The 55,950-nt window shown below is 74.3% G+C and carries 55 protein-coding genes and 1 pseudogene; 27 read left to right on the top strand and 29 right to left on the bottom strand.

Features of this window, described 5'->3' with window-relative positions; genetic code table 11:
• Positions 1–38 precede the first annotated feature (38 nt).
• A complete protein-coding gene (locus VKZ81_RS01340; RefSeq protein ID WP_324239503.1) occupies positions 39–860 on the top strand; it encodes a hypothetical protein in 822 nt (273 codons plus the stop codon).
• A gap of 3 nt (positions 861–863) precedes the next feature.
• Here the strand turns inward: VKZ81_RS01340 and VKZ81_RS01335 are convergent, their stop codons facing one another.
• The 9 genes from VKZ81_RS01335 to VKZ81_RS01295 all read right to left on the bottom strand — a co-directional run bounded on the left by VKZ81_RS01335 (position 864) and on the right by VKZ81_RS01295 (position 9,541).
• A complete protein-coding gene (locus VKZ81_RS01335) occupies positions 864–1,898 on the bottom strand; it encodes a DNA polymerase domain-containing protein (protein ID WP_324239502.1) in 1,035 nt (344 codons plus the stop codon).
• Positions 1,899–1,930: 32 nt separating this feature from the next.
• A complete protein-coding gene (gene fahA, locus VKZ81_RS01330) occupies positions 1,931–3,091 on the bottom strand; it encodes a fumarylacetoacetase (protein WP_324239501.1) in 1,161 nt (386 codons plus the stop codon).
• Positions 3,088–4,284, bottom strand: a complete 1,197-nt coding sequence (locus tag VKZ81_RS01325; protein WP_324239500.1) for a homogentisate 1,2-dioxygenase — start codon at positions 4,282–4,284, stop codon at positions 3,088–3,090. The genes fahA and VKZ81_RS01325 overlap by 4 nt, the downstream gene beginning before the upstream one ends.
• Positions 4,194–5,876 carry an FAD-dependent monooxygenase gene (locus VKZ81_RS01320; protein ID WP_324239499.1) on the bottom strand — a complete coding sequence of 561 codons (1,683 nt, stop codon included), beginning with the start codon at positions 5,874–5,876 and terminating at the stop codon, positions 4,194–4,196. The genes VKZ81_RS01325 and VKZ81_RS01320 overlap by 91 nt, the downstream gene beginning before the upstream one ends.
• Positions 5,873–6,832, bottom strand: coding sequence for an MBL fold metallo-hydrolase (locus VKZ81_RS01315; protein WP_324239498.1), 960 nt, complete (start codon positions 6,830–6,832; stop codon positions 5,873–5,875). Before VKZ81_RS01315 ends, VKZ81_RS01320 begins: the two co-directional genes overlap by 4 nt.
• Before the next feature lie 80 nt (positions 6,833–6,912).
• Positions 6,913–7,440 (bottom strand): MarR family winged helix-turn-helix transcriptional regulator, encoded by a 528-nt coding sequence (locus tag VKZ81_RS01310; RefSeq protein ID WP_324239497.1) that lies wholly within the window; start codon positions 7,438–7,440, stop codon positions 6,913–6,915.
• 22 nt (positions 7,441–7,462) lie between these two features.
• Positions 7,463–8,332, bottom strand: a complete 870-nt coding sequence (locus VKZ81_RS01305) for a sugar phosphate isomerase/epimerase family protein (RefSeq protein ID WP_324239496.1) — start codon at positions 8,330–8,332, stop codon at positions 7,463–7,465.
• Between the two features lie 82 nt (positions 8,333–8,414).
• Complete coding sequence (locus VKZ81_RS01300; RefSeq protein ID WP_324239495.1) at positions 8,415–8,672, bottom strand: WhiB family transcriptional regulator; 258 nt, start codon at positions 8,670–8,672, stop codon at positions 8,415–8,417.
• 449 nt (positions 8,673–9,121) lie between these two features.
• Positions 9,122–9,541, bottom strand: a complete 420-nt coding sequence (locus VKZ81_RS01295) for a histone-like nucleoid-structuring protein Lsr2 (RefSeq protein WP_324239494.1) — start codon at positions 9,539–9,541, stop codon at positions 9,122–9,124.
• A 105-nt stretch (positions 9,542–9,646) separates the two neighbouring features.
• Between VKZ81_RS01295 and VKZ81_RS01290 the strand changes: the two genes are divergently transcribed.
• Genes VKZ81_RS01290 through VKZ81_RS01280 form a run of 3 tightly spaced genes read left to right on the top strand, consistent with a single transcriptional unit; the run spans position 9,647 to position 12,441 of the window.
• Entirely contained in the window at positions 9,647–10,429 is a 783-nt protein-coding gene (locus VKZ81_RS01290; protein ID WP_324239493.1) for an IclR family transcriptional regulator, read from the top strand.
• A 9-nt stretch (positions 10,430–10,438) separates the two neighbouring features.
• Complete coding sequence (locus VKZ81_RS01285; RefSeq protein WP_324239492.1) at positions 10,439–11,599, top strand: cupin domain-containing protein; 1,161 nt, start codon at positions 10,439–10,441, stop codon at positions 11,597–11,599.
• Positions 11,596–12,441, top strand: coding sequence for a fumarylacetoacetate hydrolase family protein (locus VKZ81_RS01280; protein ID WP_324239491.1), 846 nt, complete (start codon positions 11,596–11,598; stop codon positions 12,439–12,441). The genes VKZ81_RS01285 and VKZ81_RS01280 overlap by 4 nt, the downstream gene beginning before the upstream one ends.
• Before the next feature lie 7 nt (positions 12,442–12,448).
• Here VKZ81_RS01280 and VKZ81_RS01275 read toward each other — a convergent pair whose 3' ends face one another.
• Complete coding sequence (locus VKZ81_RS01275) at positions 12,449–14,077, bottom strand: AMP-binding protein (RefSeq protein WP_324239490.1); 1,629 nt, start codon at positions 14,075–14,077, stop codon at positions 12,449–12,451.
• A 5-nt stretch (positions 14,078–14,082) separates the two neighbouring features.
• Positions 14,083–14,958, bottom strand: coding sequence for an amidohydrolase family protein (locus VKZ81_RS01270; RefSeq protein ID WP_414709314.1), 876 nt, complete (start codon positions 14,956–14,958; stop codon positions 14,083–14,085).
• Between the two features lie 187 nt (positions 14,959–15,145).
• On the opposite strand from VKZ81_RS01270, the gene VKZ81_RS01265 reads away from it, so the two are divergent.
• From VKZ81_RS01265 to VKZ81_RS01250, 4 genes are all read left to right on the top strand, one after another.
• Complete coding sequence (locus VKZ81_RS01265; RefSeq protein ID WP_324239489.1) at positions 15,146–16,744, top strand: histidine kinase; 1,599 nt, start codon at positions 15,146–15,148, stop codon at positions 16,742–16,744.
• Complete coding sequence (locus VKZ81_RS01260; RefSeq protein ID WP_324239488.1) at positions 16,726–17,628, top strand: SDR family NAD(P)-dependent oxidoreductase; 903 nt, start codon at positions 16,726–16,728, stop codon at positions 17,626–17,628. The genes VKZ81_RS01265 and VKZ81_RS01260 overlap by 19 nt, the downstream gene beginning before the upstream one ends.
• 1 nt (position 17,629) lies before the next feature.
• Positions 17,630–18,091, top strand: coding sequence for a MaoC family dehydratase (locus VKZ81_RS01255; protein WP_324239487.1), 462 nt, complete (start codon positions 17,630–17,632; stop codon positions 18,089–18,091).
• Between the two features lie 198 nt (positions 18,092–18,289).
• Positions 18,290–18,952 carry a response regulator transcription factor gene (locus VKZ81_RS01250; protein WP_324239486.1) on the top strand — a complete coding sequence of 221 codons (663 nt, stop codon included), beginning with the start codon at positions 18,290–18,292 and terminating at the stop codon, positions 18,950–18,952.
• Between the two features lie 6 nt (positions 18,953–18,958).
• On the opposite strand, the gene VKZ81_RS01245 is transcribed toward VKZ81_RS01250, so the two are convergent.
• From VKZ81_RS01245 to VKZ81_RS01200, 10 genes and pseudogenes are all read right to left on the bottom strand, one after another.
• Complete coding sequence (locus tag VKZ81_RS01245) at positions 18,959–19,624, bottom strand: excalibur calcium-binding domain-containing protein (protein ID WP_324239485.1); 666 nt, start codon at positions 19,622–19,624, stop codon at positions 18,959–18,961.
• 357 nt (positions 19,625–19,981) lie between these two features.
• Entirely contained in the window at positions 19,982–20,866 is an 885-nt protein-coding gene (locus tag VKZ81_RS01240) for an endonuclease/exonuclease/phosphatase family protein (RefSeq protein ID WP_324239484.1), read from the bottom strand.
• Positions 20,867–20,893: 27 nt separating this feature from the next.
• Positions 20,894–21,763, bottom strand: a complete 870-nt coding sequence (gene purU / locus VKZ81_RS01235) for a formyltetrahydrofolate deformylase (RefSeq protein WP_324239483.1) — start codon at positions 21,761–21,763, stop codon at positions 20,894–20,896.
• The gene (locus VKZ81_RS01230; protein ID WP_324239482.1) at positions 21,760–22,692 is read right to left on the bottom strand and encodes a methylenetetrahydrofolate reductase; all 933 of its coding nucleotides are present in this window, start codon (positions 22,690–22,692) and stop codon (positions 21,760–21,762) included. The genes purU and VKZ81_RS01230 overlap by 4 nt, the downstream gene beginning before the upstream one ends.
• Positions 22,693–24,051, bottom strand: a complete 1,359-nt coding sequence (locus VKZ81_RS01225) for an aminomethyl transferase family protein (RefSeq protein ID WP_324239481.1) — start codon at positions 24,049–24,051, stop codon at positions 22,693–22,695. It abuts the gene before it with no gap.
• Between the two features lie 120 nt (positions 24,052–24,171).
• Positions 24,172–24,849 (bottom strand): annotated as a pseudogene (locus VKZ81_RS01220) (FAD-dependent monooxygenase); the annotation flags it as partial.
• Between the two features lie 71 nt (positions 24,850–24,920).
• Positions 24,921–25,985, bottom strand: a complete 1,065-nt coding sequence (locus VKZ81_RS01215; protein ID WP_324239480.1) for an ABC transporter ATP-binding protein — start codon at positions 25,983–25,985, stop codon at positions 24,921–24,923.
• A complete protein-coding gene (locus tag VKZ81_RS01210; RefSeq protein ID WP_324239479.1) occupies positions 25,982–26,797 on the bottom strand; it encodes an ABC transporter permease in 816 nt (271 codons plus the stop codon). Before VKZ81_RS01210 ends, VKZ81_RS01215 begins: the two co-directional genes overlap by 4 nt.
• The gene (locus tag VKZ81_RS01205; protein ID WP_324239478.1) at positions 26,794–27,657 is read right to left on the bottom strand and encodes an ABC transporter permease; all 864 of its coding nucleotides are present in this window, start codon (positions 27,655–27,657) and stop codon (positions 26,794–26,796) included. Before VKZ81_RS01205 ends, VKZ81_RS01210 begins: the two co-directional genes overlap by 4 nt.
• Positions 27,658–27,676: 19 nt before the next feature.
• A complete protein-coding gene (locus VKZ81_RS01200; RefSeq protein WP_324239477.1) occupies positions 27,677–28,795 on the bottom strand; it encodes an ABC transporter substrate-binding protein in 1,119 nt (372 codons plus the stop codon).
• Positions 28,796–28,824: 29 nt separating this feature from the next.
• On the opposite strand from VKZ81_RS01200, the gene VKZ81_RS01195 reads away from it, so the two are divergent.
• Complete coding sequence (locus tag VKZ81_RS01195; RefSeq protein WP_324239476.1) at positions 28,825–30,282, top strand: S10 family peptidase; 1,458 nt, start codon at positions 28,825–28,827, stop codon at positions 30,280–30,282.
• On the opposite strand, the gene VKZ81_RS01190 is transcribed toward VKZ81_RS01195, so the two are convergent.
• Positions 30,266–30,976 carry a DUF3592 domain-containing protein gene (locus VKZ81_RS01190; RefSeq protein ID WP_324239475.1) on the bottom strand — a complete coding sequence of 237 codons (711 nt, stop codon included), beginning with the start codon at positions 30,974–30,976 and terminating at the stop codon, positions 30,266–30,268. The two genes, VKZ81_RS01195 and VKZ81_RS01190, sit on opposite strands and share 17 nt — an antisense overlap.
• A gap of 28 nt (positions 30,977–31,004) precedes the next feature.
• On the opposite strand from VKZ81_RS01190, the gene VKZ81_RS01185 reads away from it, so the two are divergent.
• The 3 genes from VKZ81_RS01185 to VKZ81_RS01175 are packed head-to-tail and all read left to right on the top strand — an operon-like array spanning position 31,005 to position 34,040.
• Complete coding sequence (locus VKZ81_RS01185) at positions 31,005–31,751, top strand: IclR family transcriptional regulator (RefSeq protein ID WP_324239474.1); 747 nt, start codon at positions 31,005–31,007, stop codon at positions 31,749–31,751.
• Positions 31,752–31,800: 49 nt separating this feature from the next.
• A complete protein-coding gene (locus tag VKZ81_RS01180; protein WP_324239473.1) occupies positions 31,801–32,784 on the top strand; it encodes a PDR/VanB family oxidoreductase in 984 nt (327 codons plus the stop codon).
• Between the two features lie 32 nt (positions 32,785–32,816).
• Entirely contained in the window at positions 32,817–34,040 is a 1,224-nt protein-coding gene (locus VKZ81_RS01175; protein ID WP_414709315.1) for a cytochrome P450, read from the top strand.
• A gap of 19 nt (positions 34,041–34,059) precedes the next feature.
• Here the strand turns inward: VKZ81_RS01175 and VKZ81_RS01170 are convergent, their stop codons facing one another.
• Positions 34,060–34,428 (bottom strand): hypothetical protein, encoded by a 369-nt coding sequence (locus VKZ81_RS01170; protein ID WP_324239472.1) that lies wholly within the window; start codon positions 34,426–34,428, stop codon positions 34,060–34,062.
• Positions 34,429–34,437: 9 nt separating this feature from the next.
• Positions 34,438–36,210: an aminodeoxychorismate synthase component I gene (pabB, locus tag VKZ81_RS01165; protein ID WP_324239471.1), complete on the bottom strand. Its 1,773-nt coding sequence runs from the start codon at positions 36,208–36,210 to the stop codon at positions 34,438–34,440.
• A gap of 157 nt (positions 36,211–36,367) precedes the next feature.
• Between pabB and VKZ81_RS01160 the strand changes: the two genes are divergently transcribed.
• Positions 36,368–37,699: a Rieske 2Fe-2S domain-containing protein gene (locus tag VKZ81_RS01160; protein WP_324239470.1), complete on the top strand. Its 1,332-nt coding sequence runs from the start codon at positions 36,368–36,370 to the stop codon at positions 37,697–37,699.
• 1 nt (position 37,700) lies between these two features.
• Positions 37,701–39,158 (top strand): glutamine synthetase family protein, encoded by a 1,458-nt coding sequence (locus tag VKZ81_RS01155; protein ID WP_324239469.1) that lies wholly within the window; start codon positions 37,701–37,703, stop codon positions 39,156–39,158.
• Between the two features lie 5 nt (positions 39,159–39,163).
• On the opposite strand, the gene VKZ81_RS01150 is transcribed toward VKZ81_RS01155, so the two are convergent.
• Both VKZ81_RS01150 and VKZ81_RS01145 read right to left on the bottom strand, forming a co-directional pair.
• Positions 39,164–39,862 carry a GntR family transcriptional regulator gene (locus VKZ81_RS01150; protein ID WP_324239468.1) on the bottom strand — a complete coding sequence of 233 codons (699 nt, stop codon included), beginning with the start codon at positions 39,860–39,862 and terminating at the stop codon, positions 39,164–39,166.
• Between the two features lie 148 nt (positions 39,863–40,010).
• Entirely contained in the window at positions 40,011–41,159 is a 1,149-nt protein-coding gene (locus VKZ81_RS01145) for a cysteine--tRNA ligase (RefSeq protein WP_324239467.1), read from the bottom strand.
• Between the two features lie 80 nt (positions 41,160–41,239).
• On the opposite strand from VKZ81_RS01145, the gene VKZ81_RS01140 reads away from it, so the two are divergent.
• Together VKZ81_RS01140 and VKZ81_RS01135 are read left to right on the top strand one after the other, a co-directional pair.
• Positions 41,240–41,839, top strand: coding sequence for a TetR/AcrR family transcriptional regulator (locus tag VKZ81_RS01140; protein ID WP_324239466.1), 600 nt, complete (start codon positions 41,240–41,242; stop codon positions 41,837–41,839).
• A 156-nt stretch (positions 41,840–41,995) separates the two neighbouring features.
• The gene (locus VKZ81_RS01135; protein WP_324239465.1) at positions 41,996–42,739 is read left to right on the top strand and encodes a class I SAM-dependent DNA methyltransferase; all 744 of its coding nucleotides are present in this window, start codon (positions 41,996–41,998) and stop codon (positions 42,737–42,739) included.
• A 6-nt stretch (positions 42,740–42,745) separates the two neighbouring features.
• On the opposite strand, the gene VKZ81_RS01130 is transcribed toward VKZ81_RS01135, so the two are convergent.
• Positions 42,746–43,702, bottom strand: a complete 957-nt coding sequence (locus VKZ81_RS01130; protein WP_324239464.1) for an ABC transporter substrate-binding protein — start codon at positions 43,700–43,702, stop codon at positions 42,746–42,748.
• A 41-nt stretch (positions 43,703–43,743) separates the two neighbouring features.
• Positions 43,744–44,358 carry a TetR/AcrR family transcriptional regulator gene (locus VKZ81_RS01125; RefSeq protein ID WP_324239463.1) on the bottom strand — a complete coding sequence of 205 codons (615 nt, stop codon included), beginning with the start codon at positions 44,356–44,358 and terminating at the stop codon, positions 43,744–43,746.
• 26 nt (positions 44,359–44,384) lie between these two features.
• Between VKZ81_RS01125 and VKZ81_RS01120 the strand changes: the two genes are divergently transcribed.
• Both VKZ81_RS01120 and VKZ81_RS01115 read left to right on the top strand, forming a co-directional pair.
• On the top strand, positions 44,385–45,737 hold the full coding sequence (locus VKZ81_RS01120; protein WP_324239462.1) for a M14 family zinc carboxypeptidase: 1,353 nt from the start codon (positions 44,385–44,387) through the stop codon (positions 45,735–45,737).
• Positions 45,738–45,938: 201 nt separating this feature from the next.
• A complete protein-coding gene (locus VKZ81_RS01115) occupies positions 45,939–47,066 on the top strand; it encodes a mandelate racemase/muconate lactonizing enzyme family protein (protein ID WP_324239461.1) in 1,128 nt (375 codons plus the stop codon).
• Positions 47,067–47,073: 7 nt separating this feature from the next.
• Here VKZ81_RS01115 and VKZ81_RS01110 read toward each other — a convergent pair whose 3' ends face one another.
• A complete protein-coding gene (locus VKZ81_RS01110) occupies positions 47,074–47,934 on the bottom strand; it encodes an EamA family transporter (protein ID WP_324239460.1) in 861 nt (286 codons plus the stop codon).
• 68 nt (positions 47,935–48,002) lie between these two features.
• Between VKZ81_RS01110 and VKZ81_RS01105 the strand changes: the two genes are divergently transcribed.
• The 9 genes from VKZ81_RS01105 to VKZ81_RS01065 all read left to right on the top strand — a co-directional run.
• On the top strand, positions 48,003–48,893 hold the full coding sequence (locus VKZ81_RS01105) for a LysR family transcriptional regulator (protein WP_324239459.1): 891 nt from the start codon (positions 48,003–48,005) through the stop codon (positions 48,891–48,893).
• A 41-nt stretch (positions 48,894–48,934) separates the two neighbouring features.
• Positions 48,935–49,183 carry a hypothetical protein gene (locus VKZ81_RS01100; RefSeq protein WP_324239458.1) on the top strand — a complete coding sequence of 83 codons (249 nt, stop codon included), beginning with the start codon at positions 48,935–48,937 and terminating at the stop codon, positions 49,181–49,183.
• Between the two features lie 86 nt (positions 49,184–49,269).
• Positions 49,270–49,752 carry a Rieske (2Fe-2S) protein gene (locus VKZ81_RS01095; protein ID WP_324239457.1) on the top strand — a complete coding sequence of 161 codons (483 nt, stop codon included), beginning with the start codon at positions 49,270–49,272 and terminating at the stop codon, positions 49,750–49,752.
• Positions 49,749–50,852, top strand: a complete 1,104-nt coding sequence (locus VKZ81_RS01090; protein WP_324239456.1) for an amidohydrolase family protein — start codon at positions 49,749–49,751, stop codon at positions 50,850–50,852. Before VKZ81_RS01095 ends, VKZ81_RS01090 begins: the two co-directional genes overlap by 4 nt.
• Complete coding sequence (locus VKZ81_RS01085; protein ID WP_324239455.1) at positions 50,849–51,910, top strand: amidohydrolase family protein; 1,062 nt, start codon at positions 50,849–50,851, stop codon at positions 51,908–51,910. Before VKZ81_RS01090 ends, VKZ81_RS01085 begins: the two co-directional genes overlap by 4 nt.
• A complete protein-coding gene (locus VKZ81_RS01080) occupies positions 51,910–52,764 on the top strand; it encodes an alpha/beta fold hydrolase (RefSeq protein WP_324239454.1) in 855 nt (284 codons plus the stop codon). Before VKZ81_RS01085 ends, VKZ81_RS01080 begins: the two co-directional genes overlap by 1 nt.
• Entirely contained in the window at positions 52,758–53,732 is a 975-nt protein-coding gene (locus VKZ81_RS01075; protein WP_324239453.1) for a LysR family transcriptional regulator, read from the top strand. Before VKZ81_RS01080 ends, VKZ81_RS01075 begins: the two co-directional genes overlap by 7 nt.
• Before the next feature lie 90 nt (positions 53,733–53,822).
• The gene (locus tag VKZ81_RS01070) at positions 53,823–55,232 is read left to right on the top strand and encodes an MFS transporter (protein WP_324239452.1); all 1,410 of its coding nucleotides are present in this window, start codon (positions 53,823–53,825) and stop codon (positions 55,230–55,232) included.
• Positions 55,233–55,307: 75 nt separating this feature from the next.
• The coding region (locus tag VKZ81_RS01065; protein WP_324239451.1) for an alcohol dehydrogenase catalytic domain-containing protein at positions 55,308–55,950 on the top strand (643 nt) is incomplete at its 3' end.

The following is a 55,950-nucleotide window of genomic DNA, read 5'->3' as shown; positions in this document are numbered from 1 at the left end:
ACTGGGAAGCCGCCGGTTTCGCGCGCAAAATGGTTTGTATGGACGGGCGCGAGTCTGTCGGTAGGCGCTATGCCGAACACCTGACCGACAACGACCTGTTGGTCCTCACCGGCGGGCGGGCCGACCAGGTGGCGGCCCTGCGGCGGGAGCCGACCCTTGTCCTCGACCTGCTGGAGCGCCCCGGCGTCGCCGACTCGATCATCCGGGCCCAGGCCGACGAACCGGAGCGCTTCCGCTACGTCTCGCCGTTCCTCGTGTTCGCCGCCGCGGTGCACCGGGTCGGCGCCACGCTCGTCGGCCGCTCCTACGTCGCCGACCGCGCGGGGCCGCGGTCGCGGGTGCCGGTCTTCGACGCCCCGGCGCTGGCGGCCTTCGCCACGGACCCGGTGCACCGGCTGTTCCTCGCCGAGTTGCTGGCGTCCTACGCGCGCGTCATGTCCGGCACCGTGTGGCGGCGCACCGACCGCGGCGGCTGGCGTCGCCAGCGCTGGAACGAGCTCGACCTGCCCCGCCTGGCCGGGCTGCTCGACGTCGTCACGCCGCTCGAGCAGCCGGGCATCTGGCGGCGCATCGGTGACGGCGCGCTGTTCCTGGCCGGGATGTTCCCCGAGCACGCCGAGCGGGCGCTGGGCATGGTCGAGGTTGCGCGGCTGCAGCGCGCCACCGGCCTGCGGCTGGCCGCGGCGGGCGGCCAGGTGAGCGAGATGCTCGAGGAGCTCGCCGGCCGCGCCTACGAACGGGCGGGCTCCGGCGTGCCGCGCGCGGTCGTCGAGTCCCCGCGCACCGCGCGTCGGGTGATCACGCTCGTCGCCGACCGGTACCTGTTCCCGGTGACGATCGACTGGATGCCGGCCTCGTAGGCCTCAGGCCGACGGTGCGCGGCGGGCCCGCGACGGCGCGACCCGCGGCGGCTCGCCCGGCATCTTCGGGTAGACGGGGGGCCACGGCGCGTCCGGCAGCCCGGCGGCGACGTCGCGGCGGTGCAGCTCGAGCAGCGGTTCGAGCGACTGCCGCTCAGCCGCCATCGGCGCCCACGGGTCGCCGTGCGCGGCGAGCCGGTCCGGCACGGTGGCGATGGTGAGCTCGGCCGGATCGATCGCCGCCAGTTCCGACCACGCGAACGGGGCCGACACCCGTGCCTGCGGGTCGGCGCGCACGCCCCACGCGCCGAAGACCGTCTTGTGCGGCGCGTTCTGGTTGAAGTCGACGAACACCCGGGCGCCGCGCTCCTCCTTCCACCAGGAGGCGGTGATCAGGTCCGGGCGGCGCCGCTCCAGCTCGCGGGCCACGGCGACGGCCGCCGACCGCACGGCCACGCCGTCCCACTCCGGCCGCAGGCGCACGTAGACGTGGATCCCGCGGCTGCCGGTCGTCTTCGGGTAGCCGGCGACGCCCAGCTCGTCGAGCAGCGCCTTCGTCTCCGCGGCCGCCTCCCGGATCATCGCGAACGTCACGCCGGGGCTCGGGTCGAGGTCGATGCGCAGCTCGTCGGCGTGCGCGGGGTCGGCGGCGGTCACGGGCCAGACGTGGAAGCCGAGGCAGCCGAGGTTCACCGCCCACAGCACGTGCGCGAGGTCCGCGGCGACGAGCGCGTTCGAGGTGGTGCCGTTCGGCGTCGACACCACCGTGGTGGTCACCCACGGGTCGGCGGCGGTCGGTGCGACGCGCTTCTGGAAGAACGACGGCCCGGTCGCGCCCTTCGGGAAGCGCTGCAGCAGCACCGGCCGGCCGCCCATCGCCGCCATGAGCGGCCCGGCCACGGCCAGGTAGTAGCGGGCGAGGTCGAGCTTGGTCTCCCCGCGCGCGGAGAAGATCACCTTGCCCGGGCTGGTGATGCGCACCTGCCGCCCGGCGACGTCGAGCACCTCGACCTCACCCGCGCCCGTCCCGGTGCCCACGCCGCGACCGTACCGCCGCCGCGGCCCCGGGGTCAGGGAACCGCGGCGCGGATCGCGCCCCTGACCTCCCCGAACCCGATCCGGCCGCCGCCCGCGCCGGGTGCGGTGGCCGAGATGGACACCTCGTCGCCGTCCTGCAGGAACGTGCGCTCCTCGCCCTTGACCGTGATCGGTTCGCGCCCGCCCCAGGTGAGCTCGATGAACGCGCCGCGCTGGTGGCGCTGCGGCCCGGAGATCGTGCCCGAGGCGAACAGGTCGCCGGTGCGCGCCGACGCCCCGTTCACCGTCATGTGGGCGAGCATCTGCGCGGGCGACCAGTACATCTCGCGGTACGGCGGGCGGGAGACCTCCTCCCCGTTCCACTCGACGACGAGCTCGATGTCGAGCCCCCAGTCCTCGCTGCCGCGCAGGTAGGGGAGGGGCTCGGGGTCCTGCCCGGGCAGCGGCACCCGCGCGGCCTCGAGCGCCGCGAGCGGCACCACCCACGGCGAGATCGACGTGGCGAAGCTCTTGCCCAGGTGCGGGCCGAGCGGGACGTACTCCCACGCCTGCAGGTCGCGGGCGGACCAGTCGTTGACCAGCACCGCGCCGAAGACGTGGTCGGCGAACTCGTCCACGCCGATCCGCCCGCCGAGCGGCGAGCCCACCCCGACGACGAAGCCCAGCTCCGCCTCGATGTCGAGCCGCGTGCTCGGCCCGTACGTGGGTGCCGGCTCGTCGGGCGCCTTGCGCTGCCCGCACGGGCGCACCACGTCGGTGCCGGACACGACGACCGTGCCCGCCCGGCCGTGGTAGCCGACCGGCAGGTGCTTCCAGTTCGGCATCAGCGGCTCGGAGTCCGGGCGGAACAGCCGCCCGAGGTTCGAGGCGTGGTGCTCGGAGGCGTAGAAGTCGACGTAGTCGGCGACCTCGAACGGCAGGTGCAGCCGCACCTCGGACAGCGGGTGCACGGCGGCGGGCGGCGCCTCGCGGGACAGCAGGTCGACGAGCCGCGCGCGGACCTCCGTCCAGCGGGTCCGGCCCTGCGCCATGAACGGGTTGAGCGACGGCGCGGCGAACACCGGGTCGTCGAGCAGCACCGACAGGTCGACGACGTCGTCGCCGAGGCGCACCCCCACCCGCGGGGCGCCGCCCGCGGGTGAGAACACGCCGTAGGGCAGGTTGTCCAGCCCGAACAGGGAGGGCTCGCTCATCGGGCGGGCCCCCGACCCGACCAGGTCCACGCGTAGCCGGGGTCCTCGGCGGCGATGCCGCCCTCACCCAGCTCCAGCGGCCGGAACGTGTCGACCATGACGGCGAGCTCGTCGAAGAACTCCACGCCGAGCGACCGCTCCACCGCGCCCGGTTGCGGGCCGTGGCTGTGCCCGCCCGGGTGCAGGCTGATCGAGCCCTGGCCGATGCCCGATCCCTTGCGGGCCTCGTAGTTGCCGCCGCAGTAGAACATGACCTCGTCGGAGTCGACGTTGGAGTGGTAGTAGGGCACCGGGATCGCCAGCGGGTGGTAGTCCACCTTGCGCGGCACGAAGTTGCAGATCACGAAGTTCGAGCCCTCGAACACCTGGTGCACGGGCGGCGGCTGGTGCACCCGGCCGGTGATCGGCTCGAAGTCGGCGACGTTGAACGTGAACGGGTAGAGGCAGCCGTCCCACCCGACCACGTCGAACGGGTGGGTCGGGTAGACGTAGCGGGTGCCGGTGACCCCGCGCGAACCGCGGTGCTTGACCAGCACCTCCACGTCGGTGCCGTCGACGAGGAACGGCTCGCTCGGCCCGTGCAGGTCGCGCTCGCAGTAGGGCGAGTGCTCCAGGAGCTGCCCGTAGCGCGACAGGTAGCGCTTGGGCGGCGCGATGTGCGAGTTGGCTTCGATGGCGTACAGGCGCAGCGGCTCCGAGCCGGTCGGGATCCAGCGGTGCGTGGTCGACCGCGGCAGGATCACGTAGTCGCCCTGCCGCGCCGGGAGCACCCCGAACACCGTCTCGACCGTCGCGGTCCCCGACTCGACGTACACGCACTCGTCACCCATGGCGTTGCGGTACAGCGGCGAGGGCTGGCCCGCGACGACGTAGGAGATGCGCACGTCGGCGTTGCCCAGCACCAGCCGCCTTCCGGTGACCGCGTCGACGGCCTTCCAGTCGTCGCCGAACAGGTCGTGCAGCTTGAGGTGGCGCGGCTTGAGCGGGCGGTTCTCGGTGAGCGTCTGGTCGGGCAGCTCCCACGGCGACGCGTCCACGATCGCCGAGGGCACGCCCTTGTGGTAGAGCAGCGAGGAGTCGGAGGAGAAGCCCTCCTCGCCCATCAGCTCCTCGCGGTAGAGGCCCCCGTCGGGGGTGCGGTGCTGCGTGTGCCGCTTGGGTGGGACGTCGCCGACTCGCCGGTAGTAGGCCATGGTGCTCCTCCTCCTTCGGAGTGGGTGGCGCGCGCCAGCGTCGCGCGGATCTCCTGTCGCGTGGGGTTGTCGAGGACGGCGGCGATGTGCGCGTCCGGGCGGATGACCCAGACCTCCTCGGGGTGGGCGCCGAGCGCGCCCGCGGTGTCGATCCCCGCGCCGGTGCCGGTGTCGATCCGGGCGAGCTCGAACACCCGGACCGGACCGGGCGTGGCGTCGGCCGCCGCCCGGGCCGCCTCGACGTCGGCCCGGGCGCCCACGAGCAGCAGGAACCCGTCCCGGGCGAGCGCGCGCAGCCGCCCGCCGGGCACGGGGGCGTCCGGGACGAGGATGCCCGGCCCCGGCGGCGGCGCGGCCCCGCGCGGGGGCCGTCCCGCGAACGGCCGGGCCGGGTTCGGGGTGGTGAGCGGGGAGTCGACGTACCAGTACGGCTCGGCGAGCCGACCGGAGTCGACGAGGGCGCGGGCGGCCGGGTCCGTGGCGGCGCGGGCGAGGACGTCGCGGCGGTACGCGGCCGCCTCGGCGTCCTGCGGCACCAGGAAGTTCATCGTCGCCGTGGTGACCGCGAGGTTCTCCTGGGCCGCGGCGTGCCGCTCGTCGTGGTAGGTCGCGAGCAGCCGCTCCGGGGCCCAGCCGTGCGCGACGTAGGCGATCTTCCAGGCGGCGTTCTCGGCGTCGGCGACCCCGGAGTTGAGCCCGCGCGCCCCGAACGGCGCCACCAGGTGCGCCGCGTCGCCCGCGATGAGCACGCGCCCGCAGCGCATGCGGTCGACCAGCCGCGAGTGGAAGCGGTAGACCGACTTCCACACGATCTCGTAGTCGCGGTCGCCGATGATCGCGCGGATCCGGGCGTCGAGGGCCCCGGAGGCGGCCTCGGCGTCCAGGTCGTAGCCGGCGGGCACCTGCCAGTCGATGCGGAACGTCGAGTCGGGGCAGGGGTGGATGAGCACCTGGCGGCCGGGGTTCCACGACGGGTCGAAGTAGAACCGGCGCTCCGTGGCCCACCCGGGCAGGTCGGTGCGGATGTCGCAGATCAGGAACCGGTCGTCGAAGGACCGGCCGCCGAACTCCACGCCGAGCAGGCGGCGCAGCTCGTCGCAGCGGGAGCCGGCGCAGACGACGAGGTAGGCCCCCCGCAGCCGGGTGCCGTCGGCGCAGGTGATCTCCACGCCCGCGTCGTCCTGCTCGATGTGCACGACCCGGTGGCCCCAGCGCACGTCCACCAGCGGTTCTCGGGCGATGCGCTCGTCGAGGATCTGCTCGGTGCGGGTCTGCGAGATGTTGACGAACGGCGGGAACGCCGGCCGACCGGGCTCGGCGAACGTGTAGCTGAACAGTTCGGCGTCGCGGTAGAAGGTGCGGGCGGTCGTCCAGGTGACCCCCTCGTCGGCGATGCGCCTGCCCGCACCCACCGACTCCCAGATGTCGAGGACGTCGCGCTGCTGGCAGATCGACTTCGACCCGACCGCGTCCCGGAACGGCCGCTGGTCGACGACGATCGTGGGCACGCCCCAGCGGGCGAGCAGCAGGGCGGTGGTCTGCCCGACCGGGCCCGCGCCGAGGACGAGTACCGGGTTCACGGCGGGGCTCACGACTGCAGCTGGGCCCAGACCTCCTGGTCGCGTTCCGCGGTCCAGATGATCGGGCGCTCGATCCCGGACAGCTCGTCCCACAGCCGGGACACGTCGAACGGCAGGCAGTGCTCGAAGATCGGCCAGTGCCCGTAGTCGTCCACGAGCGCGGCGTGCGTGGCCTCGAACGCCTCCTTGAGCGTGCCGCCGCGGCTGTGGACCGCCCCGACCTCGCGGATCATCACGTTCAGGAAGTTGCGGGTCTGCTCGATCGCGGCGTCGACCTCCGCCCGGCCGCGGGTCACCGCGCCGCGCCCGCCGACGAGCTGCTCGGCCTCGAGCGCCTTGACCCGGTCCAGCGTGCCCGTGGCCCACTCGCGGTGGAACGCGTCGCCGGTGTAGAGCGCGGCCTGGGCCTCGACGAGGTCACCGGCGAAGAGGATCTTGTGGCGGGGCAGCCACGCGGTGATGTCGCCCTCGGTGTGGCCGCGGCCGTGGTACTGCAGCACGAGGTCGCCGCGGTCGCCGCCGAGGTCGATGGTGAGCCGGTCGGAGAACGTGAGGGTCGGCCAGGTGAGCCCCGGTACCGAGTCGGCGCCCTCGGCGAGGCGGGGCATGCGGGCGAACTCGCTCTCCCAGTCCTCCTTGCCGCGCTCGGCCACGAGCGCGCGGGTGTTCTCGTGGGCGACGATGACGTCGGCGTCGAACGCGGACGCACCGAGCACGCGGACCGCGTGGTAGTGCGAGAGCACCAGGTAGCGGACCGGCTTGTCGGTGTGCTCACGCAGCCGGTCGAGCCACCTGCGCGCCGCCACGGGGGTGGCCAGCGCTTCGAAGCAGACGAGGAAGTCCTCGCCCTCGATCGCACCGATGTTGGGGTCGCCCTCCGCGGTGAGGGCGTACACGCCGTCGGCCAGCACCTCGAGGGTCTGCTGCTTGGCGGCGGTGTCTGCTGAGGAGGCGAACGGCTTGACCACGGTGTCGTCCTCTCGGCAAATAAAAGGTTTAACTACCGGGGACCGTAGGGCCTCGTGGCCAAGAACACCAGACCGATCGGCTAGAACCGGTGGCTGACCCAGTCCTCGGTCCGGGCGGCCTTGGCGAGCTTCGACAGCACCGTGTGGAACACCTCGCGCTCCTCGGGCGTGAGCAGCGCCGCCCACTCGGCCTCGCGCCGGTTGTGATCGCGCAGCGCGGCCTCGAGCCGGCGCGTGCCCTCCTCGCTGAGCGAGAGCACGACGCCGCGACGGTCGCGCTCGCCGGGGCCGCGTTCGAGCAGGCCCGCCGCGGTGAGCGTGCGGGACAGGCTCGACACCGCGGCGCGGCTCATGCCCGCGAGCTCCGCGGCGCGGCTGGCCTCCTGGGGGCCGCTGATCCAGAGCGTGAACAGCAGCCGGAACGCCGACCAGCTCCACCCGGCGGGCCGGTGCACGGTGGACTCCAGGTCGTAGACGACCGTGCTCGTGACCCGGTAGAGCAGCAGCACCATCGCCATGGCGTCGCGGTCCATGCCCGGCAGCCGCTCGGCGGCGCGGTCGGGGGCGACGTCGGCGAAGGAGAGGAACGCGTCAGGGTGCTGGCCCACCGATCGATGGTAGGAGGCGACCTCAGCGCGTGCCGAAGTGCTTCTCGACCAGCGCGGTGATCTTCTCGCGCTGGCGCACGCTGATCTCCGCCGCCTGTTCCTCCCAACCGAAGACGCAGGAGGTGAGCACCCCGTCGAACCCGACGGCGGCGAGGGCGGAGAAGACCTCGTCGAAGTCGACCTCGCCGCGGCCGATCTCGGCGTGCTGGTGCACGCGAGCGGGCGAGCCGGGCGGGTTGACGATGTAGCGCAGTCCGTTCGAGGCGGTGTGGTCGAGGGTGTCGGCGAGGTGGACCAGCGTCACCTTCTCGCCCGCGGCGGTGATGATCCCGGTGGCGTCGTCGCCCTGGTGGAACGTGTGCGGGGTGCAGTAGACGAAGGAGATCCAGTCGCGGTTGAGCCCGCGCACCATGCGCACCGCGGCGTGGCCGTCCTCGATGAAGTCGTCGGGGTGCGGTTCGAGGGCGAGCTTGATGCCCTCGCGCTCGAAGACCGGGATCAGCTCGTCCATCGAGCGCAGGAACTGGCTCTCGGCGTGCTCGGCTGCCTCGGGGCGGCCGTTGAACTCGGAGTTCATCGTGTCGACGCCGAGGTCGACGGTGATCTGGATGGCGCGCTTCCACGCGCGGACCGCGGCCTGCCGCTCGTCCTCGCCGGGCCCGGACCAGCGCAGCACCGGCAGCACCGAGGAGATCCCCACCCCCGCGTCGGCGGCGCGCTTGCGCAGCTTGGCGACGCCGGCGTCGTCGACGCGGGGGTAGCGGAAGAACGGGATGAAGTCGTCCTTGGGCGACAGCTCCATCCACTCGTAGCCCGAGCGGGCCACCACGTCGGGCAGCTCCCAGACCGAGTGCGTGGAGTAGAACATCTGCGGATCGAGGGCGAGCCTCATCGCTGTCCTCCTGGTGCGGCCCCGAGGCCCAGGACGCTAACGAGGCCCTCGTCCGTATGTCAAGACAAACGGACGACCCGGGTCAGGCGACCTCGCGGGGGGCGCGGGCCCGCCGCAGCACCCGCCGCTCGGTCTCGGTCATGCCGCCGAAGATCCCGTGGTCGAGGCCGGCCGCGAGGGCGTAGTCGAGGCACTCGGAGCGCACCGGGCAGCCGGCGCAGACCGCCTTCGCCCGCTCCACCTGGCGGGCACCGGGGCCCACCTCGCTGAGCGGGAAGAACAGCTCAGGGTCGTGGTCCCGGCAGGCGGCCGCCAGCCGCCAGTCGTCGAAGTCAGGCATGAGCGTGCCGCCTCCAATCAGGGGTGTGAGCGCGCGGGGGCGCCCGCGCGTGCACCGGTGGGTGGGCGCGCCGCCTCGCCGGCGGCGCAGAGGGGGTTTCGAAACGCGGGCAACAACCGCCCGCACATCGATGATGACTCGTTCAACGAGGGAATTCGACCGAGTTGTTCCCGAAGTTGTCGGCGTCACGCCATCGGCCGGGCGCTGCGTGTGCGCGAGGCCGCCGGTAGGGGGTCGACCAGGGCCTTTCGGCTCCCGAGGCGACGTCCGCGCGGTGTCTTTCCCGGATGGCTCGCGACCCTTCCGGCGGCTAATCGGTGATCATTCCTCCGGCGCGGTCTTCGCCGGTTCCGCGGAACCGGCCCCGCCTTCGCCGCACGGGGCGGCGGCCGGCCCGCCGCGGCGCCGCACAGCGTCCGGGCAGGCCCCCGGCCTGCCCGTCGTCGGCCTCAGAGCTGCGGGTTGAACGGGTCGGCCACCAGCGGCGCGGCCGCCTTGCGCTTGCGGGGCCGGCTCGGCTCCGGCTCCTGGAACGGCTGGGCGGTGGTGGGTGCCCCGGCGGCCGGTGCCTCGGCGGGGGCCGGGCGCTCCGCGGGCGGCTCGCGCTTGATCACCTCGCGCGTGAGCCGCGGCTTCGGCGCGGTGCGGCGGGTGGCGGGGGACCGCCTGCGCCGCCGCCCACTGGAGACGGTGCGGGCGGCGTTCAGGTACGGCTCGAGCGCCTGCTGCAGGCGCTCGAGGTGCGACTCCGACAGGTCGATCTCGTAGTTGCGTCCGTCAAGGGAGAACGACACCGTCGTCACGGCGTCCGAGCCGTCGATGTCGTCCACGAGTCGAGTCATGACGTAGCGCGCCACGAACGTTCCCATCCCTCGAATGCCAAGCCGGCCCGACATTACGACACGCCGTGACCGAACCCGCCGAGGGTGGTCGCCTCCCCTGGCGTTCTGGATGGCGGCCGTTACGATTCCGTTGTGAAGAACAAACCGGCGTACGGCATCGAGTCCGTCGACCACGCGCTCCACCTCGCGACGCTCCTGCTGCACGAGGGGCCGCTGCGGGTCACCGACGCCGCCGCCCGCCTCGGCGTCGCCCGCTCGACCGCGCACCGGCTGCTGGCGATGCTCGTCTACCGCGACTTCGCCGAGCAGGACGAGGACCGCCGCTACGTGGCGGGCCCGGTGCTGCGCGGGGCGGCGGCGCCGGAGCCGGTCGCGGACCTGCGCCGGATCGCGCTGCCGCACCTCGAGGCGCTCGCCGCCCGCACCGACGAGTCGGTGAACCTCGCGATCGTGGTCGGCGACCAGACCCGGTTCATCGCGACCGTCGAGTCGACCCAGGTGCTGCGCGTGGGCGATCGGGAGGGCCGGGTGCTGCCCGCCCACCTCGCCTCCGGCGGGCGCGCGGTGCTCGCCCAGCGGCCCGAGGCCGACGTCGTCGACCTGTACGCGCGGTCGGACGCCCAGGTGGACCTGCCCGCCCTGCTGCGGGACCTGCGCCGGGTGCGCAAGCAGGGCTTCGCGGTCAACGACCAGGCGACCGAGACCGGGGTCACCGCGATCGGGCAGGCGCTGCGGTGCCCGGACGGGATGGCGCCGGCCGCCGTCTCGATCGCGATGCCGACCGTGCGCTTCCGCCGCAACCGGCTGCCGGAGTGGACGAACCACCTCGCGACCGCGGTCGCGCGGATCGAGCGCGACCTCGCCGACGGTTCTGCGGTCCAGAACAACGGCTCCTCCACAGCGGGACGGTCATAGCGTTCCCGCATGACCACGACGCTCTCACCGGTGACGCTGAAGGCGGTCGACGGGCCGGGCCAGCCGGAGCGCACCCCCGCCCTCGAAGAGCTCTACCGCGGCTTCGAGCAGGAGCTGCTCGTGCCGCTGTGGACCGAGATCGGCGACCTCATGCCGACCAGCCCGCGCCCGGCCGCGCAGGCGCACGTGTGGCGCTGGCAGAACCTGCTGCGGCTCGCGGAGCGCTCGGGCGAGCTGGTACCGGTCGGGCGCGGCGGCGAGCGCCGCGCCATCGCACTCGCCAACCCCGGCCTCGGCGGCGCCCCCTACGCCACGCCGACGCTCTGGGCGGCGATCCAGTACCTCAACCCGCGCGAGGACGCCCCCGTCCACCGGCACACCCAGCACGCGTTCCGGTTCGTCGTCGAGGGCGAGGGCGTGTGGACCGTCGTCGACGACGACCCGGTCGCCATGCGCCGCGGCGACTTCCTGCTCACCCCCGGCTGGCGGTTCCACGGCCACCACAACCAGGCCGACCGGCCGATGGCGTGGCTCGACGGGCTCGACATCCCGTTCGTCCACCACGTCGGCTCCGCGTTCTTCGAGCCGGGCCCCGACGAGGTCACCGACCGCTCGACGCCCGCCCGGTCCCGCTCCGAGCGGCTCTGGGCCCACCCCGGCCTGCGGCCGGTCGCACAGCCCGGGCCCACCCCGAGCTCGCCGATCGCGGCCTACCGGTGGGAGCACACCGACGCCGCGCTCGCCGCGCAGCTCGCGCTGGAGGACGAGGGCCACCCCGGCGTCGTCGAGCCGGGGCACGCGGCCGTCCGGTTCTCCAACCCGACCACCGGCGGCGACGTCATGCCGACCATCCGCGCCGAGATGCACCGCCTGCGCCCCGGCACCACCACCGCCACCCGCCGCGAGGTCGGCTCCTCGGTGTGGCAGGTGTTCGACGGCACCGGCACCGTGCGGGTCGGCGAGCGCGAGTGGCGCGTCGGCCGCGGCGACCTCGTCGCCGTCCCGTCCTGGGTGCCGCTCACGATCGGCGCGGAGACCGGGCTGGACCTGTTCCGCTTCTCCGACACCCCGATCTTCGAGCGCCTGCACGCCGACCGCGTCCACGTCGAGGGGGTCCACGTCGAGGGGGTCCCCGTCGAGGGGGTCCACGCGGAAGGGGCCCCCGCGTGAGGCTCACGACCCTGCGCACCCCGGACGGCACCCGCGCCGCGCGCGTCGACGGCGAGGTGGCCGTCGAGATCGACGCGCCCGACGTGGGGGCGCTGCTCGCCGACCCCGCGTGGCGGGCGCGGGCGGACGCCGCGGACGGGCCCCGCCACGACCTCGCCGCCGCCGACCTCGCCCCGCTCGTGCCGCGCCCGGCGAAGATCCTCTGCGTGGGCCTGAACTACCGGACGCACATCCTGGAGATGGGCCGGGAGCTGCCCGAGCACCCCACGCTGTTCGCGAAGTTCCCCGAGGCGCTCGTCGGGCCGCACGACGAGATCGCCCTCGACCCGCAGTCGCAAGCGGTCGACTGGGAGGCCGAGCTCGCCGTCGTGGTCGGCGCCCCGGTCCGGCGCGCCACCGAGGCGGAGGCCGAGGCGGCCATCGCCGGGTTCGCCGTGCTCAACGACGTCACCATGCGCGACTGGCAGTACCGCACGCTGCAGTGGCTGCAGGGCAAGACGTTCGAGGCGACCACGCCGTTCGGGCCGCAGCTGGTCACCCCGGACGAGCTGCCCGGCGGGGTGCGGCCCGCCCTCGCGCTCACCTGCGCGGTCGACGGCGAGACCGTCCAGTCCGCCAACACCTCCGACCTGGTCTTCGACCCGGTCGCGCTGGTCGGCTACGTCTCGCGGATCCTCACCCTGGGCCCGGGCGACGTGATCGCCACCGGCACCCCGGGCGGGGTCGGGCACGCCCGCACGCCGGCCCGCTACCTCACCGACGGGGCCGTGCTCACCACGGCGATCGACGGGCTGGGCGAGCAGCGCAACACCGCGCGGGCCGTCGTCGCCGCGGGGGTCTGAGAGGGCGCTACGCCGGCCGGCCGGGTCGCGCCGGCGTGGCGTGCTCGACGATGTCTCTCACCCGTGCCACCTCGAGCTTGCCGGTCGGGGTGCGCGGGAGGTGGTCGACCAGCACGATGCGGCGCGGCACCTTGTAGCCGGCCAGCGTGCGCCGCACCCACCGCCGCAGCTCGTCCTCGGTGGGGGACGCCGGCGTCGCGACGACGGCGGCGACGGTCTCGCCCCACGTCGGGTCGGGGACGCCCACCACCGCGCAGTCGGCGACGTCGGGGTGGGTGAGCAGCGCGTCCTCGACCTCCTGGGGGTGCACCTTCTCCCCGCCGGTGTTGATCACGCCGGACCGGCGGCCGAGGAAGCGGATCGCGCCGTCGGCGGTGATCTGGGCGTGGTCGCCCGGGATGGCGTAGCGGACGCCGTCCACGGTGCGGAACGTCGCGGCGGTCTTGTCGGTGTCCTTGTAGTAGCCGATCGGCATCGGGCCGCGGTAGCCCAGGACGCCGACCTCGTCGCTGCCCGGTTCGAGGATCCGGTCGCCGGGACCGATGACCGCGGTCGCGGGAACGGGCATGAACCGCGACGGCAGGTCGTCGACGGAGCGGGTGATCGCGAACGCGAACGGCCCGCCCTCGCTGGAGGCGATCGCGTCGGTGACCGTCACCTGCGCGCGCTCGTGCAGGGCCCGCTTGAGCCGGTCGCTGAACGCGGTACCCGAGCTGATCACGTTGGAAAGCGACGACAGGTCGTGCGGCCTGCCCGCCTCCTCGGCGGCGCGCAGCTCGTCGACCAGCGGCTGGGCCACCGCGTTGCCGGCCACGATGATCGTGCTCACCCGCTGCGCGGCGACGGTCTCCCACACGTGGCGCGGGTCGAGCCGGCCCGGGCGGGCGGTGACGGCCCGGCCGCCGACCATCAGCGCGCCCATCGTGTTGAACATCCCGGTGCCGTGCATGAGCGGCACGACCGGCATCATCACCGGCGCCCTGCCCGCGGTGCGGGCGGCCACCGCGATCTCGACCGCCTCGTCGAGCGTGGCCGGCAGCGTGGTGCGCCCCAGCGGGCCGAACACGGCGACCGTGATGCTGTGCATGAGGTCGCCCTGCCGCCAGATCACGCCCTTCGGCTTGCCGGTGGTGCCGCCGGTGTACATGAACAGCTGGTCGGAACCGGGTCGCGGCGTGCGCGGGCGCGGGGCGGTGGCGGCGAGGAGCTGCTCGAGCTCGGGCGCCTCCGGGCCGTCGCCGGGGCCGACGCGCACCAGCAGCCGCAGGGTGCGCACGTGCCGGGCGGCGTGCGTGACGTTCGCACCCAGCGCCCCGCTGAACACCACGGCCGCGGCGTCGGCGTCGGTGAGCAGCTCGGTGAGCTCGTGGCCGGTGTAGCGGTAGTTCGCGTTGACCGGGATCGCGCCGATCTTGAACGCGGCGAAGACGGTCTCCAGGTACGCGGCTCCGTTGTAGAGGTAGCAGGCGACCGTGTCGCCCGGCCCGACCCCGGCCGCCTCGAGTGCGGCGGCGAGCCGCGCGGCGCGCTCGTCGAACTCGGCGTAGGTCAGGTCGCGGCCCGGCTCGGAGACCGCGACCTCGTCGGGGAGGTGCGCGGCCACCGCCTCCCACACCGTGCCGAACGAGACGTCCACGGCGATCACCCCCCGAGGCCGAGCAGGCGGACGGCGTTGTCCTTGAGGATCAGCGGGCGGACCTCGTCCTTCAGGTCGAGCTTGGCGAAGTCGGCGAGCCAACGGTCCGGCGTGAGCGCGGGGAAGTCGGAGCCGAACAGCACCTTGTGCTTGAGCAGGGAGTTGGCGTGCGCCACCAGCTGGGGCGGGAAGTACTTCGGCGACCAGCCGGAGAGGTCGATGTAGACGTGCGGTTTGTGCCCGGCCACCGCGAGCGCCTCGTCCTGCCACGGCACCGACGGGTGGGCGATGACGATCGGCATGTCGGGGAAGTCGACCGCGACGTCGTCGAGGTGGATCGGGTTGGAGTACTTCAGGCGGATGCCGCCGCCCGCGCGCTGGCCCGAGCCCACCCCGGTCTGGCCGCTGTGGAACAGCGCAGGCAGCCCGGCCTCGGCGATCACCTCGTACAGCGGGTACACCGCCCGGTCGTTCGGGTAGAACTCCTGGTCGCTGGGGTGGAACTTGAAGCCGCGCACGCCGTGGTCCTCGATCAGCCTGCGTGCGATGCGCACCGCCGCCGCGCCGCGGCCCGGGTCGACGCTCGCGAACGGGATGAGCGTGTCCGGGAACCGCGCGGCCTGCTCGGCGATCTCCTCGTTCGACACCCGCGGCTCCCGCCCGGTGCGGGTCACGTTGTCGACGGTGAACACGACGGCGGCCATCTGCCGCTCGCGGTAGTAGGCAGCGAGCTCGGGCACGGTCAGCTCCGGGATCTCGCCGAACGTGCCCGCGAGCGCCGCGGCGTCGGTCCCGGAGCGCTCCTCCTCGGTGACCGAGGCCAGCACGTGGGTGTGCACGTCGATCGCGGTCAACCGGCCCAAGTCGATGCGGTGGCCCACGGGAACGAGGCTAGGAACGCCGCCGGGGGTGCCGACAGAGCGCAATGACCGATCGGGGTCGGCCCGCCGACCGAGGTCGTCCGAGACACATGACGCGGATCGGCCCGCTTCGCCCGCGGCGGGATGACGGGCCGCGGCGGACCTGGGCATGCTGGCGGCCGGACGGCGCGGGTCGCAAGGAGGTCGGATGCCGGGTCGAGGGTCGGCGACGCCCACGAAGAAGGGGGTCGGGTCGCCGCTCGTGGACTGGGCGCAGGTGGCCGCGTCCGCCCCCGACGCGTTGGCGGTCATCGACGCGGACGGGCGCTTCGCGCAGCTCAACGACGCCGCCGTCGCGCTGCTGCTGCCCGGCTCCGGCTGCCGGGACGCGGGCGAGCTCATCGGCGCGCCCGCGCCCTTCCCGCGCATCCCGGCCGGGCTCGCGGAGCAGGACCCGGGCGAGCGGGTGTCGGTCTGGACGCCGGCGGCGGCGGTGCGCCGGGAGTTCGCCTACCGGGTCCGTCCGCTGCCGTCCCCGCCGGGTGCCGCGGTCGTGGCGTTCCGCGACGTCACCGCGCAGCGCCACCAGGAGCGCCGCGTGGCGGCGATCGCCCGCACCTCGGCGACGCTCGCCTCGGCCCCGTCGATCACCGCGATGCTCGACGGGCTCGCCCACGAGGTGGTGCAGGCCGATGCGCTCGCCGCCGTGCAGATCTTCGCCTTCGACGGCGCGGGCCGGAACCTGCAGATCATGGGGTCGGCCGGGTTCCGCCGGTGGCCGGATTTCTTCGAGCGCCTCATGCGCTGCCGCGACCTCGGCGCGACGCTGCACATGCTCGACGCGCTCGACGGGCGCGAGCCGGTCGTGGTGCCCCACCGCTGGGCGATGATCGAAGGCGACCCCGCGTGGGAGCCGCTGCGGGACTACCTGAGCGAGCTGGAGTGGGACTCGTTCGCCAGCGTGCCGCTCACGGCCCGCGGCCGCGCGCAGGGCGTCATGAACGCCTTCTTCGCCCCCGGCCAGGACGTCGGCCCGGCCACGGTCGAGTTCCTGGTGGCGATGGCCGAGCAGGCCGCGGTGGCGATCGACTACGCCGCGCTGCTGCACAGCGAGCGGGAGCTGGCCCGCCGCGAGGAGCGCCAGCGGCTGGCCAGGGACCTGCACGACTCGATCGTCCAGCAGGTGTTCTCGGTCGGCATGCAGGCCAAGTCGCTGACGGTGCTGGGCGGGCGCGGCGAGGCGGTGCCCGCGGCCAACGTGCAGCGCATCGCGGGCGAGATCGAGCAGCTGTCCAAGACCGTGCTCGCCGACCTGCGGGCGATGGTGCACGAGCTGCGCCCGCCCGCGTCCCCCCAGCTCGGCCTGGGCGAGGCGGTACGGGCGCTCGTCGAGAGCACCGGCAACCGCACCGGCCTGCGGTTCGACCTCGAGGTGGGCGACGGGCTCGCCGACGTGGGCTCGGAGATCGCCGAGGACGCCTACCGCATCGTCGCCGAGGCCATCCACAACGTCGTCAAGCACGCCGAGGCCCGCACCGTCGCCGTCCGCGTCGGGGTGCGCGGGCGCGTGCTCACCGTGAGCGTCGCCGACGACGGGCGCGGCCTGCCCGCGCAGGACGCGGGTCGAAACGGCGGCTACGGCGTGACGAGCATGCGCGAACGCGCCGAGCGGTGGGGCGGCACGCTGCGGGTCCGGCAGCGGCCCACCGGGGGCACGTCCGTGCGGGCCGTCGTCCCGCTCCCCGTGTCGGTCCCGCACGACCGGCCCGAGAACCGAGGAGGAGATCCATGCTCGACGGCAGGGTAGCCGTGGTCACCGGCGCCGGGCGCGGCCTCGGCCGCGCCTACGCGAAGGCGCTGGCGGCCGCGGGCGCGTCCGTCGTGGTCAACGACATCGACGCCGACGTGGCCGAGGAGACGGTCGACGCGATCGAGAAGGCAGGCGGCGCCGCGGTCGCGGTCCCCGGCGCCGTGGGTGGCTCGGAGACGGCCGACGCGCTCGTCGCCCGCGCCGTGTCCGAGTTCGGCCGCCTCGACGTGATGATCACGAACGCGGGCGCGCTGCGGGACAAGACCCTGCGCAACACCACCGACGAGGACTTCGACCTCGTGGTGACCAGCCACCTGCGCGGCACGTTCACCTGCGGCCGCGCCGCCGCGGCGCGCTTCCGCGAGCAGGGCGAGGGCGGCCGCCTGATCCTGGTCGGCTCGCCCGCCGGACAGCGGGCGAGCTTCGGCCAGACCGCCTACTCCGCGTCCAAGGGCGCGATCGTGGCGATGATGCGCACCTGGGCCGTGGAGCTCGCGAAGATCGGCGTGACCGTGAACGCGATCATCCCGACCGCGCTGACCCGCATGGTGGCGACGATCCCCGGCCTCGGCGAGCTCGTGGCGGCGGCCGACCGCGGCGAACCGGTGCCGGAGCACATCCGCCGCCAGGGCCTGGGCACCCCGGACGACGTCGCGCCCCTCGTCGTCTACCTCGCCTCGGCCGAGTCGTCGGACGTCACCGGTCAGGCCATCGCCGTCGGCGGCGACCGCATCGCCCTGTGGACCCACCCCGACCAGGTCGCCGAACAGCTGCGGCCCGGCGGCTGGACGCCCGAGGCGGTGCGCGACGTGTTCGCCACCGAGCTCAAGGACCGGCTGCAGGACCACCTGCCTGCCCCGCTCGACCTGGGAGGGAACTGACATGGCTGCCGTCGTGGCCCACGGCGTCGAGGGCGTGAAGGCGCTGCCGCTCGGCCAGGAGCTGGGGCGCAGCGCCCCGTACGAGGTCACCCAGCGCGCGGTGGACCTGTTCGCCGACGCCACCGAGGACCACCAGTGGATCCACGTCGACCCCGAGCGCGCCAGGAGCGGCCCGTTCGGCGGGACCATCGCGCACGGGTACCTCACCCTGTCGTTGATCCCGCGGCTGCTGCCGGAGATCGTCGAGTTCACCGGGTTCGGCATGGTGGTCAACTACGGGTGCGAGCGGGTGCGGTTCCCCTCGCCGGTGCCGGTGGGCAGCAAGGTCACCGCCTCGGCCGCGCTGGACGCGGTCGCCGACGTGCCGGGCGGTGTGCAGGTCACCCTGACCGTCACGATCACGGTCGAGGGCGCGGCGAAGCCGGCGTGCGTGGCGACCATCCTCACCCGCCACCTGGTCTGACGCGATCGGGGTCTGACGCGATCGGGTCCGACGCACGATCGGTCGGCGTCATATGACGTACTCGGGCCGGTGACACAGCGCCGGGGCCGGACCGGTCAAGCGTGTGATTGCCGGTGGCGCGGCGGCGGCTAGCGTCGGTTGCGTGTTGGTCGGTCGATGGCGGGCCTCCCCGGCCCCTCCGGACCCGGTGGGCGCGCCGTGACCGCGCCGGCGCCGCTGCGGGTGCTCGTCGTCGACGACCATTCGGTCGTCCGGCGCGGCGTCGTCGCCTACCTCGACGTGCTCGACGACATCGAGGTGGCGGGCGAGGCCACCGACGGCAGGGACGCCCTCGACCGGCTCGCCGCGCTCGAGCGGGCCGAGGGTCTCCCGCACGTCGTGCTCATGGACCTGCAGATGCCCCGCATGGACGGGGTCACCGCCACCGCGGAGATCGCGCAGCGGTTCCCGTCGGTCCGTGTCGTGATCCTCACCAGCTTCGGTGAGAACGAGCGGGTGCACGCCGCGCTGCAGCACGGCGCGTCCGGCTACCTGCTCAAGGACGCGGGCGCGGCGGAGGTCGCCGCCGCGCTGTACGCCGCGGCCCGCGACGAGGTGTTCCTCGACGCCGCCGTCGCCCGGCGGCTCGCCCAGGACATCCGCAGCCCGCGGCACGGGCTGAGCGCGCTCACCGCGCGGGAGCGCGAGATCCTCACGCTCGTGGCCGAGGGCATGTCCAACAAGGAGATCGCGGCCACCCTCGTGATCAGCGAACGGACCGCGCGCACCCACGTGAGCAACGTGCTCGGCAAGCTGAACCTCGCCTCGCGCACGCAGGCCGCGCTCGTCGCCGTCCGGGAGGGCCTGGTCGAGCCGCGCTGAGCGGGCTCACTCGCAGGCGACGCCGTCCTTGTCGCGGTCGAGGGCGCCGCGGTAGCCCGGCTCGCCCGCGTAGAGCGGGGCGGCGCCGGCCGCGCGGGCCTCGGTGCAGTTCTTGAACGACCTCTTCGACGGCGCCTTCTTCGGCTCGGGCGCCTGCTGCGTGCGGGTCTCGGGCCGGCGGGTCCCCTGCTCGCGGGGCTCGGGCCGGGCCGGGGCGGCCGGCGCCGGCGCGGCCTGGGCGGGGGCGGGCTGGGCCAGGGGTTGGGGCGCGGCGGCGACGAACCGGCGGTCCGGGCAGAGGTTCACCTCGGCGGAGGTGACGACGGCCTCGGCGAGGGCGGCGCCCCACCGCGACGCGGCGAGCTCGTCGACGAGGCCCGCGTGGGTCACGCCCGGGACGCCGATCGAGCCGCAGATCGAGCGCCCGACCTCGAGCAGCTCACCGGTGGCGGCCACGGCGGCCGCGAACCGCTCGTCGGGCGTCGCCGCCACCGGCGCCGACGACGTCGTCGCAGCGGGTGTGGTGGTGGTCGGGGCGGTCGTCGGGACAGTGGAGGTGGCGGAGGAGGCGGCGGTGGCGGCGGGTTCGCCGGCGCCGACGATGCCGGCGAAGACGATGATCGCGACGAGGGATCCGAGGATCGAGAGTCCGACCTTGGCGGGCCTGGGCATGGGTGATCTCCATCTGGAACGGGCGGGGTTCCGCCGGGATCGGCGGCGCTCGGCTCGGCGGGGCGCCCCCCGCCGGACGGGTACGCCACACCCGCCCACCGGGGCAGCCCTCCGTCCGCTCGCGCGCCGTCACCGCCCTCGTGCCGACCTGGCGTGGGTCGACCGGAGGGCCGGGGCACTGCGCTGCTCGCGGCCCGTGGGGGGAGCCGCCTGTTGTTCGTCGGCAGCGCGGGCGCTGTTTCGAACCCACCGAGATCGGCGACCTTGGTCGCGTGGCGGCGGGACCGTGCTCCCGGTCGTTCGGGACCTTCGTCCCGCGCGGTGCGGGCCGCCCGGGCCTGGGCGGCTCAGCTCGGGTCAGTTCGGGGTCAGGGCGACCAGCAGGCCGGGGTGCTCGGTGTCGACGCGCAGCTCGATCGTGCGGGCGTCGGTCACCGCGAGCCCGGACGCCCCGACGACGTACTGCACCGCGCCGTCGTCGGCGCGCGTGGCACCCGGCGGCAGGCAGGCCTCCAGCCGGGGGTCGTCGCGCGCGAGGTTCAGGTCACCGGCCAGCACCACCGGCGGCGCTCCGTCGCGATCCCGCAGCCGGGCGACGACGACCTCGGACAGGTGGCGGCACTGGCCGGCCGCGACGTCGGGGTCGGTGTAGGCCAGGTGCGTCGTGCAGGCGGTGACGGCGGGCGTGCCGGCAGAGGTGCCACGAGCGTCCAGGCACAGCCAGGCCCGTTCCTCCGGGTCGTCAGGGTCCTGCACCGGGTAGATCCCCGCGTCCGGGGTGGAGCCGGGCGGCGGGCGCCACCGGGACACGATGCCGATGCCGAACCGCTCGCCGTTCGCGCACCGGTACGCCTCGCCCGTGGTGCGGTCGCGCGCGGGCTGGAACGCGGAGGTGGCCGTGCCGCCCGGCACCGCGCGGGCCATGGCCCGCTCGAGCGGGCGCACGTCGGCCTCGCAGATCTCGTTCACGGCGACCACGTCGGGCGCCTCGACGCGGATCACCCGGGCCGCCTCCTCGACCGAACGACCCGTGTAGCAGGCGGCGATGCCGCTGTTGCACAGGTTGAGCTGCAGCACCCGCACCGGCGCCGCCGGCACGGCCCTCATCGCCTGCGGGGCCGCCGCCGTGCCCGGCACGGTCACCCCGGCGCAGGCGGCGAGGAAGGCGGCGAGACCGGCCGCGAGACAGCACACGACCGCGGTCCGCCGCCACCGGTTGCCCGTCCACACGCTTGCGGACACGGCCCCCGCGGCCGCGCGGTTCACCGGCTACTGGAGCACCACCGTCTTCGTGCCGTTGAGCACGACGCGGTTCTCGGTGTGCCAGCGCACCGCGCGGGCCAGCGCGCGGCACTCGACCTCGCGGCCGCGCTCGGCGAACTCCTCGGCGCTCATCGTGTGGTCGACGCGCACGAGCTCCTGCTCGATGATCGGGCCCTCGTCGAGGTCGGTGGTGACGTAGTGGGCCGTGGCCCCGATGACCTTGACCCCGCGGGCGTGCGCCTGGTGGTACGGGCGGGCGCCCTTGAAGCTCGGCAGCGCCGAGTGGTGGATGTTGATCGCCCGGCCCTCGAGCTGTTTGCACAGCTCGTCGGACAGGATCTGCATGTAGCGGGCGAGCACCACCAGGTCGACGCGCTCGCGCTGGATGAGGTCGAGCAGCTCCGCCTCGGCCTGCGGTTTCGTCTCGGGCGTGACCGGGATGTGCCGGAACGGCACCCCGTAGTGCTCGGCCAGCCTGCCGAGGTCGGGGTGGTTGGACACCACGGCGACCACGTCGAGGTTGAGCTCGCCGATCGACGTGCGGAACAGCAGGTCGTTCAGGCAGTGGGCGAACCTGCTGACCATGATCAGCACCCGCTGGCGCTCGGCGGCGTCGGCCATCCGCCACGACATCGAGAACCTGCCCGAGACCTCGGTGAACTCGTCGCGGAGCCGCTCGACGTCGAGGGTGCCGCCGTCGGCGCGCGCGAACTTCACCCGCATGAAGAAGCTGCCGCTGTCGGGGTCTTCGAACTGCTGGCTCTCGCGGATCGTGCAGCCGTGCTCGACCAGGAACCCGGACACGGCGTGCACGATGCCGAGCGTGTCCGGGCACGACAGCGTGAGCACGCACTGCCGACCGGCCTCGGCCGTCACGCGCCCTCCAGCCGGGCGAGCCACTGCTTGCGCCACCGCTGCGTTCCCTCCAGCTCGTTGAACGTGAAGACGTGGAAGCCCGCCAGGTTGGTGTCGGGGCCCCCGAAGCTCGGGGTGAGCCGGCGGACGAGCCGGTTCGGGCTGTAGCCGCCGGGCAGGAAGAAGCGCCACAGCAGGTTCTGCTGCTTCTTGAGGAACCGGGCGGACTGGCCGAGGCCGATCCCCGCGGTGATGCGCACGAGCTTCTGCCGGCTGACCGCGCCGGGGATGCCGACGCGGACCGGCAGGTCCACGCCGCGGGACTTGATCGTGCGGGCCCAGTTCACCGTCGTGGCGGCGTCGAAGCAGAGCTGCGTGATCACCTGGGTGGCGTACGGCGCCTTGTCCTCGAGCGCCTTGGCGATCACGTCGTCGGGGATGTGGCCGTGACCCTCGGGGTAGCCGCCGATGCCGACGCCGTCGAACGGGTGCCCGATCTCGTCGAGGGCCCGCAGCAGGCTCAGCGCGTCGGGGAACGGCCCGGCCGGCTCGGCCGCGTCGCCGCCGATCACGAAGACGTTGCGCACCCCCGCCTCCCGCAGCTGGGCGAGCAGGTCGGTGAGGTGGGCCTCGTCGCGGACCAGCCGCGCGGCGAGGTGGGGCGCCGCCGAGTAGCCGTGCCGGGTCAGGCGCACGGCGAGGTCGACGGTGGGGCCGAGGCCCTTCGCCTCGGTCGTGGTGACGGTCAGCGGCACGTCCGGCGGGACGTGCTCGAGCACCGACGCCTCGGTCTTCTTGAACGGCAGGATCTCGTAGCTGGCGTTGCGCAGCGCGTGGGCGAGGGCCTGCTTCCGGTTGGCGGGAGCGGCGGCCGGCTGCTGCGCAGCCGGTCTGTTGCCGGTCCCGGCGCCGGTGTTGCCGGCGGCTGCGTCGTTGGTCTCGGTCGACATCTATCTCCCCCGGTAGGAGTCGCGGGCGAACTGCACGTACGGGACCGGGGCGACCGTCGCCCGGATCCGCCACTGCCGGTGCTCCTCGACCTGCGGCTTGGCCGAGTTGGGCTCCTCGCCCCACAGCACGGCGACCTCGGTGCCCGGCGCGCTGTGGGCGACGTCGACCGTCGCGAGCGACACCATGGCGCGTTCGTTCGCGATGTAGCCGCAGTCGAGGGAGACGCCCACCTGCTCGTCCCCGACGAGCACCTTGTCCTGCTGGTGGAGGGCGTAGCGCGCCTTCGGCAGCTCGAAGTGCTTCGCCCCGGGGCCGGGGGCGAACAGCGACCCGATCGCCGCCGCGACGTCCTCGGGGTGCCACAGGAGCGTGACCTTCCGCCGCGGCGGGGCCGCGGCCATCCGCTCGAGCGCGGCCCGGCCCACGAAGTCGTGGTCGAACCGGACGACGCGGTCGTAGCCGATGTCGTAGGGGGACAGGTAGTAGTCGGCGATGTCGGTCGAGTCGACGCTCCCGCCGAGCGACCCGACGGCCGTGGCCGGCAGCCACTCGCGGTAGGCCGAAAGCCGCGGGTCGTCGTCGAAGATCGCCGGCAGCGGGGCGGGCACCCAGCCGGACTCCAGGTTGGCCGTGGAGTAGGCCTTTGCGCCCGCGCGGACGAGTCCGTGGGCGGCGCCGGCCTCGAGCAGGGCGGCGAGCACGGCCTCGCCGTCCTCCCACGGGCCGAACAGCTCGAAACCCGGCTGGCCCGCCATGCCGTGGCGCAGGCCACGGACGCGCCTGCCCGCGATCGTGAACTCGGCCATGTGGAAGAACTTCGTGGGCGGCAACGGGCTCCCGGTGGCCGTCTCGATGACGGCGACGGCGGTGGGCCCCTGCAGCTCGTAGCGGTACAGCCGGGGCGGCCCGGAGCGGATGGCCGAGTTGTCGTCGCGCTCGGCGCTCGCCCGGTAGTCGCCCGTCTCGAGGTGGAACTGCACCCAGTCGACCACGAAGGGGTGCCCGACCAGGTCGAACAGGTCCTCCTCGAGGTGGAAGAGGATCGCGTCGCCGATCAGGTGGCCGCTGGGGCCGACGGCGACGAACTGCTTGGCCCGGTTCACGCCGAAGTTCGCGAACGTGTTCACGCCGAGGTCGGCGAGCAGCCGCAGCGCGTCCGGTCCCTGGATGAACAGGTCCGTCATGTGGTGCGACTGGTCGAGCAGGGCGCAGGTCGTGGCCCACGCCCGCTGCTCGGAGCGCCAGTTGGTGAACTCGGGCGCGATGGGGAAGATGTGCGCCGGCGTCGGGGCGTTCCGCAGCAGGTCGACCGGGTTCCCGACGCGAGCGATCGCGGCGGAGAGGGTCTCGGAGGGCACGTCTCGACGGTAGGAATCGGCCGCCCGGGCGCTCATCGCGCGGATGACGGCATCGAGGTGGCGGTCCGTCGGGCGCGAACCAGGACAGATGACGCTGGCCGGTGGCGCCGGGCGGCCCGCTCAGGCGGCGGCGCCGAACCAGCGGGGCAGCCGGTCGAGCAGGTCGTCCTGGTCGTCGCCGACCCACGCCACGTGGCCGTCCGGGCGCAGCAGCACGGCCGGCGCGTCCAGCTCGTCGCTGGTGTCGACGACGTGGTCGACGCGGTCGGCCCACCCGGCGACCGAGAGCCGGCCCGTCTGGTCGAGCAGCAGCCCGCGGCCGCGGTGCATCAGCGGGTAGAGGCGCCCCCGGGAGAGCGTGAGGTCGCGCATCCGCCTGCCGACCAGGTCGGGTTCCTCGCCGAGGTCGTAGCGGAGCCCGATCGCGGTGATCTTCTCGCTCAGGTGCCTGCTCACGTCCTCGAAGGCCACGAGTTCGGCCAGCAGCCGGCGCACCGCCTGAGCGCCCGGTCCGGGCGAGAGCAGCTCCCACTGCGCGCGGGTGTTGTCCAGCACCGCCGCGGCCACCGGGTGCCGTTCGGCGTGGTAGGTGTCGAGCAGGCCGGCGGGCGCCCAGCCGCGGACCTGCGCGGCGAGCTTCCACCCGAGGTTGAACGCGTCCTGGACGCCGAGGTTGAGCCCCTGCCCGCCTGCGGGCGGGTGGGTGTGCGCCGCGTCGCCCGCCAGCAGCACCCGGCCCACCCGGTAGCGCTCGGCCAGCCGGGTGCCGTCGCCGAACCGGGACAGCCACCGCGGTGCGCTATACGTTGAGAGTGGGAACGGTGCGGTGATTCGTTCCCGGGAAATTCGCCTCGAGTCGCGAGCGGCGTTCAGGCCGCCGGTGCGTCCTGCAGTCCGAGCAGGTCCTCCGCCGCGAACCCCACCGTCACCGCGTCCCCCGGCTGCCACGACGTGCCCGCGCCGCGGGGCTGCTCCGCCACCACCGCCGTGCCCGTCGGTTCGAGCTGCAGGTGGTAGCGCACGCTGTCGCCGAGGTAGACGCGACCGGTGACGGTCGCGTTCCGGCGTGCCGCGTCCTGCGGCGCGCCCTCCTCGGGCGGCGAGAGCCGCACCGCGGTCGGGCGGATCCCCACGTGGCCCACCGGGCCCCCGCTCGGCGCGGGCAGCTCCAGCCCGTCGTCGGTGCGGAAGCGCCCGTCGGCCACCTCACCGGCGAAGATGTTCTCCACCCCCATGAAGTCGGCCACGAACACGGTGCGGGGGCGCTCGAACACCTCCGCCGGGCTCCCGACCTGCTCCACCCGCCCGGCGTTCAGCACGGCGATGCGGTCGGAGATGGACAGGGCCTCCTGCTGGTCGTGGGTGACGAACAGGACCGCCTGCCCGAGGCGCTGCTGCAGGGCGCGCAGCTCGAGGCGGATCTCCTGGCGGAGCTTCGCGTCGAGGTTCGACAGCGGCTCGTCCATCAGCAGCACCCGCGGCCGCACCGCCACGGCGCGGGCGACGGCGACGCGCTGCTGCTGCCCGCCCGACAGCTGGCCGGGGTAGCGGTCGGCGAGCTCGGCGATGTCCATCAGCTCGAGCGCCGCCTGCACGCGCTCGGCCACCTCGGCGGCGGGCAGCTTGCGCGCCCGCAGCCCGTAGGCGACGTTGTCCCGCACGCGCAGGTGCGGGAAGAGCGCGTAGTTCTGGAACACGACGGCCGTGTCGCGCCGGTAGGGCGGCACCGTCGTGACGTCGGTGCCCGCGAGCAGCACCCGGCCGCTGTCGGCGGGCAGGAACCCCGCCACGACGTTCAAGGTGGTGGTCTTGCCGCACCCGCTGGGGCCGAGCAGGCTCACCAGCTCGCCCGCCTCGACGTCGACGCGGATGCCGTCCAGCACCGGTGTGGAGCCGAACGACTTGCTGACGTCGTCGATGGTCAGCGCGGTCATCCCTTGACGCCTCCGGACAGGACCTGGCCGAACCTGATGAACCGGTTGGAGACCGCGAGCAGCGTGCCCACCAGCAGGATCTGCACGGTGGACACGGCGGCGAGCGTCGGGTCCACGCGGAACTCGGCGTACTGCACCATCGCCACCGGCAGCGTGATCTGGCCGGGGGAGATGAGGAACAGGCTGATCTCCAGCTCGGCGAACGAGAAGATGAACGCGAACACGAACGCCCCGACCAGCGAGGGCCGAAGCAGCGGCAGCGTCACCCGCCACAGCGTCTGCCACGGGCCGCGGCCGAGGTCGAGCGACGCCCGCTCGACGTCCGTGCCGAGGCCCGCGAGGCCGGCGTGGACGAGCCGGAACGTCCACGGGAGCGTGATCGTGGTGTGGGCGAGCAGCAGGGCACCGAGCGTCGGCACCAGCCGGACCTGCAGCGCCCACGACAGCTGGTAGAGGTAGATGTAGATCGCGACGCCGCTCACGATCGCCGGGATCAGCAGCGGCAGCAGCAACCCGTTCTCCAGCAGGCCGCGCCACCGCAGCCGCGCGCGGGAGAGCCCGAGCGCCGCGAGCAGGCCGAGCGCCGTCGAGAGCACCGCCGTCGACACCGCGAGCACGAACGACAGCTGCAACCCGCCGAACAGCCCGCGCTCGCGGGACAGGCCCGTGAACCAGCGCAGCGAGTAGCCCGGCGGCGGGAACATGAGGAACTCGCTGTCGAACACCGACATCCAGACCACGAGCGCCACCGGCAGCAGCATGAAGCCGAAGACGAGCACGCCCACCGCGGTGAGCCAGCGGGGGAGGGTCATCGGGCCATCCGCCACCCCTCGAACTGACGGCGCAGCAGCGTGCCGTAGAGCGCCACCACCGCGAGGCTCACGACGAGCATGACCGCGGCCATGCAGGCGCCGAACGGCCAGTTGTTGTCCGACGAGATCGTGTCGTAGACGACGGGGGCGAGCATCGGCACCTGAGCGCCGCCGACCAGCCGCGGGGTGGCATAGGCGTTGATGCACAGCACGAACACGAGCGACGTGCCCGCCGCGATCCCCGGCACGATCTGCGGCAGCACGACCTGGCGGAACACCCGCAGCGGGCGGGCACCCAGGTCGAGCGCGGCGCGTTCGGTGTTCGGGTCCACCGCCTCGAGCGAGGCCTGCAACGTGAGCACCATCAGCGGCAGCACCACCGAGGTGATCGCCACCGTGACCGTGGTGGCGGTGCGCAGCAGCTCCACGGGAGTGTCGAGGATCCCGACCGCGGTGAGCACGGTGTTGACCACCCCCGAGTAGCCGAGGAGGGCGACCCAGCCGATCGAGCGCACGACGTTGCCGACGAGCAGCGGGAACACCGTGAGGATGATCAGCAACGCCTTCCTGCGGGGGCTCGCCTTGGTGATCAGGTAGGCCACCGGGAGCGCGAGCAGCAGCGCGAGCGCCGTGGCCGCCGCGGCGACCACCACCGTGCGGGTCAGCGCGCCGACGTGGAAGGGGCTCGTGAACAGCCGGGTGAAGTTCTCCACCGTGAACACCGGCTCCGAGAACGCCGTGCGCGACGGCCGCTCGAAGGCGAACCGCAGGAAGTACACCAGCGGCGCCACGAAGAACACCACCGTGATCACCGCGGCGGGCATCACCAGCAGCCTGCCGGTGCTGCGGTCGAACGTCATCGCCCGTGGACCACCGGGATCACTGGTTGATGAGCTGCTCGACGTACTGCTGGCGCCAGCGCTCGTTGTTCTGCGCGACGTAGCCGAGGTCGATCTGGTAGATCCGCTGCTCCTCCTCGGGGGTGAACCCGATCTCGGCGGTCAGCTCCGGCGACGGGTCGACGTCGGTGACCGTCGGCCAGTAGCCCATGTTCTCGGCGAACCGCAGCTGCGCCTCGGGGTCCAGCGCCGCGTCGAGGTAGGCGTGGGCGGCGTCCGGGTCGGGGGCGTTGGCCGGGATGCCGAGGGTGAACACGACCGGGAACGTGCCCTCCCGCGCCACGACCGACGCGAGCGGCGCCCCGGCCTGCCGCCACTGGTAGGCGCGCGCCTTCCAGTTGAAGGCGAGCCACACCTCGCCCGACATCAGCGCCTGGCCGAGCTGCTCCTGGGACTCGTAGACGCGCACGGTGCCCTTGCGCTCGAGCATCCGCTGCCAGCCCGCGTCCCAGTCGTTGCCCGGGTCGCCGCCCGCCTCCAGCGCCGCCGCCATGAAGTACTCGGTGGCCCACTGGATCGACATGATCCCGATGCGGCCGGCGTAGGCGGGGTCGAAGAACACCTCGTAGCTGGTGGGCGCCGGGTTCACGTGCTCGGTGTTGTAGATGATCACACCGGCGCTGTAGATGTGCGGCACCCACAGGTCGTTGCGGAAGTCCTCGCGGATGTCGGCGTAGTTGGACAGGCGCGCCGGGTCGATCCTCGCCAGCAGCGAGGCGTCGGCCATCTCCTGCGCCTGCTGGTCCGACAGCGCCGTGACGTCGATGGTGCCCGGCCCGCCGGTCTGGCCCTCCGTGCGCATCTTCGTCATGCGCGCGACCTGGTCGGCCACGTCGTAGACCACCGTGGGCGCGCCCTCGGTCCGGGCCAGCGCCGGCTCGACGAAGTCCTGCAGGAACTTCTGGTAGTCGCCGCCCCAGGTGCCGACGGTGACCGAGCCGGCCTCCCCGCCACCGCCCGCGCCGGGGTTCGGCGGCGGGGCCCCGCCGCAGGCCGCGAGCCCGAGCGCGGCGCCGGCGGCGCCGGAGAGCTTCAGGAACCGCCGGCGGGGGAGCTGCACCACGTCGACCTCCTCCTTGCTCCGGAAGGAGGCGATCATAGGCCGATCGGATCACCTAGTGTCAGCACGTGGCCGAAGAAGCTCCCCAGAACGAGAAACCAGAGCCCCCGACGGACGACCTGGTCACCACCTCGCACACGGTGCGCACCGCCGACGGCGAGCTGGCCTACACCGCGACGGCGGGCCGCATCGTCGTGCGGCGCGAGAAGCACGCCGACGACGGGACGTTCGACGGGCACGAGCCGCACGCCGAGGTGTTCCTGGTCGCCTACACCGTCGACGGCGCCGACCCGGGCACCCGGCCGGTCACGATCGCGTTCAACGGCGGGCCCGGCTCGTCGAGCGTGTGGCTGCACATGGGCCTGTTCGGGCCGCGCCGCGTCGTGATGGGGGACGCGGGCGCGCTCACCCCGCCGCCGTGGGGGCTCACCGACAACGCCGAGACCCTGCTCGCCCACTCCGACCTGGTGTTCATCGACCCCGTCTCCACCGGCTACTCGCGCGCCGTCGAGGGCGGCAAGCCCGCCGAGTTCCACGGGTTCACCGGCGACGTCGAGACGGTCGGCGAGGTCATCCGGCTGTGGATCACCCGCAACGAGCGGTGGCTGTCGCCGAAGTTCCTCGCGGGCGAGTCGTACGGCACGCTGCGGGCGGCGGCGCTCGCCCAGCACCTGCAGGACCGCTACGGCATGTACGTCAACGGCCTGATGCTGATCTCGAGCGTGCTCGACATGGGCACGATCCGGTTCACCGAGGGCAACGACCGGCCGTACCCGCTCTACCTGCCGACGTACGCCGCGATCGCCCACTACCACGGCCTGCACCCGGGCCGGACGCTCGACGAGGTGCTCGCCGACGCCACCGAGTTCGCCTCCCGCGAGTACCCGTGGGCGCTCGCCATGGGCAATCGGCTCCCCGCCGCCGACCTCGACCGGGTGGCCGCCCGGCTCGCGGCGCTGTCCGGGCTGGACGAGGGCTACGTGCGGCGGGTGCGCCTGCGGATCGAGCACCAGCGGTTCTTCCGCGAGCTGCTGCGCGAGCGCGGGCGCACGGTCGGGCGGATCGATGGCCGGTTCACCGGGTGGGAGCCCGACGACGGGGGAGAGGCGCCCAGCTACGACCCGTCGATCGCGGCGATCACCGGCCCGTACACGGCCGCGATCAACTCCCACGTGCGCACCACGCTCGGCTACGCCAACGACCTGCCCTACGAGATCCTCACCAGCCGCGTGCAGCCCTGGTCGTACAAGGAGTTCGAGGGCCGGCCGGTCTCGGTGGTGGGGAAGCTCTCGGCCGCGATGCGCGCCAACCCGCACCTGCGCGTGCACGTCGCGTGCGGCTACCACGACGGCGCCACGCCGTACTTCGCGGCCGAGCAGGTGCTCGCCCAGCTGCCGATCCCCGACGAGCTGCGCGACCGGATCGAGGTCCGCTACTACGAGGCCGGGCACATGATGTACGTCCACGAGCCGAGCCGGCTGCGGCAGTCGGCCGACCTCGCGGCGTTCGTCACCGCAGGGCGCTGAGGTCCATCACGTTCCGGTCGGGATCGGCCGGGTCGTGGAGCACCCGGACGTGGGTGCGGCCGAGCAGGCGGGGCCCCGGGTCCTCGCGCAGGCCGTCGCTGCTGGCGACGTGGGTGCGGCCGGTACGGGGGTCGTACCAGGTGGCGTGCACGACGTACGGGTGCCTGCCGTTGATCCGCGAGGTGAAGTCGACGCCCACGTCCGCGATCTCCGCCCAGACCTCGCGGCCCTCCTGCCGGAGCCAGGTGCGCCGCCGCGCGTCGCGGCGGCCCTTGACGAACAGCACGGACCCGAGCGGGGCGAACACGATGCCGATGCCGCCGACGATCAGCGCCGCGAGGTAGGCCGACCAGGTGGACGCGATCTGCGCGTCCGCCGGGTCGGCCGGGTCGTAGGCCACGGGGACGGTGTCGCCCTCGGCGTACGCGGGCGGGTTCGTACCGACGGAGCTCGAGAACGAGTACTGCCGCCCGCCGACGGTGTACTCCACGGTCGGGTACCACGCGGTGCTGCGGCGGCCGTCGGTGCTCGACGAGATCCGCTCGGTCACCGCGACCACGGTGCCGTCGGTCCGCTCCGCCGACGCGAGGAAGTTCGCGGTCGAGGCGGCGAGCGCGATCCCGACGCCGAGCAGCACCAGCCCGACCAGCCCGAAGATGCCCCCGACGAGCGTGAAGAGCCGGCCCCTGGTCATGGCAGCGATCATGCAGGAAACTCACCCGATGCCGCGCGTGCGGACGGGCGAATCGGTGGTAGCCCGAGTGGTACGGGTGCTGGAGGCGTTCACCTCCGACGAACGGGCGCTCACGGTCACCGAGATCGCCCGGCGCTCCGCCCTGCCCCTGGCCACGGCGTCGCGGCTGGTGGCCGAGCTCGCCGCGCACGGCCTGCTGGTGCGCAGCGGCGGGTCGGTCCGCGTCGGCGTGCGGATGTGGGAGCTGGCCCAGCGCGCCTCGCCCACCCTCTCGTTGCGCGAGGCGGCGATGCCGTTCCTCGAGGACCTGCACGCCGTGATCGGCCAGCACGTGCAGCTCGGCGTCCTCGACGGCGACGAGGTGCTGTTCGTGGAGCGGATGTCCGCGCCGAACGCGGTGATCAACTACACGCGCATCGCCGGGCGGCTGCCGCTGCACGCGTCCTCGTCCGGGCTCGTGCTGCTCGCCCACGCGCCGGTCGAGCAGCAGGAACGCGTGCTCGCCTCCCCGCTGCAGCGCCTCACCCCGCACACCCCCACCGAACCGCGGCAGGTGCGGGCGACGCTCGCCGACATCCGCGCCCGGGGCTACGCCCTGTGCCCGGGCTTCATCCACGTCGACGCCACCGGGGTGGCGGCGCCCGTGCGCGACGGCTCCGGGGCCGTGGTCGCGGCGATCGGCACCGTGGTGCCCAACGACGGCAACGCCTACGTCCACGTCCCGGCGCTGCTGGCGGCGGCCCGGGGGATCGGTCGCGGTCTCGTCTCTCATTGATTGAGAACGCCGTATCGCCCGGTTCCGGCGCCCGCCGATCCTGCCCGGCGTGAACGGTGCTGTGAACGGTGCTGTGAGCGGCGCTGCCGCGGCGAACGTCGTCTCGCTCGAGGTCGTCTCCAAACAACCCGTCGCCGAGGGCGTGGTCGCGCTGACGCTCGCCCGTCCGGACCGGCGCCGCCTGCCGGACTGGACGCCGGGCGCGCACATCGACCTCGTCCTGCCGAACGGGTGCACCCGCCAGTACTCGCTGTGCGGCGACCGCTTCGACGCCCACACCTACCGGATCGGCGTGCTGCGCGAGCCCGGCGGCCGCGGCGGCTCGGCGTACGTGCACGACGTGCTCGCGACCGGGGACCTGGTCGGCGTCGGCGGGCCGCGCAACAACTTCCCGCTCGTCCCGTCGGGGTCGTACCTGTTCGTGGCGGGCGGGATCGGCATCACCCCGCTGCTGCCGATGATCCACCAGGCCGCCCTCCTCGGCGCCGACTGGCGGCTGCTCTACGGCGGCCGCACCCGCGCGTCGATGGCGTTCCGCGAGGAGCTCGCCGCCTACCCCGACCGCGTGCAGCTCGTCCCGCAGGACGAGCACGGCCTGCTCGACCTCGCGGCGTTCCTCGGCGCGCCGCGCGAGGGCGTGAAGGTGTACTGCTGCGGCCCGGCGCCGTTGCTCGCGGCCGCGCAGCGGGCCTGCGCGGGGTGGCCGCCGTACACGCTGCACCTGGAGCGGTTCGTCGCGGCGGAGCGGGCCGCGCCCGCCCGCCCCGGTCCGTTCACCGTGGAGTTGGCCCGCGCCGGCGTGGTCGTCGACGTGCCGCCCGAGGCCTCGGTGCTCGACGCCGTGCGCGCCGCGGGGGTGGAGGTGCTGTCGTCCTGCCGGCAGGGGATCTGCGGCACCTGCGAGACGACCGTGCTCTCCGGCCGCCCCGACCACCGCGACGCGATCCTCGCCGACCACGAGCGCGCCGCGAACGACTGCATGTTCCCGTGCGTGTCGCGCTCCTGCGACGACCGGCTCGTGCTCGACCTGTAGGAGGTGCCGTGACCACCGTGCCCGCGACCACCGTGCCCGTGACCACCGTGCCCGCGACCGCCCCGCCCGGGGTGCCCGCCGTGGACGCCGACCCGTTCTCCCACGAGGTGCTCTCCGACCCGCTGCCGCTGCACGCGCGGCTGCGCGAGGCCGGGCCCGTCGCGTACCTCACCCGGTACGGCGTCTACGCGTTCGCCCGCTACGAGCAGGTGCACGCCGCCCTCACCAACTGGCAGGGCTTCGAGTCCGGGGCCGGGGTGGGCCTGACGAACTTCCGGTACGAGAAGCCGTGGCGCCCGCCCAGCCTGCTGCTCGAGGCCGACCCGCCGCGCCACGACGCCCCGCGGCGGGTGCTGTCGGCGATCCTGGGTGCGCGGGCGCTGCGCCGGCTGCGCGACGAGTGGGCGGCCGCGGCGGAGCAGCTCGTCGACGAGGTGCTCACCGGGGCCCGCACCGAGCTCGACGCCGTCCCGGCGCTCGCCGAGGCGTTCCCGCTGCGCGTGTTCCCGGACGCGGTCGGCCTGCCGCCCGAGGGGCGGGAGAACCTGCTGCCCTACGGCGACCACGCGTTCAACGCGTTCGGCCCGAACAACGACCTCGTCGCCAAGGGCGCGCCGCGGGTGGCGGAGCTGTCGGCGTGGGTGGCCTCCCGGTGCGCGCGGGAGGCCCTCGCACCGGGAGGGTTCGGCGCCCGGATCTGGGAGGCGGCCGACCGCGGCGAGATCACCCACGAGCAGGCGCCGCTCGTGGTCCGCTCGCTGCTCACCGCGGGCGTCGACACCACCGTCCACGCGCTGGGCGCCGTGCTGCACGCGCTGGCCACCCACCCGCGGCAGTGGGACCGGCTGCGGGAGGACCCCCGGCTCGCGCGGGTGGCCTTCGACGAGGCCGTGCGCTGGGAGTCGCCGGTGCAGACGTTCTTCCGCACCGCCACCACGGACGTCACCGTCGCCGACGGCGTCGTCGTCCCGGAGGGGTGCAAGATCCTCATGTTCCTGGCCGCGGCGAACCGCGACCCCCGGCGCTGGGCGGACCCCGACGCGTTCGACCTGTCCCGCGACCCGTCCGGGCACGTCGGGTTCGGCATGGGTATCCACCAGTGCGTCGGCCAGCACGTGGCGCGGCTCGAGGCGGAGGCCCTGCTCACCGCGCTCGCCCGCCGGGTGACCCGGATCGAGCCCGCCGGGCCGGGGCGACGCCACCACAACAACACCCTGCGCGCGTGGGCGTCGCTGCCGATGCGGCTGTCGGCCTGAGCCGGCGCGGTCCGGCTAGCTAGCGCAGCGGCGCCGTGCGGGCGCGCAGGAGCGCGCGCACGCCGACGACGACGTAGACGACCAGCAGCACGAACATGATCGTGCTGACCCAGACCGCGGCGGGCCGCTGCGCCGTGCCCGCGATCGCCTCGCCGATCTTGAGCGCGTTCATCGACGACCCCAGCGCCCCGAGCACGGCGATCACGAGCGCGACGATGATCGCCAGGCGCCGGCGCGACTCCGCGCGGGCGACCGCGGCGCAGACGAGCAGCGGAACCCCGACGAATGCGGGGATGAGGGCCGTGACGCTCACGGCCGAGGTGAGGACGTAGGCGCCGACGCCGAGGACGACGAGCGCGATGCCGAGAGCGGTGGTGAACCGGACCATCTCGACATTCTACGAGACGTCGAAACTCGGGTGGGCGGCGGCGCCGACCGGGGCGACGAGGGTCGCGCCGCGCCACCCGCGCAGCGAGTTGACCAGCGCGAGCCCCTCGGCCCGGCGCAGGTCGTCCGGGCGCAGGACCCGTTCGGCGAGCTCGCCGCGGGCGAGGAGGAGGCCGCGCCGCACCCCGGGCAGCACGCCGCAGTCCAGCGGGGGCGTCCACCACCGCCCGTCGAGCCGGACGGCGAGGTTCGCGGTGGTGGACTCGGTGACCTCGCCGCGCTCGTTGGTGAGCACCACGTCGTCGGCCTCGGGGTGGCGGGCCAGGCGGGAGGTGTAGGGCTCGCGCAGGCTCGTCTTGTGGTGCGGCCAGCACGCGGTCGAGTCGATCGGTTCCGGGTCGATCGCGAGGCGGACCGGGCCCGCCGGCGGCGGGGGGAGGTCCTCGACGTCGACGCCCACGGTGCCGTCGCGGTAGCAGCGCAGCCGGACCCGGGCATCCCCCGCCCCCGCGAGCCGCGCGGCGAGGGCGCCCCGGGCGGCGGCGGCGTCGAAGCGGAAGCCGAAGTAGTCCGCCGAGGCCGCGACCCGGGCGAGGTGGGCGTCGAGCGAGCGCAGCGCGCCGGCCTCGTGGCGCATGGTCTCCAGCAGGTGGAACTCGCGGGGGCGCTCCTCGAGCACCCGGGCCTTCGCGAGCAGCTCCGCGTACTCGGCCGCCGGCCGGGAGCTCCAGGTGATCCCGCCGCCGGTGCCGTAGGTGGCGGTGCCGTCGGCGCGGTCGAGGAGCACCGTGCGGATCGCCACGGAGAACCGGGCCCGCATCGGCGCGCCCGGCGGGGCGACCAGCCCGACCGCGCCGCAGTACACCCCGCGGGGCGCGGCCTCGAGGTCGCGGATCAGCTCCATCGTGCGGGGCTTCGGGGCACCGGTGACCGACCCGCAGGGGAACAGGGCGCGGAAGACGTCGGCGATCCCGACCCCGGGGCGCAGCCGCGCGGTGACGTCCGAGGTCAGCTGGTGCACGGTCGCGAACCGTTCGGCGTGCAGCAGGCGCGGCACGCGCACGCTGCCGGTCGCCGCGACGCGGGCCAGGTCGTTGCGCACGAGGTCGACGATCATGACGTTCTCGGCGCGCTCCTTGGGGCTGGAGCGCAGCCGGGCGACGATCCGCTCGTCCTCGGCGACGGTGCGGCCGCGGGCGGCGGTGCCCTTCATCGGGCGCATGAGGATGCGCTCGCCCGCCAGCTCGAAGAACAGCTCGGGGCTCGCGCTCGCCACGACGAACCGCCCGGTGTCGAGGTAGGCGTTGTAGGCGCCGCGCTGGCCGAGCGCGAGGTCCCGGTACAGCTGCTCGGGGTCGCCGTCGAACGTGGCCGCGAGCCGGGTGGTGAGGTTGCACTGGTAGGTCTCGCCCGCGGCGATCCGCGACCGCACCTCCTCGACGACGGCGCGGTGCGTGCGCTCGTCCCACGCCGCCGACCACGCCCCGCCCGCCCGTCGCCCCGGACCGGGGCGCAGCGGGTCGGCGTCCCGCGGCGCCGCGGCGAGGCCGAACCACGCCGGCGGCAGCCCGTCGACCGGCTCCCGGGTGGCGAGGACCGGATCGAGACCGGGCGCTGCCTCGTAGGCGACGAACCCGAACGCCCACGCGCCCGCGGCGGTGCGTCGCTCCACCTCGTCGAGCACGGCCGGCACCTCCCCGGGCTCGCGCGCCGCGAGCACCTGCTCGGCGGCGGGGAAGCGGATCGCCGAGCCCGCGACCAGGTCGTCGAACCGTGCGTGCACCAGCGAATCCTCCCCGCTCGCCGCGCGGGGCGGATCGGCGGTCCGGGCGGTCCGGGCTGCGCCATCCGTCGCGGCCGGTCCCGCCCCCTGGTGTGTGGACCCCTTCCTCCGTATCGTGGATCCACTTCGCCCGGTCCAGGATGCACAGGGGTTGCGGATGCTGAAGCAGGCGGACAACGAACGGGTCACGCGGTCCGGGCCGGGGACGCCGCTGGGGCGGCTGATGCGCGCGTACTGGCAGCCCGCGGCGCTGGTGTCGGAGATGCCCGACGACCGGCCGGTCAAGGCGGTGCGGCTGCTCGGCGAGGACCTCGTGCTGTTCCGCCGCGACGGCGGGTGGAGCCTCGTCGGCCGCTACTGCGCCCACCGGGGCGTCGACCTGTCCTTCGGGCGGCTGGAGGACGGCGGCCTGCGCTGCCTCTACCACGGCTGGCTCTACGGCCCCGACGGGCGCTGCCTCGAGCAGCCCGCCGAGCCGGAGCACTCGACGTTCGCCTCCCGGGTGCGCATCCCGAGCTACCCCTGCGAGGAGCGCAACGGGATCGTGTTCGCCTACCTCGGCGAGGGCGACCCGCCCCCGTTCCCCGACTACGACTGCTTCACCGCGCCCGAGGCGTACACGTTCGCGTTCAAGGGGCTCTGGGAGTGCAACTGGCTGCAGGGCCTCGAGGGTGGGATCGACCCGAGCCACGTGTCGTTCCTGCACCGGTTCGTGGGCGAGGACCCGCGTGAGGTGTACGGCCAGCAGTTCAGCGAGGTCGTCGAGGGGACCGACAAGAAGCTCTCGCAGCTCGTCGCCGAGAACCACCGGCCCGACATCGAGGTGGAGCCCGCCGAGCACGGCCTGCGGGTCTACGCGGTCCGCCGGCTCACCGAACGGCTCAACCACGTCCGGGTCACCAACCTGGTGTTCCCCAACGCCTTCGTCGTGCCGTTCGGCAACGACCGCGTCTTCTGCCAGTGGCACGTGCCGGTCGACGACGAGAACCACTACTGGTACATGATCTTCTACGACTTCGCGGAGGAGACCGACAAGGAGACGCTGCTCGCCCAGCGGCTCTCCGAGGTCTCGCTCCCGGACTACCGGCCGCTGCGCAACCGCTCCAACAACTGGGGCTTCGACCCGGTCGAGCAGCGCGAGCTCACCTACACCGGCATGGGGCTCGACATCAACGTCCACGACCAGTGGGCCGTGGAGAGCATGGGCCGCATCCAGGACCGCACGGTGGAGCGGCTCGGCGTCTCCGACCGGGCGATCACCGCGTACCGCCGGATGCTGCTGCGGTCGATCGACGCGTTCGCGGCGGGCCGCCCCACGCCCGGCCGCCCCGTCGACGCGGCCGCCGCCCGCGCGCTCACCGGCCCGCTCGCCGTCGACACGATCGCGCCGAGCGACGACTGGGAACGGGCGTGGCGGGAGCGCGAACAGCGGCGGCGCGCGCGATCGCCGTGGGCTGCGGCCCGCTCGGTGCAGGCAGCCGATGCGTAGCGTGGACGAGCGCCCGGTCTCCGAGGCGGGCGGCGGGAGCGCCGTGCGCCCGATGCTCGCCGTCGACCGGGAGGGCTTCGTCGCCCGCCACGGGCTGTGGGACGACGCGAAGCACGCCGCGGCCGCGCAGCTGCGCCGCGTGGTCGATGAGCTGGGCGTCGAGCGGGTGCGGATCGGGTTCGCCGACCAGCACGGCGTGGTGCACGGCAAGACCGTCACCCGGGAGGCGTTGCCCGCCGCGCTGCGCTCCGGGATCACCGTGCCGTCGTCGCTGCTGATCAAGGACACGTCCGGCCGCACGGTCCCGCCGGTGTTCACCGCCGACCCCGGGCTCGGCGTCGGCGGCTTCGCCGGGGTGGGCGACGTCGTGCTCGTGGCGGACCCGACCACGTTCCGGGTGCTGCCGTGGTCGCGCGACACCGGGTGGCTGCTGTGCGACGTGCACTTCCCGGACGGGCGGCGGGTGCCGTTCTGCACGCGCGGGCTGCTGCGCGACGAGCTGCGCCGGCTCGCGGCCACCGGGCTCGAGCTGACCGTCGGCGTGGAGCTGGAGTTCCACGTCTTCGGCGAGCCCGGCGCGGACGGCGTCCCGACCCCGCTCACCGGCGGCGGCCAGCTCCTGCACGAGGAGGGCCTCGACCGCCACGACGACCTCGTCCGCACCCTGCACCGCGGGCTCACCGACCTCGACCTGCCCGTGCGCTCGCTGGAGCTGGAGTTCGGGCCGAGCCAGTTCGAGGTCACCCTCGCCGCCCGGGCCGCCCACCGGGCCGCCGATGACGTCGTGCTGACCCGGGCCGCGATCCGGCAGCTGTGCCGGCGCGCCGGGCTGCGCGCCACGTTCATGTCGCGGCCCGCGGGCAGCGAGTCGGCCAGCACCGGCTGGCACCTGCACCAGTCGCTGCGCGACGGCACCGGGCGGGCCGTCATGGACGAGCCCGGCGAGGTCCTCTCGGCGACCGGCAGGCGGTGGCTGGGCGGGCTGCTCGCGCACGCGGCGGCCGGGTCGGTCTTCGCGACGCCCACGGTCAACGGCTACAAGCGGTTCCGGCCGCATTCGCTCGCGCCGGACCGGGTGGGCTGGGGGATCGACAACCGGGCCGCGATGATCCGGGTCGTGCCGGACCGCGGGGAGGGAGCGCGGCTGGAGAACCGCGCGGGCGAGCCCGCCGCGAACCCGTACCTCTACATCGCGGCACAGGTGGTCGCCGGGCGGGACGGGATCGCGACCGCGGCCGATCCCGGCGAGCCGCTCGACGCGCCCTACTCGGCGCCGGTGGCGGCGCTGCCCCGCTCGCTGGGCGAGGCGCTCGACGCGCTGGCCGCCGACCCGGTGTTCGAGCGGGCGTGGGGGAGCGAGGTCGTGCGCTGGTTCACCACGCTGAAGCGGGCCGAGTACGAGCGCTACCTCGCCCACGTGTCCGACTGGGAGCAGCGCGAGTACTTCGGGCTGCTGTGAGCCGGTCAGCCGCGGAACACCGTGCGGGAGCGCCGCTCGTACCAGCGGGCGAGCGCCTCGCCCGCGGCGATGACGTGGTCGCGCATCAGCCTGCGGGCGAGCTCGCCGTCGCCCGCCGCGAGCGCGTCGACGATCTGCTCGTGCTGGGCGAGGTTGTTGCTGCGCAGCCGCGGGTTGTCGCGCAGCACGAGCTCGGCGACGTTGCGCGGGAACGCGTCGTTGATGTCGCGGATGGTGCGGGCGAGCCGCTCGTTCCCGGCGACCTCGTGGATGAGCGCGTGGAACCGGTCGTTCGCCACGGTGAGCGGGGACGGCGCGCCGTCGGCGGCGGGCGGGTCCTCGCGCACGACCTCGAGCGTGCGCCGCAGCTCGTCGAGGTGCTCGGCGGTCACCTCGCCGACGGCGCGGACGCAGGCGAGCCCCTCCAGCTCGGCCCGCACCTCGTAGGCCTCCCTGACCTCCCACGGCGCGGGGACGCGCACCACCGCCCCGCGGCGGGGCAGCACCTCGATCAGCCCGCCAGCCTGCAGCTGGCGCAGCGCCTCCCGGATCGGTGTGCGGCTGACCCCGAGTGCCGCGGCGAGCTCGGCCTGGCGCAGCTGGGCGCCGATCGGGATCTCGCCCGACATGATCCGGGCGCGGATCGCGGCGGCGGTCTCGTCGACGAGGGCGCTCGGCCCACGCGGAGCCGGGTCGGAGTCCACGCTCGAAGCCCCTTCCGCCCGACGGTGCCGGACCCAGCATCGCGTCGGGATACCGGAATCGCAACCTGGGATCCAAGGGTAGGGGGTGCCGGCCGGCGCTGTGTGAAGTTCACCGCGGGTGGGCGGGGTCCGGTGGTGGCGGCCGCGGTCAGTGCAGCGCCAGGGTGCGGATGAGCAGGCGGGCGGCGTCGCCGCCGGACTCCACCGCGATCCGCACGGCGGAGGGGACGTCGAGGTCACCCAGTAGCGCCGCGCGCACGCGCTCCACGGCGGCCTCGCTCGTGCCCGGGGTGCCGCCCGCGCCGTAGAGCTCCTCGAGCAGGGCCGTCGCGTCCGCGAGCGCGCCCGGCCGGTACTCCCAGGCCTGGTCCCACCGGCGATCCAGCAGCATCAGGCGCACGGCCGCACCCGGGGCGTCACGCAGCAGGTCGCCCACCAGCACGAGGTTGCCGGTGGACTTGGCCATCTTGGCCCCGTCGAGGCAGACCGTGCCGACGTGGACCTGCCGCCGCGCGAACGGCGCTGCGCCGGTGGCCGCCTCGACCATCGCCGCCTGGTAGACGTGGTGCGGGAACGCGAGGTCCGCGCCCCCGGTGAGCACGTCGACCACCCCGCCGAGCGTGGCGAGCGCCATCGCCGCGCACTCGGCGTGCCAGCCCGGGCGGCCGGGGCCCCACGGGCTCGGCCAGGCCGGGTCGCCCGGCCCGGACCGCTGCCACACGGCCACGTCGAACGGGTCGTCGCGCAGCGGGTCGTCCGGGCGGTCGCCGTACTCCGTCGACAGCGCGAGCGCCTCGTCCCGGGACAGGCCCACGGTGTCCGGCAGGTGCGCCCCCCGGAAGAACACGTGCCCGTCGCGCTCGTAGGCCGCGCCCGTGGCGAGCAGCGCGGACGCCAGCCGGACCACGTGCTCGACGTGGTGGCGGGCGTGCGGCGCGTGGGTCGGCGGCCGGACGTGCAGCGCGGCCATGTCCCGGTCGAACCAGTACTCCTGGATCAGGCCGAACTCGTCGTAGGACCGGCCCCGCTCGGCGGCCGCGCGGGTCAGCACGTCGTCGACGTCGGTGACGTTGCGCGTGAGGACGGCGTCGATCCCGGTCAGCCGGATCACCTGGCGGAGCACGTCGGTCCACACGAACGCCGACGCGTGACCCAGGTGCGTCACGTCGTAGGGGGTGATCCCGCAGGAGTAGATGCGGGCGGGAACGGTGAGCGGCAGCGGCGCGCCGGCCAGCACCAGCGTCCCGGACGGCCCGCTGCTCGGCTCGGGCACCGTGTGACCCGTCGGTCCGGACATCGGTCCATGGTGGCACGTCCGGCGGCCACGCGGGTCGACCGGAACGGGTGGCGGCCCCCGCGGGCGAATAGGGTCGCCCCGTGGCGTTCACGCATCGCTCCCTCGCGGCGCGGGAGGCGATCCTCGCCGCGGCGCGCGCGCGTTTCACCGAGCAGGGCTACGACCGCACGACCATCCGCCAGGTGGCCGCCGACGCCGGCATCGACCCGTCCATGGTGATGCGGTACTACGGCAGCAAGGAGGGCCTGTTCGCCGCGGCCGTGGACGTCGACCTGCGGCTGCCCGACCTCACGACGTTCCCGCGCGCGCAGGTCGCGGGCGTGCTGGCCCGGCACTTCGTGGCGATGTGGGGCGGTGAGGAGGGTGGGCCGCTGCGCATCCTGCTGCGGTCGGCCGTGACGCACGAGGTGGCGGCCGAGCGGCTGCGGGCGGTGTTCGCCGACCAGGTGGCCGGGATGGTTCGCGGCCTGCTGGGGGAGGGGCCGGGGACGGTCGTGCGGGCCGGGCTGCTCAGCACGCAGCTGCTCGGGGTCGCGCTGACCCGCTACGTCCTGCGGCTGCCCCCGGTGGTCGCGATGAGCGACGAGGAGGTCGTCGCGATCGTCACCGAGTTCGTCGACCGCATCCTCAACGGCCCGCTGCCCCCCTCCGCGGACGGGGCGCGGCCCGTCGCGGGATGACCGCCCGGCGCGCTCGACCGCTCCGCGGGCCGGTCGTGCTCTGCCCGCGGTGGGGAAGCGGCCCGGCGGCGGTGACAGACGGGCTCCGCGCCCGCGGGAAACCGGTTGCCCGCCCTGGCGGCGGCGAGGTCGAATCGGGCCGTGCCCTTCGACGCGATGTCCTTCGATCCGCGCACGAGCTTCGGCCCGCAGGTGGCGGCCACCTACGACGAACAGCCCCGGGGTGACGAGGAGGCGGCCGTGGCCCGGCTCGCCGAGCTGGCGCGGGGAGGGCCCGCGCTCGAGCTCGCGATCGGCACCGGCCGGATCGCCCTGCCGCTCGCCGCGACCGGCGTCCGCGTGGACGGCATCGAGCTCTCCGAGGCCATGATCGAGAAGCTGCGGGCGAAGCCGGGCGGCGACGCGCTCGCGGTGACCTGCGGCGACATGGCCGAGGTGCAGCTGTCGGACCGCTACCGGCTGGTCTACGTCGTGTTCAACTCGCTGATGAACCTCATCACCCAGGACCAGCAGGTCGCCTGCGTCGCCAACGCGGCCCGCCACCTCACCGACGACGGCGTGTTCGTCGTCGAGAACGTCGTCCCGGACCCGATGTACGGGCTGCGGCAGGACCGTGACGGCGTCGACCAGTACGTCGACGCGTCCCGGGTCGAGCCCGGGCGCGTGTCGGTCGAGGTGGGCCGGTTCGACCGGGCCACCCAGCGCGTCGACAAGTGCCACGTCCAGCTCACCGAGTCCGGCTTCCGCCTCGACCCGCTCGCGCTGCGCTACGTCTGGCCCAGCGAGCTCGACCTCATGGCCCGGCTCGCCGGGCTGCGGCTGCTGCACCGCTGGGGCGGCTGGGCGGGTGAGCCGTTCGACGGGCGCAGCCTGCGCCACGTCTCGGTCTACCGGCGCTGACCGGCGTCACGCCGCGTAACGCTCGCGGTAGCCGCGCAGGCGGTCCAGCCCGGCCGGGGACGCCGCCCCGGTGACCACCGCGCCCTCGCCGAGCAGCACCGCGGCGAGGTCGTCGAGCACCCACAGCGCCCCGAGCGGGCACGACAGCGAGGCCCACCGCATCGCGTCCACCTCCACCACGCGCCCGCCGCGCACCGCGCCGAGCCGCTGCCACAGCGGTTCGGAACGCAGGAAGGTCGGGTCGGCGGTCGGCCCGGTCAGGAGCAGGACGACGTCGGCGTCGTGCTCGGTGAACCGCTCGGTCGAGATCGGGACGAACGGGGTGGCGGGGTCGGTGAGGCCCCGCTGCGCCGCCGGGCGGGGCAGGCCGAGCGCGGCGGCGACGGAGCCGGCCGGCGTCCCGGCGCCGAGCGCGTACAGCGACCGGCCGTCGAGGCCGGGTGAGAGCAGCGAGACGGTGGGCGGCGAACCCGCCCGCAGCCGGCCGGCGAGCTCGGTCGTCCGCCGGTGCACGTCCTGCAGCAGCGGGCCCGCGTCGGCGCCCATGGCCGCGGCGAGGGCGCGGCAGTCGGCGGCGTGGTCGCCGGTGCGCTCGACGGTGTGCAGCGGCGCGAGACCGTCGAGCACGCCGTCGCCGCCGGGTGGGCGGAACCCGACGAGCCGCTGCGGTCGCAGCGCGGCCAGCCGTTCGACGTCGATCTCGCCGCCCGCGCCGGACACGTCGGTCACCGGGCTGCCCTGGAGTCGCTCGACGGCCGTCAGGAGCGGGTCGGCGGAGAGGAAGGAGGCGGTGCCCACCTGGTCGCGGCCCAGCAGCAGCGCGAGCGCGGCGGTCGTGCCGTCCAGGGTGACGAGCCCGCCGGGCGGGCCGGCGGCGTGGACGTCCCGGGCGCATCCGGCGAGGAGGGCGGCCGCGGCGGCGCCGAGCAGCGACCGCCGGGTGAGCGACAGCGACGTGATCACGTTGCAGGGGTCGCCGCGGCGCCGGCTCCGGTTCCCGCGGATCAGGGCGGGCCGAGCACCTCGGGCGTGGTGAGGGCACGGGCGGCCGCGGCCACGTACTGCTCGGATGCCTGCTCGGCGACGCCGAGGACGACGCCCTGCACCAGCCCGACCAGGAGCGCCCGGAGCGCGGTGGCCAGCCGACCGGCCTGCGCCGCGGTCAGCGGGGTGCCGCGGTGGAGGCGCCCGGTGAACAGGTCGGTGAGCCGCTCCTGGTGCGCGCGGACCGACGTGGCCAGCCGGGCCTGCAGGTCGGGGTCGCGCAGCGCCGTGTCCTGGAGGCTGATCTCGAACGCCAGGTGCCGCAGCGCCACCGGGTCGTCGATGATGCGGCGGTGGTGGCGGGCGACCGCCTCGACGGCGTCCTGCAGGTCCAGCCCGGCGGGGACGCCCCGCTCGATGCGGTCGTAGTGGCGGCCGATGTGGTCGGTGACGAGGGCGGCGAGCAAGGCGTTCTTGCTGCCGAACAGCGAATACACCGCGCCGGTCGTCAGGCCGGCCTGTTCGGTGATCTCGCCGAGCCGGGCCCGGTGGCCGTCGCGGGCGACGATCCGGCGCGCGGCGTCGAGCAGGGCGCGGCGGTTGCGCTCCTTCGCCTCGGCCCTTGTCGTTCTCATAATCGGATTATTACGGTAATCGGATTATGAATCTCGCCGAGTGCATGCGCCGGGTGCCCGACTTCCCGCGGTTCCCCTCGGTGGACGACCTCCACGCCGAGATGGATGCCCTGGCCACCGCCCACCCCGAGCTCGTGCGCGTGCGTCGGTTGGGCACGTCCCGGCAGGGCGAGCCGCTGCGTGTGCTGACCCTAGGGGACGGCCGGGCGGATGCGGTCGTCATCGGCGGACCACATCCGAACGAACCGATCGGCGGGCTCACCGTCGGCGCGCTGGCCGGCCTGCTCTGCCGGGACGCCGCGCTGCGGGCCGAGCTCGGGCTGCGCTGGCACCTCGTCGCGTGCATCGACCCGGACGGCGCCCGGCTCAACCAGGGCTGGTTCGGCCGGCCCGGCGACCGCAGGGCCTACGCCGAGCACTTCTACCGCCCGGACCCGGCCGAGCAGGTGGAGTGGACCTTCCCCCTGTCCGGTGCGGGCTACCGGTTCGACCGGACGCTGCCGGAGACCTCGGCGCTGATGCGGCTGATGGACGAGGTGGAGCCGGCGCTGGTGTGCTCGCTGCACAACGGCGAGCACCACGGCGTCTTCTTCTACCTCAACCGCGACGACCCGGAGCTCGGCCGCGGGCTCGGCGAGCTGGCCTCGATCGCGGGCCTGCCGCTGCACCACGGCGAGGCGGAGCTGCCGGGCTCGCGGTTGATCGCCCCGGCCGTCTACGCCACGCAGGACGGCGCGCGGGTGGGCGCGATGCTCGGGGCGGGCGCGGGCAGCGCCGACTACGCCGCCCGGTTCGGCGCGCTGCACCTCGTCCCGGAGGTGCCGATGTGGACCGACCAGCGGGTGGCCGACCGGAGCGCGACCGGCACCGGGTACCACCAGCTGGTGGCCGACGGCGCGGCGGCCCGCCGGGAGGCGCTGGACATGCTGGAGCGCGAGTTCGCTGCCGTCGCGGGCGAGCTGCGGGTGCACACCCCGTTCGAACGCTCGCTGCGCGCGAGCCTGCGGACCTTCCGCACGGTCACCGCGCAGCGCCTCGCCCTGCCCGGCCAGGACCGGCCCGCCACCGTGGCGGAGGCGTTCGACCACCGGCAGGCGCTGCACCTGCTGCGGCTGCGCCTGCTCGGCACGTTCCTGCGCATGCTCGACGCCGAGATCGGCGCCGGGCGCCCGACGCCGCGCGTGCTCGCCCAGCGGAGCGCGCTCGGCGAGACGTTCGATCGCTGGGTGGCCGAGGCCCAGGCCGACACCCCGGGCCCCCCGTTGGAGATCCGCAGGCCGGTGGCGGTGCAGCTGGGCGCGATCCTGCTCGCCGCCACCCGGGCCACCAACGGCCACCGCGCGCCGGGCCGGGTCCCGGCGGGCCGGGAATCGACGTGATCGACGGGGACGGAGGGCGAAAAGGCTCGGGCGCGGGCGCGAGGCCGCATGGGCGTGGGCGCGCTTCGAGGGGGAGATCCGGATCTGTGGATGCCCGAGGCGCGAGGTGCACAACTCCCGCTTCCGACGAACGGCGCGCGTTGGTCGGATAGGTTCCGACCAACGCGCCGTTCGTCGGGAGAAGGAGCGGGAGAGGGGCACGTGCGGATCACCGGGTACCGGACCCTGACGGCGGTCCACGACCGCGGGCGCCCCCTCGGCGACGCCAACGGCGTGTTCGCCGACGGCGTGACCGAGCTGCCGATCGTGCTCGTGGACACCGACGCGGGGATCACCGGCGTCGGGCTCGGCCCGCACCCGGAGCTGGAGCGGGTGTTCGCCGCGATCGAGGGCGAGGACCCGCGCGCGGTCACCGCGCTCTACGACCGGATGCTCGACCGGGTGTTCAAAACCGGGCACGGCGGCGCGGTGTTCGGCACGATCGGCGCGCTCGACACCGCGCTGTGGGACATCAAGGCCAAGGCCGCGGGCGAGCCGCTGTGGCGGCTGCTCGGCGCCCGGTCGCCGCGGGTGCCCGCGTACGCCTCCGGCATCGACATCGCGCTGTCCGACGAGGAGCTCGCCGCGCTCTACCGGCGTTACGCCGAGCGCGGGCTGACCGCGGCGAAGCTCAAGGGCGGGCTGGACGTCGACGCCGACCGCAGGCGGCTGGCGCTGGTGCGCGACGTGCTCGCCGCGGCGGGCGCGCGCCGCCCGGCGCTGATGCTCGACGCGAACGAGGCGTGGTCGCGCAAGCAGGCCGTGCGCCACGTCGCCGAGCTGGAGCGCACGCTCGACCTCGTGTGGGTGGAGGAGCCGGTGCGGCGCTGGGACGCCGAGGGGTTCGCCGTGGTGAGCCGGGGCGTGCGCGCCGGGGTGGCGACGGGGGAGAACCTCACCGGGCTCGAGCAGTACCGGCCGCTGCTGGCGGCGGGCGGAGTGGACGTCGTGCAGGCGGGCGGGGTCTTCGGGATCACGCACTTCCTGCGGGTCGCGGTGCTGGCCCACGCCCACGACCTGCCGGTGAGCCCGGTCGGCGGCACGCCGAACCCGCTGGTCCACGCCGCGGCCGCGGTGCCCAACCACATCTCCTGCGAGCTGCAGGACCTCACCGGGCCTGCGGGCGTCCACACCGATCTCCGCGTGGAGGACGGGGCGATCGTGCTGGGCGAGCAGCCGGGCATCGGCGTGGAGGTGGACGAGGCCGCCCTGGGGGAGCGGGCGGCGAGGCCCGGGGCGGCCGAGGGCCCGCACGTCCGGCCGCCCGAGGCGGGCCGCCGCCTGGCCTGAGCGGCCGTCAGCCGGTCGTGCGCGCCCGGATCAGCACGGCCGCCGCGTTCGCGGTGACGACCAGCGCGATGCCGAGCCAGTCCAGCGCGGCGAGCGCCTCGCCGAGCGCGACGGCGCCGATCGCGGCCGCGAACACCGGGTGCACGCTCATGAAGAGCCCGAAGAAGTGGGCTGGGATCCGGCGCAGCGCCAGCAGGTCCACGACGAACGGCACGGTCGAGGCCAGCAGGCCGGCGGCCGCCGCGCAGGCGAGCGCGGCCGGGGTGGGCGGGTGGGCGAGCAGCACCGCGATCCCGATCGGCAGGTACGCGAGCGCCGACGCCGCGCTGGCCGCCGCCGACCCCGCCACGCCGGGTATCCGCCTGCCGACGGTGCGGTTGAGCAGGATGTAGGCCGACCAGCAGGCCGCCGCGAGCAGCCCGAGCGCGATCCCGAGGCCGTCGCTGGACGGCTGCGGGCGGGTGAGCAGGACGACGCCGGCCGCTGCGGCCGCGGCGCAGCCGATCGTCGCGCGGTGGCGCGCCCCGGCCAGCGCGACCGCGAGCGGGCCGAGGAACTCCAGCGTGACCGCGAGGCCGAGCCCGATGCGGTCGATCGCGGTGTAGAGCGAGACGTTCATCGTGCCGAAGACGGCGGCGAGGCCCACCACGGGCCACCACTGCCGTCGCGTGAACGCCCGCACCCGCGGCCTGCCGATGGCGAGCAGCGCCGCCCCGGCCACCCACTGGCGCACCGCCACCACGCCGACCGGCCCGATCACGTCGAACGCGAGCGAACCGACGGCGGCGCCGGTCTGGTTGGACAGGGCGCTGCCCAGGAGCATCGCGACGCCGGACGCCTCCCGGCGGGATCGGGTGTCGGTGTCCACCCGGCCAGCATGGGCGCCCTCCGAACATTCCCAAAATGCATTGTCCGTTTCATCGATACGCTCTGCGCATGGATGTCGAGGTGCGGCACCTGCGCTGCCTCGTCGCGATCGTCGACGCGGGCGGGTTCACCGGGGCGGCCGCGCAGCTGGGCGTCACGCAGCCGTCGGTGTCCCGGGCGCTCGCCGCGCTCGAGGAGGCGCTCGGCGTGCGGGTGCTGCGCCGCACCAGCCGGGAGGTGCTGCTCACCGCGGCCGGGGAGCGCGTGCTGGCCCGGGCGCGACGGGTCCTCGCCGAGGTCGACGACCTCGTCGAGGAGGCCCGCAGCGGGCACACGCGGCTGCGGCTCGGCCACGCGTGGGCGGCGATCGGCGAGCACACCGTCGAGCTGCAACGACGCTGGGCGGCCGCGCACCCGGACGTGGCGCTGCAGCTGGTGCGCACCAACACCGCCACCGGCGGCCTGGCCGAGGGCGTCTGCGACGTCGCGGTCGTGCGCTCGGCGCCCGGCCCCTTCCGGTTCGACGCCGCCCGGTTCGACAGCGTCCTGGTGGGCCTGGAGGCCCGCTACGGCGCCGTCGCCGCGGACGACCCGCTGGCCCGGCGCAGGCTGCTGCGGCTCGCCGACCTCTCCGACCGGGTCGTCGCGATCGACCCGCGAACCGGAACCACCACCGTGGACCTCTGGCCACCCGACGCGCGCCCGGAGGCGGAGGAGGTGCACGACGTCGACGACTGGCTCGCGGTCATCGCGAGCGGCCGCTGCGTCGGGGTCACCGCGGAGAGCACCCTCACCCAGTACCGGCGCCAGGGCGTGGTGTTCCGCCGGCTCCGCGACGCGCCACCGGTGCCGGTGCGGCTGGTCTGGTGGCGCGACGACCCGCACCCGGCGACCACCGACCTCGTCGGGCTGATGGCGGAGCTGTACCGGGACCGGCCGGGCGCTCGGCGCCGGACCTGAGGCGGTGGACGGGCCGCTGCCGCCCGTGCTAGGGACGAGAAGTGGCGATCAACAAACCAGACACGGCGTCGCGCCTCGAGCTGTATGCCCGCGCGTTCGGCCGGATCGAGGCGATCACGGCCGACGACGATCCCCGCTCGGCCGAGCAGAAGCTCGCGGCCGTCCGCCGGACCATCGCATGGGTCTCCGAGGAGGAGACCCGCCAGGTCGACCGCGCCGTCGCGGCCACGTCGCGGATGTTCGAGGCGATGACCGAACAGCAGCGGCGCTGGCTGGGGGACGATTTCTGAAGCGCGCCGGTTCATAAACGGCGTTGATGCCGGCCATCCCGACTATCTGTTTCCGGTGGGGCGCAGCCCGTTCCTACCGTCATCCCATGCGGATCGTGGTGTGTCGGCTCGACGAGTTCCCGCCGGGTGAACGGCGCATCGTCCGGGCGGGTCGGCGTTCCATCGGGGTGTTCCGGGTGGGGGACCGCTTCTACGCGATCAACAACCACTGCCCCCACATGGGCGGCCCGCTCTGCCTCGGCCGGACGAAGCCGTGGGTGACCTCGCGCGGGCCCGGCGACTTCGTGCTCGACACCGAGGAGGCGCTGCTCGCCTGCCCGTGGCACGGGTGGGAGTACGACCTCGCCACCGGCCAGTCCTTCCTCGGCCCCGGCGAGCCACCGGTCCGCACCTACGAGGTGTCCATCGAGCCGGAGAACCCCGCCGCCGCGCCGAAGGGCGGGCGGATCCCCGGGCCCTACGTGGCCGACACCTTCCCCGTGCACGTCGAGGACGCCTACGTCGTCGTCGAGACCACCCCCCGCCCGGCGGCGGTGCCGGGCGCCCGAGCCGCCGGAGGTGCCGGATGACGAGCACGCTACCCATGACCCGGCCCGCGGGACGGCGGGCCGGCTACACGATCGTCGACTCCGACATCCACCCGCACGCGCTGCCCCGCCAGATCCTGCCGAGGCTCACCGGGCAGCACCGCAGGCGGTTCGAGATGTTCGGCAGCCGCGTGCCCGGCCCGCCGGAGATCTACCCGCGGGTGCGCAACTCCGGGTTCCGGCTCGACTCCTGGCCCGAGGGCGGCTTCCCCGGCAGCGACCTGCAGCTGACGCGCGAGCAGCTGCTGGACGAGTTCGACATCGACCACGGCATCCTCATCCCGCTGCAGGGCCACAGCTGGGGGGTCGAGCAGCCGGAGTACGCCGCCGCCCTGTGCGCGGCGCTCAACGACTGGATCGTCGAGGAGTGGCTCGACCCGGAGCCGCGGCTGCGCAGCTCGATCGCGATCTCGATCGAGACGCCCGACCTCGCCGCGAGGGAGATCGCGCGCCGCGCGGCCGACCCCCGGTTCGTGCAGGTGCTGCTGTCCACGGGCGGCGAGTCCGGGTTCGGCGTGCGCCGCTACTGGCCGATCTACCGGGCCGCCGCCGAGGCGGGCCTGCCGATCGCGGCCCACACCGGCGGGCTGGAGCAGCACCGCGGCGCCGGCTGGCCCTCGTTCTACCTCGAAGAACACGTCTGGAACGGCAACCTGATGGCCTCGCTGGTCGTCAGCATGCTGTGCGAGGGCGTGTTCACCGAGTTCCCGTCGCTGCAGGTGATCTGCGTCGAGGGCGGCATCGCCTGGGCCGGGCCGCTGATGTGGGCGCTCGACGAGGCGTGGCCGAAACTGCGCGAGGACGTCCCGCACCTCACGCGCCCGCCGTCGGAGTACATCCGCGAGCACGTGTGGTTCACCACCCAGCCCGTCGAGGAGCCCGACGACCCGAAGCACCTGGAGATCGCCCTGCGCCACGTCGGCATGGACGACCGCATCATGTTCGCCTCCGACTACCCGCACTGGGACTTCGACTCGCCCACGCAGGCGCCGAAGCTGTTCCCGGCCGCGCTGCGCCCCGCGATCATGGGGTCGAACGCCTGCCGCCTGTACGGGCTGCCCGAGCGGGAGGCCGAGGCGTGACCGTCCTCCAGGAAGGGGCCACCGCCATCGAGACGGCGGTGATCGACACCGACGTCCACTGCTCGCCGAGCGCGCTGACCGACCTCTCGCCCCACCTCGACCCCTACTGGCGCGGCTACATCGCCGAGGGCGGGCTCGCGCTCTCGCCCACCCAGGGCGGGGCGTACCCGCCCGCGGCGCCCACCACCGGCGCGCCCGCGCCCACCTCGGTGGACCAGCTGCGGGAGGGCTTCCTCGACGCCGGCGGCCCGCAGTTGGCCGTGCTGAACTGCACGACGTCGTTCCACTGCAACCGCAACCCCTACTACGAGGCCGCCCTGTGCCGGGCCATCAACGACTGGCTGGTCGCCGAGTGGCTCGAGCGCGACGAGCGGCTGCGCGCGAGCATCGTGGTGCCCACCCTGGACACCGCGGCGGCGGTGGCCGAGATCGAGCGGATCGGCGACCACCCGCGGGTGGTGCAGGTGCTGTTGCCGGTGCGCACCGACGCCCCGTGGGGCAACGTCCGGCACCGCCCGCTGCTGCGGGCCGCGGTCGAGCGCGACCTCGTCGTGGGGCTGCACGCGTGGGGCCGCATCGGCAACGCCCCGACCTCGAGCGGCATGACCCACACCTACCTCGAGGACTACCTCGCCAACTCCCAGATCATCGTGCAGGCGCAGGTGACGAGCCTGGTCACCGAGGGCGTGTTCGCGCAGCTGCCGGACCTGCGGGTGACGCTCGTGGAATGCGGGTTCTCCTGGCTGCCCACCCTCCTGTGGCGGTTCGACAAGGACTGGAAGGGCGTGTGGCGCGAGGTCCCGTGGCTGGACGCCAAGCCCTCGGAGGTCGTGCGGCGGCACCTGCGGCTCACCACCGCCCCGGCCCACCTGCCCCGCGACCCGGCGCAGGTGCGGGAGGCGCTCGACCTGCTCGACGCGGCGAACCTGCTGCTGCACGCGAGCGACCACCCGCACGACCACGGCACCGGCGGTGAGCGGCTGCTCGCCGCGCTCACCGACGAGGAGCGGCGGCGGGTGCTGTCCGGTAACGCCGCGGACTGGTACCGCCTGGGGTGATGGAGGGATTCGCCGCCGCCGACGTCGCGACCCCGTCCGGGGCGCGCATCCGGGTACGCACCGCGGGCGCGGGCCCGCCGGTGGTGCTGCTGCACGGCTACCCGCAGACCTCGGCCATGTGGCACCTCCTCGCGCCCGAGCTGGCCCGCGACCACACGGTGGTGCTCGCCGACCTGCCCGGCTACGGCGACAGCACCGCCCCGCCCGGCGCGGGCGTCGAGGCCTTCGGGAAGCGGGCCATGGCCGCCGAGGTCGTGGCGGTCATGAGGGAGCTGGGGCACGAGCGGTTCGCGGTGGTCGGCCACGACCGCGGCGCCCGGTGCGCCTACCGGCTGGCGCTGGACCACCCGGACGCCGTCACCGCGCTCGCGGTGCTCGACATCCTGCCGACCGCCGACGTCTTCGCGCGGGTGGACGCCGCCTTCGCCCGCTCGGCGTGGCACTGGTTCTTCCTCGCCCAGCCCGGCGACCTGCCGGAACGGCTGATCGCCGCCGACCCGGACGCGTTCTTCCTCCGCGGCGCCCCGCCCTTCGCCGCGGAGGCGCTCGCCGCCTACCGGGCGGCCTGGTCGCGCCCCGAGGTGATCCACGCGATGTGCCAGGACTACCGGGCGGGGGCGACCGTCGACGTCGCCTGCGACGAGGCCGACCGCGGGCGGCGCACGATCGGCTGCCCGACGCTCGTGCTGTGGGGGACCAGGGGCCCGCTCGGCCGCGAACCCGACGTGCTCGGCACCTGGCGGGCGTGGGCGCCGCAGGTGGTCGGACACGCCCTCGACTGCGGCCACTACCTGGCCGAAGAACGTCCGGCCGAGACGATCGCCGCGCTGCGGGACATACTGGGCCGGTGGTGAGGCGGGCGACGTCGCTGGCGAACCTCGACCTGAACCTCCTCGTGATCCTGCGGGAGCTCCTGCGGGAGCGGAACGTCACCCGGGCCGCCCGCCAGGTCGGGATCACCCAGCCGGCGGCGAGCGCCGCGCTCGGCAGGCTGCGCCGCCACTTCGGCGACGAGCTGCTGGAACGCACCCGCGGCGGGTTCGTCCTCACCCCGCTCGGGGCGCAGCTCGCCACCCAGATCGAGACGGTCTGCGCGGGCGTCGAGCGGCTGTTCTCCACCGACCCGGCGTTCCGGCCGGAGGACTCCGAGCGGGAGTTCGCGCTGCTGGTGCCCGACTACGTGCTCGCGGCGATGGGGGAGAACCTGTCGCGGGTCATGCACGCCGAGGCGCCCGGGACCCGGCTGCACATGAAGGTGGTCCACGAGTCGATGCCCGCCGACCTGCTGGAGACGCTGCGGGTGCTCGACGGGATCGTGTCGGTGCCGATGCCGCGGTTCCAGGTCACGGGCATCCGCGGCCGCGAGCTGTTCCGCGACCGGTGGGTGTGCGTCGTCGCCGCCGACAACCCCGTCGGCGACCGCTTGGAGCTCTCCGACCTGGAACGCCTGCCCTGGGTGGTGCCGCACCACCCCGACGGCGACTACCCCGCCACGTCGCCGCTCGCGCCGCTGTTCGCCCGGCTGTCGCGGCGCCCGAAGGTCGCCGTGCGCGTCGACAGCTACCAGGCCACCCCGTACTTCGTCGCGGGCACCGGGCGGGTGGCGGTGATGCAGCGGCGGCTCGCGGTGCGCTTCGCCGACCGCCCCGACCTGCGGGTGCTGGAATGCCCCGGCGACCCGCCGCCGATCGTCGAGACGCTGTGGTGGCACGCCAAGAACGACGAGGACGACGCCCACACGTGGTTCCGGTCGATGGTGGCCCGCGCCGCCGAGTGCGGCGAGCCCGACGCCGCGGCGGGGAAGCGCCATCCACGGGATTGATGGTGCGCATGCCAACTCGTGATTTCCGGGGATGCGAGGTGGGTTCCTAGCGTCGTCGGCGAACCGAGCAGCGCGCACAGGGGGGTGCCCGTGGCCGATCCGGTCGACGCCCGCGATGCCCGAACCGACGACGGCCCCGTGGTGGACGTCGTCCCGCTCATCGAGAACCAGCGGATCGGCCGGTTCTGGCTGCTGCTGTTCGCCGTGTCCTGGGCGGTGACGTTCCTCGACGGGTTCGACCTGCAGATCATCTCGTTCGCGGGCCGCTACATCCAGGAGTCGTTCGCCCTCACCAACACCCAGCTCGGCACGCTCGGCACCGTCGGCGTGGTGGGCACCCTGCTCGGCGGCATCGTGCTGGGCTACCTCGGGGACCGGGTGGGCCGCAAGCCCGCGATCCTCTGCTCGACGGTCGGCTTCGGCGTCTTCATGCTGCTGTTCGCCGTCGCGCAGGGCTACGCGCAGCTGGTGGTGCTGCGGTTCGCCACGGGCGTGTTCCTCGGCGGGGCGCTGCCGCTGGTGTGGGCCGTGGTGACGGAGTTCGCCCCGGTGCGGCTGCGCTCGACCTCGGTCGTGATCACGATGATCGGCTACAGCCTCGGCAGCGCGTCGGGCGGGCCGGTGTCCAACCTGCTCATCCCGCGCTTCGGCTGGGAGTCGGTGTTCATCGCGGGCGGGGTCGCGTCCCTGCTCGCCGCCGTCCCGGTGGTGCTGTTCCTGCCGGAGTCGGTGAAGTTCCTCGCCCAGAAGGACTTGCACCAGCACCGCATCGCCGCGATCCTGCGCCGCGCCGTCCCCGCGGCCGAGCTGCCGGAGGGCGCCCGGTTCGTCGTCGGCACCGCCGGGCGCGCCCGCGCGCCGTTCCGCCCGGCCGACCTGTTCCGCGGCGGCCGGCTCGCGCTGATCACCCCGCTGGTGTGGCTGGCCTACACCTGCTCGTCGGCGATCGTGTTCTACCTGGCGTTCTGGGGGCCGATCCTCAACGAGCGGATCGGGTTCAGCGTGTCCGCCGCGGCGACGCTGGCCGCCTGGACCGCCGTCGCCGGGGCCGCCGGGCAACTTCTGATCGGGCGGTTCATCGATCACCGGGGCGCCGGGACGATCGCGTGGATGCCGCTGCTCGCGGTGCCCTGTCTCATGCTCATCGGGCTCGTCCCGCTGAACGCGGCCACCTACGTCGCCGTGATCATCCTGGCGCACGTGTTCGTGATCGGCGGCCACGGCGGGATCATCTCGATCTGCGGGATCTTCTACCGGCCCGCGATCCGCGCCAACGGGGCCGGCTGGGCGACGTCGGTCGCCAAGTTCGGCGCGATGCTCGGCCCGTGGCTCGCGGGTTTCGTCATGGACCACGGCCTCGACGCCCGCGGCACGTTCTTCGTCTTCGGGTTCTTCCCGGTCGCCATGGTGGTGCTGCTGGTGGTGCTGGGGCGCATCCAGAAGGGGCTGCCCGCCGGCGCCGACGGGTCGCTGCGCGCCCCGGAGCCGGCGGTGCGCTGAGCGGGGTCGCGCCGAGCTTCCGCGTTGCGAAAGCGCTGTCGAGCCGGGCCCCGCGCCGCGGGCATCGTGAGGTGCATGAGCATGACCACCCGCGCCGCGATCTGCCGGGAGCCCCGCAGGCCGTGGGAGATCACCGACGTCGAGCTCGACGACCCGCGCGCGAACGAGGTGCGCATCCGGTTCCACGCCGCCGGGTTGTGCCACTCCGACGACCACATCCAGAAGGGCGACGCCCGGATGCGGTTCCCGGTGGTCGGCGGGCACGAGGGCGCCGGGGTGGTCGAGGCGGTCGGCGAGGGCGTCACCCGGGTCGCGGTCGGCGACCACGTGGTCTGCTCGTTCATCCCCGCGTGCGGGGCCTGCCGCTACTGCTCGACGGGCCGGCAGAACCTGTGCGACGCGGGCAAGAACGCCTCGACCGGCGAGTTCCCGGACGGGACGTTCCGGTTCCACCTCGACGGGGAGGACCTCGGCGGGCTGTGCGTGCTCGGCACGTTCTCCGAGCGCGCCGTGGTGTCGGAGTTCTCGTGCATCCCGATCCCCGACGACATCCCGTTCGACGTCGCCGCGCTGGTGAGCTGCGGGGTGCCGACCGGCTGGGGCTCGGCGGTGTACGCCGCGGGGGTGCGCGCCGGCGACACCGTGGTGATCTACGGCGCGGGTGGGGTGGGCAGCAACGCGGTGCAGGGGGCCCGGTACGCGGGCGCGAAGAACGTGG

Origin of the sequence: Pseudonocardia sp. (genome assembly GCF_035305885.1) — a bacterium.
GTDB lineage: Bacteria > Actinomycetota > Actinomycetes > Mycobacteriales > Pseudonocardiaceae > Pseudonocardia.
The sequence above is the reverse complement of the archived record's forward strand: the minus strand, read 5'-3'. Positions and strand labels throughout refer to the sequence as shown.

What these genes read in the sequence shown, in the direction of transcription:
- VKZ81_RS01340 (WP_324239503.1), top strand. Translation starts at nt 39, where the DNA reads ATGGACGGGCGCGAGTCTGTCGGTAGGCGCTATGCCGAACACCTGACC.
- fahA (WP_324239501.1), bottom strand. Translation starts at nt 3,091, where the DNA reads ATGAGCGAGCCCTCCCTGTTCGGGCTGGACAACCTGCCCTACGGCGTG.
- VKZ81_RS01325 (WP_324239500.1), bottom strand. Translation starts at nt 4,284, where the DNA reads ATGGCCTACTACCGGCGAGTCGGCGACGTCCCACCCAAGCGGCACACG.
- VKZ81_RS01305 (WP_324239496.1), bottom strand. Translation starts at nt 8,332, where the DNA reads ATGAGGCTCGCCCTCGATCCGCAGATGTTCTACTCCACGCACTCGGTC.
- VKZ81_RS01300 (WP_324239495.1), bottom strand. Translation starts at nt 8,672, where the DNA reads ATGCCTGACTTCGACGACTGGCGGCTGGCGGCCGCCTGCCGGGACCAC.
- VKZ81_RS01295 (WP_324239494.1), bottom strand. Translation starts at nt 9,541, where the DNA reads ATGGGAACGTTCGTGGCGCGCTACGTCATGACTCGACTCGTGGACGAC.
- VKZ81_RS01285 (WP_324239492.1), top strand. Translation starts at nt 10,439, where the DNA reads ATGACCACGACGCTCTCACCGGTGACGCTGAAGGCGGTCGACGGGCCG.
- VKZ81_RS01265 (WP_324239489.1), top strand. Translation starts at nt 15,146, where the DNA reads ATGCCGGGTCGAGGGTCGGCGACGCCCACGAAGAAGGGGGTCGGGTCG.
- VKZ81_RS01260 (WP_324239488.1), top strand. Translation starts at nt 16,726, where the DNA reads ATGCTCGACGGCAGGGTAGCCGTGGTCACCGGCGCCGGGCGCGGCCTC.
- VKZ81_RS01255 (WP_324239487.1), top strand. Translation starts at nt 17,630, where the DNA reads ATGGCTGCCGTCGTGGCCCACGGCGTCGAGGGCGTGAAGGCGCTGCCG.
- VKZ81_RS01245 (WP_324239485.1), bottom strand. Translation starts at nt 19,624, where the DNA reads ATGCCCAGGCCCGCCAAGGTCGGACTCTCGATCCTCGGATCCCTCGTC.
- VKZ81_RS01230 (WP_324239482.1), bottom strand. Translation starts at nt 22,692, where the DNA reads ATGTCGACCGAGACCAACGACGCAGCCGCCGGCAACACCGGCGCCGGG.
- VKZ81_RS01215 (WP_324239480.1), bottom strand. Translation starts at nt 25,985, where the DNA reads ATGACCGCGCTGACCATCGACGACGTCAGCAAGTCGTTCGGCTCCACA.
- VKZ81_RS01210 (WP_324239479.1), bottom strand. Translation starts at nt 26,797, where the DNA reads ATGACCCTCCCCCGCTGGCTCACCGCGGTGGGCGTGCTCGTCTTCGGC.
- VKZ81_RS01205 (WP_324239478.1), bottom strand. Translation starts at nt 27,657, where the DNA reads ATGACGTTCGACCGCAGCACCGGCAGGCTGCTGGTGATGCCCGCCGCG.
- VKZ81_RS01200 (WP_324239477.1), bottom strand. Translation starts at nt 28,795, where the DNA reads ATGATCGCCTCCTTCCGGAGCAAGGAGGAGGTCGACGTGGTGCAGCTC.
- VKZ81_RS01190 (WP_324239475.1), bottom strand. Translation starts at nt 30,976, where the DNA reads ATGACCAGGGGCCGGCTCTTCACGCTCGTCGGGGGCATCTTCGGGCTG.
- VKZ81_RS01185 (WP_324239474.1), top strand. Translation starts at nt 31,005, where the DNA reads ATGCCGCGCGTGCGGACGGGCGAATCGGTGGTAGCCCGAGTGGTACGG.
- VKZ81_RS01170 (WP_324239472.1), bottom strand. Translation starts at nt 34,428, where the DNA reads ATGGTCCGGTTCACCACCGCTCTCGGCATCGCGCTCGTCGTCCTCGGC.
- VKZ81_RS01160 (WP_324239470.1), top strand. Translation starts at nt 36,368, where the DNA reads ATGCTGAAGCAGGCGGACAACGAACGGGTCACGCGGTCCGGGCCGGGG.
- VKZ81_RS01145 (WP_324239467.1), bottom strand. Translation starts at nt 41,159, where the DNA reads ATGTCCGGACCGACGGGTCACACGGTGCCCGAGCCGAGCAGCGGGCCG.
- VKZ81_RS01135 (WP_324239465.1), top strand. Translation starts at nt 41,996, where the DNA reads ATGTCCTTCGATCCGCGCACGAGCTTCGGCCCGCAGGTGGCGGCCACC.
- VKZ81_RS01125 (WP_324239463.1), bottom strand. Translation starts at nt 44,358, where the DNA reads ATGAGAACGACAAGGGCCGAGGCGAAGGAGCGCAACCGCCGCGCCCTG.
- VKZ81_RS01120 (WP_324239462.1), top strand. Translation starts at nt 44,385, where the DNA reads ATGAATCTCGCCGAGTGCATGCGCCGGGTGCCCGACTTCCCGCGGTTC.
- VKZ81_RS01105 (WP_324239459.1), top strand. Translation starts at nt 48,003, where the DNA reads ATGGATGTCGAGGTGCGGCACCTGCGCTGCCTCGTCGCGATCGTCGAC.
- VKZ81_RS01095 (WP_324239457.1), top strand. Translation starts at nt 49,270, where the DNA reads ATGCGGATCGTGGTGTGTCGGCTCGACGAGTTCCCGCCGGGTGAACGG.
- VKZ81_RS01090 (WP_324239456.1), top strand. Translation starts at nt 49,749, where the DNA reads ATGACGAGCACGCTACCCATGACCCGGCCCGCGGGACGGCGGGCCGGC.
- VKZ81_RS01080 (WP_324239454.1), top strand. Translation starts at nt 51,910, where the DNA reads ATGGAGGGATTCGCCGCCGCCGACGTCGCGACCCCGTCCGGGGCGCGC.